The sequence below is a fragment of the Ruegeria hyattellae genome, from assembly GCF_041537925.1.
Lineage (GTDB): Bacteria > Pseudomonadota > Alphaproteobacteria > Rhodobacterales > Rhodobacteraceae > Ruegeria_C.
Genome location: NZ_JBGOSH010000002.1, coordinates 626,045 through 676,882, shown reverse-complemented (window position 1 = coordinate 676,882; position 50,838 = coordinate 626,045). Strand labels below are relative to the sequence as shown.

General features: G+C 56.3%; 41 protein-coding genes and 4 pseudogenes (1 of these 45 running past the window's edge). 16 read left to right on the top strand and 29 right to left on the bottom strand.

Annotated elements, in window-relative coordinates; all coding sequences use genetic code 11:
- The 4 genes from AB1E33_RS07015 to AB1E33_RS07000 all read right to left on the bottom strand — a co-directional run.
- On the bottom strand, positions 1 to 821 hold an 821-nt coding region (locus AB1E33_RS07015; RefSeq protein ID WP_372576537.1), incomplete at its 3' end, for an electron transfer flavoprotein subunit alpha/FixB family protein.
- The gene (locus tag AB1E33_RS07010; protein ID WP_372576536.1) at positions 821 to 1,579 is read right to left on the bottom strand and encodes an electron transfer flavoprotein subunit beta/FixA family protein; all 759 of its coding nucleotides are present in this window, start codon (positions 1,577 to 1,579) and stop codon (positions 821 to 823) included. The genes AB1E33_RS07015 and AB1E33_RS07010, both read right to left, overlap by 1 nt.
- A 16-nt stretch (positions 1,580 to 1,595) precedes the next feature.
- Positions 1,596 to 2,207, bottom strand: coding sequence for a glutathione S-transferase (locus AB1E33_RS07005; protein ID WP_372576535.1), 612 nt, complete (start codon positions 2,205 to 2,207; stop codon positions 1,596 to 1,598).
- Complete coding sequence (locus tag AB1E33_RS07000) at positions 2,204 to 3,607, bottom strand: aspartate ammonia-lyase (protein WP_372576534.1); 1,404 nt, start codon at positions 3,605 to 3,607, stop codon at positions 2,204 to 2,206. Before AB1E33_RS07000 ends, AB1E33_RS07005 begins: the two co-directional genes overlap by 4 nt.
- 278 nt (positions 3,608 to 3,885) lie before the next feature.
- Here AB1E33_RS07000 and AB1E33_RS06995 point away from each other — a divergent pair, with 278 nt between their 5' ends.
- The 4 genes from AB1E33_RS06995 to AB1E33_RS06980 are packed head-to-tail and all read left to right on the top strand — an operon-like array spanning position 3,886 to position 7,776.
- A complete protein-coding gene (locus AB1E33_RS06995; RefSeq protein WP_372576533.1) occupies positions 3,886 to 4,977 on the top strand; it encodes an ABC transporter ATP-binding protein in 1,092 nt (363 codons plus the stop codon).
- Entirely contained in the window at positions 4,977 to 5,906 is a 930-nt protein-coding gene (locus tag AB1E33_RS06990; protein ID WP_372576532.1) for an ABC transporter permease, read from the top strand. The genes AB1E33_RS06995 and AB1E33_RS06990 overlap by 1 nt, the downstream gene beginning before the upstream one ends.
- Before the next feature lie 3 nt (positions 5,907 to 5,909).
- Positions 5,910 to 6,719 (top strand): ABC transporter permease, encoded by an 810-nt coding sequence (locus AB1E33_RS06985; protein ID WP_372576531.1) that lies wholly within the window; start codon positions 5,910 to 5,912, stop codon positions 6,717 to 6,719.
- A gap of 19 nt (positions 6,720 to 6,738) precedes the next feature.
- A complete protein-coding gene (locus tag AB1E33_RS06980) occupies positions 6,739 to 7,776 on the top strand; it encodes an extracellular solute-binding protein (RefSeq protein WP_372576530.1) in 1,038 nt (345 codons plus the stop codon).
- A gap of 164 nt (positions 7,777 to 7,940) precedes the next feature.
- Here the strand turns inward: AB1E33_RS06980 and AB1E33_RS06975 are convergent.
- Positions 7,941 to 8,208 (bottom strand): annotated as a pseudogene (locus AB1E33_RS06975) (hypothetical protein); the annotation flags it as partial.
- 268 nt (positions 8,209 to 8,476) lie between these two features.
- The gene (gene thpR / locus AB1E33_RS06970) at positions 8,477 to 8,995 is read right to left on the bottom strand and encodes an RNA 2',3'-cyclic phosphodiesterase (RefSeq protein ID WP_372576529.1); all 519 of its coding nucleotides are present in this window, start codon (positions 8,993 to 8,995) and stop codon (positions 8,477 to 8,479) included.
- 356 nt (positions 8,996 to 9,351) lie between these two features.
- Between thpR and AB1E33_RS06965 the strand changes: the two genes are divergently transcribed.
- Entirely contained in the window at positions 9,352 to 9,645 is a 294-nt protein-coding gene (locus AB1E33_RS06965) for a hypothetical protein (protein WP_372576528.1), read from the top strand.
- Between the two features lie 145 nt (positions 9,646 to 9,790).
- On the opposite strand, the gene AB1E33_RS06960 is transcribed toward AB1E33_RS06965, so the two are convergent.
- A complete protein-coding gene (locus tag AB1E33_RS06960; protein ID WP_372576527.1) occupies positions 9,791 to 10,546 on the bottom strand; it encodes an OmpA family protein in 756 nt (251 codons plus the stop codon).
- Between the two features lie 117 nt (positions 10,547 to 10,663).
- Here AB1E33_RS06960 and AB1E33_RS06955 point away from each other — a divergent pair, with 117 nt between their 5' ends.
- Genes AB1E33_RS06955 through AB1E33_RS06945 form a run of 3 tightly spaced genes read left to right on the top strand, consistent with a single transcriptional unit; the run spans position 10,664 to position 15,609 of the window.
- Complete coding sequence (locus AB1E33_RS06955) at positions 10,664 to 12,040, top strand: TolC family protein (protein WP_372576526.1); 1,377 nt, start codon at positions 10,664 to 10,666, stop codon at positions 12,038 to 12,040.
- Positions 12,041 to 12,064: 24 nt separating this feature from the next.
- Positions 12,065 to 14,293, top strand: coding sequence for a type I secretion system permease/ATPase (locus AB1E33_RS06950; RefSeq protein ID WP_372576525.1), 2,229 nt, complete (start codon positions 12,065 to 12,067; stop codon positions 14,291 to 14,293).
- Entirely contained in the window at positions 14,290 to 15,609 is a 1,320-nt protein-coding gene (locus AB1E33_RS06945; protein WP_372576524.1) for an HlyD family type I secretion periplasmic adaptor subunit, read from the top strand. Before AB1E33_RS06950 ends, AB1E33_RS06945 begins: the two co-directional genes overlap by 4 nt.
- A gap of 6 nt (positions 15,610 to 15,615) precedes the next feature.
- On the opposite strand, the gene AB1E33_RS06940 is transcribed toward AB1E33_RS06945, so the two are convergent.
- Positions 15,616 to 23,841: a cadherin-like domain-containing protein gene (locus tag AB1E33_RS06940; protein WP_372576523.1), complete on the bottom strand. Its 8,226-nt coding sequence runs from the start codon at positions 23,839 to 23,841 to the stop codon at positions 15,616 to 15,618.
- Between the two features lie 183 nt (positions 23,842 to 24,024).
- Here AB1E33_RS06940 and AB1E33_RS06935 point away from each other — a divergent pair.
- From AB1E33_RS06935 to AB1E33_RS06925, 3 genes and pseudogenes are all read left to right on the top strand, one after another.
- Positions 24,025 to 24,282: pseudogene (locus tag AB1E33_RS06935) on the top strand (transposase); the annotation flags it as partial.
- 302 nt (positions 24,283 to 24,584) lie between these two features.
- Positions 24,585 to 25,631, top strand: coding sequence for a lipase family protein (locus AB1E33_RS06930; protein WP_372576522.1), 1,047 nt, complete (start codon positions 24,585 to 24,587; stop codon positions 25,629 to 25,631).
- A 36-nt stretch (positions 25,632 to 25,667) separates the two neighbouring features.
- Positions 25,668 to 27,719 carry a di-heme-cytochrome C peroxidase gene (locus AB1E33_RS06925; RefSeq protein WP_372576521.1) on the top strand — a complete coding sequence of 684 codons (2,052 nt, stop codon included), beginning with the start codon at positions 25,668 to 25,670 and terminating at the stop codon, positions 27,717 to 27,719.
- Positions 27,720 to 28,278: 559 nt separating this feature from the next.
- Here AB1E33_RS06925 and AB1E33_RS06920 read toward each other — a convergent pair.
- Positions 28,279 to 28,398 (bottom strand): hypothetical protein, encoded by a 120-nt coding sequence (locus tag AB1E33_RS06920; protein WP_372576520.1) that lies wholly within the window; start codon positions 28,396 to 28,398, stop codon positions 28,279 to 28,281.
- A 329-nt stretch (positions 28,399 to 28,727) separates the two neighbouring features.
- On the opposite strand from AB1E33_RS06920, the gene AB1E33_RS06915 reads away from it, so the two are divergent.
- From AB1E33_RS06915 to AB1E33_RS06895, 5 genes are read left to right on the top strand one after another with little or no spacing between them, the layout of a single operon-like run.
- The gene (locus AB1E33_RS06915; RefSeq protein ID WP_372576519.1) at positions 28,728 to 29,159 is read left to right on the top strand and encodes a hypothetical protein; all 432 of its coding nucleotides are present in this window, start codon (positions 28,728 to 28,730) and stop codon (positions 29,157 to 29,159) included.
- Positions 29,156 to 29,821, top strand: a complete 666-nt coding sequence (locus AB1E33_RS06910; RefSeq protein ID WP_372576518.1) for a MotA/TolQ/ExbB proton channel family protein — start codon at positions 29,156 to 29,158, stop codon at positions 29,819 to 29,821. The genes AB1E33_RS06915 and AB1E33_RS06910 overlap by 4 nt, the downstream gene beginning before the upstream one ends.
- On the top strand, positions 29,808 to 30,179 hold the full coding sequence (locus AB1E33_RS06905) for an ExbD/TolR family protein (protein ID WP_372576633.1): 372 nt from the start codon (positions 29,808 to 29,810) through the stop codon (positions 30,177 to 30,179). Before AB1E33_RS06910 ends, AB1E33_RS06905 begins: the two co-directional genes overlap by 14 nt.
- A 4-nt stretch (positions 30,180 to 30,183) precedes the next feature.
- Entirely contained in the window at positions 30,184 to 30,561 is a 378-nt protein-coding gene (locus tag AB1E33_RS06900) for an ExbD/TolR family protein (protein ID WP_372576516.1), read from the top strand.
- Positions 30,558 to 31,712, top strand: coding sequence for an energy transducer TonB family protein (locus tag AB1E33_RS06895; RefSeq protein WP_372576515.1), 1,155 nt, complete (start codon positions 30,558 to 30,560; stop codon positions 31,710 to 31,712). Before AB1E33_RS06900 ends, AB1E33_RS06895 begins: the two co-directional genes overlap by 4 nt.
- A 639-nt stretch (positions 31,713 to 32,351) precedes the next feature.
- Here AB1E33_RS06895 and AB1E33_RS29645 read toward each other — a convergent pair.
- The 20 genes and pseudogenes from AB1E33_RS29645 to AB1E33_RS06800 all read right to left on the bottom strand — a co-directional run.
- Positions 32,352 to 32,453 (bottom strand): annotated as a pseudogene (locus AB1E33_RS29645) (integrase core domain-containing protein); the annotation flags it as partial.
- Between the two features lie 25 nt (positions 32,454 to 32,478).
- Positions 32,479 to 33,273 (bottom strand): DeoR/GlpR family DNA-binding transcription regulator, encoded by a 795-nt coding sequence (locus AB1E33_RS06890; RefSeq protein WP_372576514.1) that lies wholly within the window; start codon positions 33,271 to 33,273, stop codon positions 32,479 to 32,481.
- A gap of 39 nt (positions 33,274 to 33,312) precedes the next feature.
- Complete coding sequence (locus AB1E33_RS06885) at positions 33,313 to 34,086, bottom strand: SDR family NAD(P)-dependent oxidoreductase (RefSeq protein WP_372576513.1); 774 nt, start codon at positions 34,084 to 34,086, stop codon at positions 33,313 to 33,315.
- Positions 34,087 to 34,098: 12 nt separating this feature from the next.
- Positions 34,099 to 35,343, bottom strand: a complete 1,245-nt coding sequence (locus tag AB1E33_RS06880) for an ADP-dependent glucokinase/phosphofructokinase (RefSeq protein ID WP_372576512.1) — start codon at positions 35,341 to 35,343, stop codon at positions 34,099 to 34,101.
- A 27-nt stretch (positions 35,344 to 35,370) separates the two neighbouring features.
- Entirely contained in the window at positions 35,371 to 36,108 is a 738-nt protein-coding gene (locus AB1E33_RS06875) for an SDR family oxidoreductase (protein ID WP_372576511.1), read from the bottom strand.
- Between the two features lie 24 nt (positions 36,109 to 36,132).
- The gene (locus AB1E33_RS06870; RefSeq protein WP_372576510.1) at positions 36,133 to 37,206 is read right to left on the bottom strand and encodes an ABC transporter ATP-binding protein; all 1,074 of its coding nucleotides are present in this window, start codon (positions 37,204 to 37,206) and stop codon (positions 36,133 to 36,135) included.
- Positions 37,207 to 37,210: 4 nt separating this feature from the next.
- Positions 37,211 to 38,032 (bottom strand): carbohydrate ABC transporter permease, encoded by an 822-nt coding sequence (locus AB1E33_RS06865; RefSeq protein ID WP_372576509.1) that lies wholly within the window; start codon positions 38,030 to 38,032, stop codon positions 37,211 to 37,213.
- 2 nt (positions 38,033 to 38,034) lie between these two features.
- Positions 38,035 to 38,889 carry a carbohydrate ABC transporter permease gene (locus AB1E33_RS06860; RefSeq protein ID WP_372576508.1) on the bottom strand — a complete coding sequence of 285 codons (855 nt, stop codon included), beginning with the start codon at positions 38,887 to 38,889 and terminating at the stop codon, positions 38,035 to 38,037.
- A 133-nt stretch (positions 38,890 to 39,022) separates the two neighbouring features.
- Positions 39,023 to 40,300 carry an ABC transporter substrate-binding protein gene (locus AB1E33_RS06855; protein ID WP_372576507.1) on the bottom strand — a complete coding sequence of 426 codons (1,278 nt, stop codon included), beginning with the start codon at positions 40,298 to 40,300 and terminating at the stop codon, positions 39,023 to 39,025.
- 36 nt (positions 40,301 to 40,336) lie between these two features.
- On the bottom strand, positions 40,337 to 41,359 hold the full coding sequence (locus AB1E33_RS06850; RefSeq protein WP_372576506.1) for a hypothetical protein: 1,023 nt from the start codon (positions 41,357 to 41,359) through the stop codon (positions 40,337 to 40,339).
- Positions 41,360 to 41,892: 533 nt separating this feature from the next.
- Positions 41,893 to 42,948 carry an ABC transporter ATP-binding protein gene (locus AB1E33_RS06845; protein WP_372576505.1) on the bottom strand — a complete coding sequence of 352 codons (1,056 nt, stop codon included), beginning with the start codon at positions 42,946 to 42,948 and terminating at the stop codon, positions 41,893 to 41,895.
- 3 nt (positions 42,949 to 42,951) lie between these two features.
- The gene (gene ugpE, locus AB1E33_RS06840) at positions 42,952 to 43,788 is read right to left on the bottom strand and encodes a sn-glycerol-3-phosphate ABC transporter permease UgpE (protein WP_372576632.1); all 837 of its coding nucleotides are present in this window, start codon (positions 43,786 to 43,788) and stop codon (positions 42,952 to 42,954) included.
- Between the two features lie 20 nt (positions 43,789 to 43,808).
- A complete protein-coding gene (ugpA, locus tag AB1E33_RS06835; RefSeq protein WP_372576504.1) occupies positions 43,809 to 44,690 on the bottom strand; it encodes a sn-glycerol-3-phosphate ABC transporter permease UgpA in 882 nt (293 codons plus the stop codon).
- 51 nt (positions 44,691 to 44,741) lie between these two features.
- Positions 44,742 to 46,052: a sn-glycerol-3-phosphate ABC transporter substrate-binding protein UgpB gene (gene ugpB, locus AB1E33_RS06830; RefSeq protein ID WP_372576503.1), complete on the bottom strand. Its 1,311-nt coding sequence runs from the start codon at positions 46,050 to 46,052 to the stop codon at positions 44,742 to 44,744.
- Between the two features lie 196 nt (positions 46,053 to 46,248).
- A pseudogene (locus tag AB1E33_RS06825) lies at positions 46,249 to 46,705 on the bottom strand (transposase family protein).
- 63 nt (positions 46,706 to 46,768) lie between these two features.
- Positions 46,769 to 47,725: a dipeptide ABC transporter ATP-binding protein gene (locus tag AB1E33_RS06820; protein ID WP_372576502.1), complete on the bottom strand. Its 957-nt coding sequence runs from the start codon at positions 47,723 to 47,725 to the stop codon at positions 46,769 to 46,771.
- Positions 47,722 to 48,699, bottom strand: coding sequence for an ABC transporter ATP-binding protein (locus tag AB1E33_RS06815; protein WP_372576501.1), 978 nt, complete (start codon positions 48,697 to 48,699; stop codon positions 47,722 to 47,724). The genes AB1E33_RS06820 and AB1E33_RS06815 overlap by 4 nt, the downstream gene beginning before the upstream one ends.
- 4 nt (positions 48,700 to 48,703) lie before the next feature.
- A complete protein-coding gene (locus AB1E33_RS06810) occupies positions 48,704 to 49,609 on the bottom strand; it encodes an ABC transporter permease subunit (RefSeq protein ID WP_372576500.1) in 906 nt (301 codons plus the stop codon).
- Positions 49,609 to 50,616 (bottom strand): ABC transporter permease subunit, encoded by a 1,008-nt coding sequence (locus AB1E33_RS06805; RefSeq protein ID WP_372576499.1) that lies wholly within the window; start codon positions 50,614 to 50,616, stop codon positions 49,609 to 49,611. The genes AB1E33_RS06810 and AB1E33_RS06805 overlap by 1 nt, the downstream gene beginning before the upstream one ends.
- Positions 50,610 to 50,838 carry the 3' end of a M24 family metallopeptidase gene (locus AB1E33_RS06800; protein ID WP_372576498.1) on the bottom strand. Its footprint extends 881 nt past the window's final position, so the window shows 229 of its 1,110 coding nt (coding positions 882-1,110); its start codon lies off the right edge, out of view; its stop codon occupies positions 50,610 to 50,612. Before AB1E33_RS06800 ends, AB1E33_RS06805 begins: the two co-directional genes overlap by 7 nt.

The window sequence follows — 50,838 nt, the reverse complement described above, 5'->3', positions numbered from 1 at the left end:
ATGATTTTGCTGTCCTTCATGCCGGCCAGATGCTGGATCGCGCCCGAGATGCCGACGGCGACATACAGATCAGGGGCGACAACCTTGCCGGTCTGACCCACTTGCCAGTCATTCGGGGCATAACCCGAGTCGACCGCCGCGCGCGAGGCGCCAACCGCGGCGCCCAGCTTGTCCGCGAGGCCCTCGATCAGTTTGAAGTCATCTTCCGAGCCAACGCCACGGCCACCCGAGACCACGACGCCCGCCGAAGTCAGTTCCGGACGATCGCTTTCGGCCACCTTGTCTTCGACCCATGAGCTGAGGCCGGGATCGGCGGCTGCCGACACGGTCTCGACCGGGGCCGCGCCGCCTTCGCCAGCGGCGTCGAAGGTCGAGGTTCGGATGGTGATGACTTTCTTGGGGTCCGAGGACTTCACGGTCTGGATCGCGTTGCCCGCATAGATCGGACGCTCGAAGGTCGAGGCGTCAACCACACCGGATGCGTCCGAGATGATCATCGAATCGAGCAGCGCCGCCACGCGCGGCATCACGTTCTTGGCGTCGGTTGTTGCAGGAGCCACGATATGCTCATATCCATCGGCCAGACCCACGATCAGCGCGGCGGTCGATTCCGCCAGGCGGTGACCCAGCGAGGCATCCTCGGCGACCAGCACCTTGCTGACACCGTCGATCTTGGCGGCAGCTTCGCCAGCAGCGGCGGCAGAAGCGCCAGCGGCCAGAACGGTCACGTCGCCCAGTTGCTTTGAAGCGGTCACGGCCTTGGCGGTGGCGTCCAGACCCAGCTCGCCATTGGTGACTTCGGCAAGAAGAAGTACAGCCATTACACAGCCCCCACTTCTTTGAGTTTCTCTACCAGCTCGTCAACCGAGCCCACGATGATGCCCGCCGCACGCGCTGCCGGTTCTTCGGTCTTGACGATTTCAAGACGCGGGGTGACGTCGACGCCGTAATCGGCGGCGGTTTTCTCATCCAGCGGCTTTTTCTTCGCCTTCATGATGTTGGGCAGCGACGCATAGCGCGGCTCGTTCAGCCGCAGGTCGACGGTGACGATGGTCGGCATCTTGACGCTGATGGTTTGCAGACCGCCATCCACTTCGCGGGTGATCTTGGCGCTGTCGCCTTCGATGTCCAGCTCGGACGCAAAAGTGCCTTGGCTCCAGCCCAGAAGGGCGGACAGCATCTGACCGGTTGCGTTCATGTCGTTGTCGATCGCCTGCTTGCCGGCCAGAACGATGCCGGGCTGCTCTTCCTCGACCACCTTGGCGAGGATCTTGGCAACCGCCAGCGGCTCGATGTCCTGATGGACGTCGTCAGCAGCGACCACCAGAATGGCGCGGTCGGCACCCATGGCCAGCGCGGTGCGCAGCGTTTCCTGGCTTTGCTTGACGCCGATCGAAACGGCCACGACCTCATCGGCCTTGCCTGCTTCCTTGAGACGGATCGCTTCCTCGACCGCGATTTCGTCGAAGGGGTTCATCGACATCTTCACGTTGGCGAGATCGACACCGCTACCGTCCGCTTTCACCCGGACCTTCACATTGTAGTCAATCACGCGTTTGACAGGCACAAGTACCTTCATTTGCGTTCTCCATTGGTTAATTCTGTTTGGTTTTCACAAGAGATGGGCGCCCTGATACGGTGTCATACCAGGCTGAAAGCTGCCGGCGCCCGGGACGCCAGTCCCCGATTGGCTGACGGAAATCAAGATAAGCCAGCCCGCAGGCCAGACCAATCGATGCGGCGTCAAAGCTGGGTGCAAGGGCGTCAGATACATGAACCTCGAACCAGTTCAAGGCGCGGTTGATCTTGTCCTGCTGGCCGTCGAGCCACGGCTGAGACACCTGATCCTCGGCTCGTACCCGCCGCTCATACACGCACTGCAGGGCTGCCTCAATCACACCTTCGGCTAGGCTTTCAACAGTGAGCCGATCGAATTCCGTGTCGTCGCTTGGATAAAGCGGCGCGTCCGCGCTGAGGCTGTCGATAAATCGCAGAATGGCGCGGCTGTCGTACACGACCCGGCCGTCCGCCCGGACCAGACAGGGTAGTTTGCCTAGGGGGTTATATGCAGCGAGATCGGCGTTTGTGTCGACCGGAGACGTCGTGACTTCAACCTCTTCCACGCGGTCGACGATGTCCTTTTCGTGCATTGCCACCCTGACTTTGCGGGCAAACGGTGAAGCAGGAGAGAAATATAGTCGGTTCATGGAGAAGGTTCCTGATTGAGCATGGCTGTCGGTGACAGAATGCTATCCAGTTCTCCTTCGGGTATCACGCCAGTTTCGAGGGCGATGGTGCGAATTGATTTGCCGGATGCCAGTGCCTGTTTGGCGATGCGAGCGGCAGCGTCATATCCCAGTTGAGGTGCAAGCGCAGTGGCAAGTACCAGGCTGTTGTCCAGCAGGGCTGCGCAGCGATCTGCGTCCGCCTGAATGCCCACGACGCATTTCTCGGTCAGGACGTTCGTGCCGTTGATCAGAATTTTTAGTGATTTCAATAAGTTATATGTTACAATGGGTTCCATTGCGTTCAGCTGTAACTGTCCGGCTTCCGAGGCCATCGTCACAACCAGATCATTGCCAATGACCTGATAGCAAATCTGGTTGAGCGCTTCCGGAATGACTGGGTTCACTTTGCCGGGCATGATCGACGATCCAGCCTGGACGGCAGGCAACATTATCTCGCCCAGACCGGTGCGAGGGCCTGACGATAACAGTCGCAAGTCGTTGCAGATTTTCGATAGTTTCACAGCCAATCGCTTGAGGATGCCCGAAAAGGTGACGAACCCGCCCAGATCCGAGGATGCCTCGATCAGGTCGCTGGCTTGTTTGAATTCGAAGCCCGAGATTTCGGCCAGATAGGCAATTGCAAGTGCGTCATAGCCGGTTTCGACATTGATCCTGGTGCCGATTGCCGTGCCGCCGAGGTTGATCTCTGTCAGCAAACGCCCGATTTCGCGGATCCGATCGATATCTTCGCCAACGGTCACCGCAAATGACCTGAATTCTGCACCCAAAGACATGGGAACTGCATCCTGCAATTGTGTGCGGCCCACCTTGGCAATAACAGCGAAGGCTTCAGCCCGGTCTTCAAATGCCGATTGCAATCCCTTCAGTGCTGCGCACAAGGGCTCGACGTGAAACAGTACCGCAAGCCGGACCGCTGTCGGATAGACGTCATTGGTGGATTGGCCGTGGTTTACATCGTCATTGGGGTGCAGATGTTTGTAGCTGCCGGGAACATGACCCAGCTTTTGCAGGGCAAGGTTCGCTATGACCTCGTTTGCGTTCATGTTGCTTGACGTTCCCGCGCCGCCTTGAATCATGTCCACACCGAAGTGTTCGTGATGCTTGCCGTCAATAATCTCCTGGCAGGCCGAGATTATCGCATCGGCCTTTTGAGGCTCGATGCCGCCGATTTCTGAATTGGCTTGCGCTGCGGCTTGTTTGACCATGGCCAGAGCAACAACGATGCTTGAAAAATGTGACAGGGGCACGCCAGTTATCGGAAAGTTCTGCAGCGCGCGCTCCGTCTGAATTCCGTGCAGAGCTTCAACCGGCAGATCCAATGCCCCGATGGTGTCGGATTCCGTTCTCTTTGATAGCATTGACTGTAATTTCCCTCTGTTCGCAACATTCGATTATCTCAGGTTGCAGGGTCCTAAAAAGACGTGCTTTCCGCAGCGTTGGTTAGCCTGCCGCAAAGCAACTGACCGAATTGAATGCGTATTCGATCAGGATTCCAGACGGTAATCCTGGGTCTTGCGTGAAAGATGGTCCTGAGGGTTAGGTATTCGCTAACAAACGCTAAGGAACACAATTCTTAACGTCGGTCCGCTGCTTTTCTATCGTTTCTGAAAGGCAAACGCGCGTAAGGGAGGTTCCTTTGTCCAAGAACCCACAAAATGCGATCGACGTTCGTAACGCGGTTAAACGCTATGGCGATTTCACTGCGTTGAAGACCATTTCGCTCACTATCGATGATAACGAATTCTTCACTTTGCTAGGACCTTCCGGGTGCGGCAAGACAACCCTATTGCGTATGATCGCAGGGTTTGAGTCGGTTACGGAAGGGGCGATCTATCTTTACGGAGAAGAGATCGAGAAGCTGCCACCGAACCAACGGCCAGTGAATACGGTATTCCAGAATTATGCCCTGTTCCCGCATATGACTGTCCTCGAGAACGTGGCCTTCGGGTTGGAGATGCGCGGGAAGTCAAAGAGCGATGCGCGGATCCGGGCGGGTGAGATGCTGGAATTGGTGCAGCTGTCTCAGTTTGCGGCACGTAAGCCGTCGCAACTGTCAGGCGGCCAGCAGCAACGCGTGGCACTGGCCCGTGCCCTTGCACCGCAGCCGAAAGTACTCTTGCTGGACGAACCGCTGTCGGCGCTGGACCTAAAGCTGCGTAAGGCGATGCAGATCGAGTTAAAGCACTTGCAGCGCGAAACCGGGATTACCTTTATCTTCGTCACGCACGATCAAGAAGAGGCACTAACCATGTCGGACCGCATTGCGGTCATGTCGGCGGGTGAGCTGCAACAGCTGGGTGCACCGACAGATATCTACGAACGCCCACACAACATGTTTGTGGCTGATTTCATCGGTGAAACGAACTTGCTGGAGGTGTCGGTCGACAACATCAACGACGGTCGGGCTATCTGCCATCTGGGTGGTGGTAACGAGCTGACCTGTAACGCGGTCGAAGGGGTAGGCGCCGGATCGAAAGTGCACATGTCGATACGCCCTGAGCGTCTCTACATGTCGGAAACGCCGGTCGAGACCGAAGGATTGCATGGGCGCGTCAAAGAAAACATCTTTGTTGGCACCGACATCTCCACGATTGTCCAGCTGGACGAAGGGCCAGATTTCGTGGTTCGCACCTCAAATTCAGATCGTGGTAACAAGCGCATTTTCGAGCCGGGCACTGAGATGTTCGTCAACATGGAGCTGGGGGCAGCACGCCTCCTGGTGGACTGATGGCGGCGGGTGCAGCAAGCGGCGGCAGCGCAACAACGGACACGTATAAGGAGGCCAGAAACTGGCTTTTGCTTCCGGCCTGGGCGGTCCTGACGATCTTCGTTCTGGCGCCCGTGCTGATGATGCTGGTCTATTCCTTCCTGACCAAGGAATTCCGTGGCGGTGTGATCTGGGAATTCAGCCTGACCGCCTATGACCAGTTCTTCTTTGATCGCGGTCTGTTTGGGGACGAGCCACCTAAGATCGAGTGGACCTATGTAATGATCTTCTGGCGGTCGATCTGGCAGGCTGGCGCAGCAACGCTGCTGAGCCTGGTGATCGGTTTTCCAACGGCCTATTTCATTGCTACCCGCCCGGAAAATGTACGCCCGCTTTGGGTGTTCATGATCACCATTCCATATTGGGTAAACCTGCTGATCCGTACCGTGTCGATGAAATTCCTGTTGCGGGATCAGGGTCCGTTGAATGATTTCCTGATCAATACCGGTTTGATCGACACTCCGATCGCAATCGTGAACACAAATTTCGCGGTGCAGCTGGGACTGTTTTATTCCTACCTGCCGTTCATGGTGCTGCCGATCTACGCGGCGGTCGAACGCTACAACTTCTCACTCAGCGAGGCCGCAGCCGACCTGTATGCCAGCAAAATGACAACGCTGCGCCGGATCGTGTTGCCTGCGGTGAAGCCGGGCGTGATGGCGGGATGTATCCTGGTCTTCGTGCCGTCAATGGGCTCGTTCCTGGCACCGGACCTGCTGGGTGGCGCCAAGAACTTCATGATCGGCTCGCTGATCGAGGAACAATTCAAGGGCAACGCGGGTAACTGGCCATTTGGTGCGGCCATTTCGATGATCCTGCTGACGATGGTGATGATCCTGTTGATGATCTCGGCCCGTCAACAAGCCAGAGCCAACAAGGCGGGGGGATGATCCATGGCTCATGTGAATGAGAACATAAAATCCTATAAGGGTTTCAAGGCGATAACCTTGCTGTGTCTTGTCATCCTCTATGCGCCGCTGGTTATCGTCACGATCTACAGCTTCAACGCCTCGCAATCGATCACCAATTGGGAAGGCCTGTCGCTGCGATGGTACGCAGATGTGTTCACCGGGCCCGAAAGCGCCAAGTTCAAGACAGCAGCTTTCAACAGCTTTTCGATCGCGATTGTTGCGGCAACCATCGCGACGTCGATCGCCACTCTGGCTGCAACTGCGATGGTAAGGGGTGGAAAGTTCAAGCTGCGCACGATTTCATTCGGTCTGATCAGCCTGCCCCTGATGGTGCCTGAGATCGTTCTGGCAACCGCGACGCTGATCTTCTTCAACTCGATCGGTTTCACCCGCGGCTATACGACGATCCTGGTGGCACATATAGCCTTCTGTATCCCCTTCGCCTATCTGCCGATCTCGGCCCGGATGCAGGGGATCGAGGACAGTTTCGAACAGGCAGCGCTGGACCTTTACGCCACGAAACGGCAGGCATTCACCAAGATCCTGCTTCCGCTGATGATGCCGGGGATCATCTCGGGTTTTCTGCTGGCATTCATCGTGTCGCTTGACGACTTCATCATCACCAATTTCGTCAAAGGTGCCGGTGTCGAAACTCTGCCCACGGCGATTTTCGGATCGGTTAAGCAAGGTATCAAGCCGAACATCATGGCGATTTCGACCATGTTGCTGAGCGTATCGATCATCATGGTGACGATCAGCTACTTCGTGAGCAAATCTGACAACACAAAATAGGCCAACAAGGAGCAAACCAATGAAATATCTTCTTAAATCCGGGGTCGCGGCGCTTGCCCTTTCAGTTTCCGCCAACGCGGCCGCTGCCGAGGGCGACTTGGTGATTTATCACTGGTTCGAGTACATCCCCCAAGAGCTGCTAGACAAGTTTTCCGACGAAACCGGCATCACCGTAACCATGGACACCTACGACTCAAACGAGGCGATGCTGGCCACGCTGAAAGCAGGTGGCGTCGGCACTTATGACGTGGCGGTTCCCGGCGACTACATGGTCAAGATCATGGCGGGCGAAGGTCTGCTGGATACCATTGCCGACGGCGAACTGACCAACAAGAGCAACATTGCCGCCGAATGGGCCGACCCCGGCTTTGACCCGGGCCGTGCGTCTTCGATCCCGTATCAGTGGGGCTCGACCTCGTTTGCAGTGAACCGCGATGTCTTTGACGGTGATATCCAGTCCACCGACATCTTGTTCAACCCACCGGCTGAACTGTCAGGCAAGATCAATATGCTGGACAGTCAGGGTGACGTGATGGCAATGGCCTCGTTGCACCTGGGCATTCCGCAATGTTCGAGTGACCGCGAACAGCTGAAGGCGTTGAACGCAATGCTGCTAGAAGCCAAGCAGCACTGGACATCTTTCAACTCGGACACTGCCAAAGAAGTTCTAGTGTCGGGCGACGCTGCAGTTGGTCAGATCTATGACGGTTTTTCCGCCAAGGCCCGTGAAGAAGGCGCCAATGTTGAATACGCCTTCCCGACCCAGGGTTACGTGGCATGGATGGACAACGTCGTTCTGCTGAAAGAAGCGCCAAACCGCGACAATGCGCTGAAGTTTATGGACTTCCTATTGGAACCAGAAAACATCGCCGCAGTCAGCAACTATGCGCAGTACAACGCCGGCGTTACCGGCGTCACCGAGTTCCTTGATGCGGAATTGGCGGCGCAACCTGAAAAGAACCCCCACGCAAACGCCGGGCAGGGCGTGTTCCTTGAAGTCTGCGACGAGGAAACTCAGGCAGTCTACGATCAGATTTGGACCAACCTAAAAAAATGAGACAGAACTAATCATTGGATTTGGTGGCCCTCAGGTTTGAAGGCCGCCAAAAAACACGCTCAGAACGGAAGCGAGACATCTCATGAGAAGATCGGTTGTTCGCGCTACCCGGCTTTGTTGCACAAATCCGCTGAAGGGCGTGTTCTCGCTTTCCCGTGACGGACTTACCCTACGGTCTCTGTGACAGGTATGCCAGGAGCGGTGTAGTGATTGAGCACGGCGATACGGGTTTGGATCTCCGCGACTTGCCGCTCGAAGTCCCTGGCCAAGAGAGATTGGCCGAGCAGTTTGATGCGTGCATCCACTGACCGGCAGGGTTATTCAATGCATGATCCCGAGAGGTTTGCTCTCGACGCGGCTCCGGCGGTGGGACCCGCTCCATCGCCGCCACAGGGCGCGACCTAGGTGTCTGGACGTCTTGACCGCCTCGTTGCTTCAGTGCGGTGTTATACTTCGACCAGTTCGTGGTTGTTTATTTAGCAGCGGTCCAACTGCTCATGCCGCCCAGCTGTGACGCTGGATTCAACAGTGAAACCCTCAGCCGATTTGTGCAACAAAGCCGGTGGACGCGCCCCTAAGACCGGGATCTTTTGCGCTAAGAGAAAACAGCGCGCGCCTCAATCAAACAATGGGTCAGATATGCTCGACGATTGGGTTGGAATTTTCTGACGCGTGCAGTCTTGGTTGCTTCGGCGGCTGATCAACTGAGAGTATAATGCGCCAATGCGTCGTGTCGTGCACCTTCGGGACGCAGGGTAGATTGAAAAAGGGTGAAGCCGGTGACCGGCATATCTGGCAATGCGTCCGCTATGCAGGCGCTCTGGACGTGCTGGACCGTCTCGCGTTGATCTTTTTTTAGACGAGCGATAGTTACATGTGGGCGGAAACGTCGGTGGGGCAGCACAATCCCGGCTCGCCGCGTGGCGGTTTGGATTTTCCGGTGCAGAGCAATGAGCGAAGCACAATCCGCCACCCTGACAGCCAGCACCCGCCCAATACGCTCGATCCCCGAAAAGGTGACACTGAAAGGTGGGGTTGAAAGCATCAGAAGCTCTTCATGCAAAGTCTCTAACGCCTCCTTGGGCTGATCATCTAGAAAAACCAGCGTCAGATGCATGTTTTCAGGCGGTACCGTTTGGCCGACTGGCAACCCCCGCTGCAGCGGCGCGAGCGCCGCCATTGTCTCGTCGCTGAGTGATGTGGCAACGAAGGAACGCATGGAGCCCACTTGTTTTGCTTGTTGGCTTGAGAGAGCATCACGCTAACAGTTCCACCGAGCTATGTCAGGTCTGAGCCCAAAGTGCCAATTGTCGCACTCCGCACGATTGGACGAGAAGTGCGCAAATCTGCCATTGAATGCGGAATGAACGAGCCCATAACTGCCGTTGACCAACCTGTTGATGCCGCAATGTGGGTTCCACAATCCAGACGTTACAGCACGGTGCAGCAATTGGGTATGGGCCGCTGCGGATGCCAGTAGACCGCCTTCGAGCATTGTACTTGGCCAACCTTTCATTGATCGCTATGCGATCAACAGCCGGTCCGTGATCGACCCCGATCAGTGTAACATCGCCGATGGACACCCTCTTCGTTGCCTGGTGGTCTTTCACCATACTGGCACAAAACGATGCTGTTGAGCGGGGGCATCCACTCCATCGCGGTTGTTCAGCGCGAAAAACCATCCTTGTGGCAGTCGGCTCAAAGTTTGCCGAACTGGGTTTCTGTAACTTTTTAGATGTGGTCAAGCTCATGAACCAATTAGGGATTCCAATGTTGAACTCGAAATATCCAGAAAACTTCCTCGACAGATACAAAGGTCTCTACTGTGAAATTGCGTTGAGGCTCTACACCCTCAGGGTCCGACAGTGATAATTTCCGACAATACCGCTCTTCTCTGTGGATCGTCGCAGACTCACCTTGGAAGATCGAGGCCAGCGGGTTTGCACACACCTGCAGAATTGCCGGGCACTCGCAAGAAACTACACCAAGATCGAGGGGCTTCTCAGGACTCACATTAGCGCAATGACACCTGTAGCCGCGCGAAGCTGCAAAAACATCTTTTAGCGTATTCCACTTTGCGGATGGATTTGAAATCGAGACCGACTGCTTTGCCGCAATCTTCTCTTGCCGCGCCGGCCATCTGGAATGCCGGACCGTTCTGGCCAGAGTTGCTAAACTGGGCATATTGCTCAGCCGCAACCTGCAAACGCTTTCCTAAATCAGCTTGCAACTCCTGACCAACAGACGCTTGGGAAAGCGGTACGTCCCTGTAACTTCTGCAAGCATCAAGAATTTCAGCCAGCCCGACGGTGGCACGCCGATTTCGGCGATCAGCGGTCGCAACTGCGACCAGAAGATCCGTCTTGCCGCGGCTCGAAATGTCACCGATTTCGTCGACCGTCACACCCGCTGCAACAAGCGCTCGGGCAACCGTGTTGGCACGCTTTAGTCCCAAATCCTGATTGTATCCGCTAGAACCCACGGCATCCGTATAGCCCACAACCACTGTTGGCTTGTAGCTGTTGACTGCCTTCAGCCGTACCGCGATCGCAGCTACTTGTTGTTGGCCTTGAGCGTCCAATTGATCAGAATCGAAATTGAAATTGACGGTTCCAAAAGTCTCGGCTGCGACCGGAGAAGACAACAACAACACCACCAGAGGTAGAATAAACCTGAAAGGTCCGTCGAGTCGCATACTGAAAGCCTCGATACAATTGCAATCAGCTGAATCATGACAATATCCGAAAATATTGGCAAGTGTAGGTTGCACTACTTGGACCTCAAAGCGTAACCTAGGGTATAGTGTATTGCAGAATATTCAATCACCGCCAGTTGACCTGCAGAGGACGAAATGCGCAAGATTTTACTTTGCTTTGCAATGTGTTGCTTGGCTTTAACGACCCTGTCCAAGCCGTCCCATGCACTGCCTCTGGAAGACGCAATATTGTTTGTGTTGGAAACCAACCCTGAAATCACGGCCGCTGAATCCAACAAACAGGCCATTGAGTTTGAACTCCAACAGGCCCGCAGTTTCTGGGCCCCTCGTGTCGAGCTGGATGCCTTTTCTGGCGGCAGTACCAATGACGGCAACACAACCCCAGATTTGTCCGCTGCCGAGGGATGGATCGGCGGGTATGAACTGGGCGTGCGTGTGTCGCAGCTCTTGTATGACGGTAAGGAAACCCGATCGGAAATCGAACGTCAGGCCTACAGGATCGATGCCGCCGCGCTGCGAGTTTTGGAGCGGTCCGAAGTGTTGTCGCTCGAGGCCATCCGACTATACGCGGACGTTCTTCGTGTTCAATCGTTGGTGAAACTCGCGTATGACAACCGCGATTACCATGCCGAAGTGCTCGGGCGAATTCAGCGCGCCTATGACAGCGGGGTGATGGGTATCGGAGATCTGCAACAGGCAGAGGAGCGTCTGATATTGGCCGAGGATACGATCATATCCTTCGAATTTGACCTCGAAGACGTCAAAAACCTGTTCATCGCCGTAGTAGGAGTTGAGGCCGAAAGCCTGTCAATCGTGCCAGACATTCGCCGGGCGCTACCCACAAATCTGGATGTCGCCCTGGAAATCGCCCGCGGAACGAACCCGACGATCCGGTTCCTGCAAGCGGATGTAGGATCGTCCGAGGCACTATCCCGACGTACCAATGCAAATGCCTTTCCAAAGCTGTTTCTCGAGGCGGACGGGCGCGTAGGTGAAGACGTTGGCGGCTACGATGGGGACGTGGCTGACGCCCGCATCGGGCTGGTGATGCGCTACCAGTTCCAAGGAAGCTCGAAACGTGCTGCCCGTCAGGAAGATGTGCGCCGGGTCAGTGAAAGCAGGGCGCGCCTTCTGGCTCAGACCCGCCGCGTGGAAACAGAAGTCAGACAAAGTTATGCGGTTTATCGATCCGCGCAGCGACGGACAAAGAAGATCTCCGCGCAGGTCAATATTGCGCAAAAGCTGCGGGAAACTTACGAACAGGAATTTACCGTCGGACAACGCTCATTGCTGGATGTGTTGAACACGCAGAATGCGCTGTTTCAGGCCGAGGCAAATCTGGTCAACGCGAAATCGGCCGAAAACTATGTGAGGTATCGAATTCTCGCGTCGATTGGAGTGTTGCTCAAATCGCTGGGAATAGAGCCGCCCGAAGATTCCAAGGTCTACGCGCGCGATGAAATGAACGTTCCGCCCCGCAGCAGGACCGGCGGTGAAGAGCGATTGGATGCAAGAGCCTTCAAGGATTGGCGAAAGTCCTTGGACTGATCCGGCGTACTTTGAAACGGGGAGATGAAGATCGCCACTGACAGCACGTCCAAATCGCCTGCACGCGTGTGCATCTCTCCCCGGGTGGTCGAGGGGGCGCACGCAGTGGATGCAGCCAGGCCAGATTGGTTGTTTCAACGGGCACCAGGCGATGCGCTTGCCAGCGCCCTGTCCGCCTGTATGCGACTGCTTGGTCGGGATGTCGGGTTGGACGTATTGACCGCAGGCCATTCGTTGGATGCTGACGGGTGCCTGACGCCGGCCCAAGGCGTGAATGCGGTCGAGGCGCTGGGATATCGGGCGCATCTGACACGTCGCCGTTTGCCAGACATTCCCGCATCTGTCCTGCCCGCGGTCTTGTTTCTGTCCGGACGGGATGCCTGTGTTCTGGTCAGTGTCGCCGGCGATGAAGCGACCGTCATCTGGCCTGCGAGGACTGACGATCCGATGACTATTCCCGTGACGAAACTGTCTGACAAATACGCGGGCCACGCTCTTTTGTTGAAGGCGGATTCTGTCCCCGAAGCAGCTAGCTTTAGCACCGAAGCCCCTCGCCACTGGTATTGGAGCGTGGCGACCCGGTTCTGGTCCGACTACATGCAGGTGATCTTGGCCTCGGCGATGATCAATCTGTTAGCCCTGGCGCTGCCGTTGTTCACCATGAACGTCTATGACAGGGTTTTTCCGAATGCGGCGCTCGTAACACTCTGGTCGCTGGTTGCGGGTGTCGGGTTGGCACTGCTGGCAGACGCAATCCTGAAATGGGTGCGGGCACGCGTCGTGGACAAGGTAGCGCGCCGGGTCGATCTGGCGGTGTCCTCCGAGATTTTCCGACATATCGCCGATCTGCGTCTCGATACGCAGGCTCAACCTTCCGGGGGGATGATCAACAACCTCAAGGATTATGAACAGGTTCGCGACTTCTTCTCTTCGCAAACGCTCGCCTCGCTGACCGATCTGGTTTTTGCAGTGCTTTTCATCGGCGTGATCGCCTATATTGGCGGCCCGCTGGCCTGGCCCCCTGCACTTGCGCTGACGTTTTTGCTTGTCATGGGCTTACTGATCCTGATCCCCTTGCGGAAGGCATCGAACGCCGACCGCAAAGTGACCGGCGTCAAGAACGCCGTCGCGGTCGAGGCGGTGACTGATCTGGAAACGCTCAAGGCCATTTCCGGCCAAAGCCGGATGCAGGCGCGGTGGGAACGGATGGTCTCGGAATCGGCAACAACGCAGGAACGCAGCCGCCGGTTGGCGACGCTGGCCACAACGATCACGGGATTTGCGCAACAGTTATCGTCCATCGGCATCGTGGTGATCGGTGTCTATCTGGCGCTCGAAGGCAACCTGACCATGGGCGCGGTGATCGCCGCGATGATCCTGTCTGGGCGGGCCATGGCACCCACAGCTGCGCTATCCGGTCTGTTTGTCCGCGCCAGCTTTGCGATCTCGACCCTGCGCAGTCTGAATGCGGTGATGTCGCAGCCCTCTGACAAGGGTGGTTTGGGTCCATTCCTGAGCGCCCCGACCAATGAGGGCGCTTTCGAATTGCGCGGGGTCTCGCTGCACTATCCCGACGCCAAAGTACCTGCCCTGAAGGAGGCAACCTTTACAACCGATGCCATGGCGCGGATCGGGATCGTCGGGCCTGTTGGCGCAGGAAAAACCAGTCTGGTGCGTGTCCTGTCCGGCCTTTACGCCCCGACGGACGGCATGGTTCTGCTGGATGGGCTGAACATGGCGCAACTGGCTCCGGCCCGGCTACGCAAGGACATCCAGTTTGTTCCTCAAGAGGCGGTACTGTTTTCAGGCACGCTAGCCGAAAATATCGCCTTCGGCGTTCCGCACGCCACCAACGAGGACGTGTTGCGCGTGGCACGGTTGACCGGGGTCGACCGTATCGCCGCCGCGCATCCGCAAGGGTTTGGCATGCCGATCACCGAGCGGGGGCGTAATCTATCTGGCGGCCAGAGGCAGCTGGTTGCACTGGCCCGAGCTTTGCTGCCGCGCCCTCGGTTGCTGATCCTGGACGAGCCGACCTCATCCATGGACACACAAACCGAACGGGTCTTCGTGCAAAACCTGTCGCGGGTCCTGGCCCATTGGCCAATGACGCTGATCGTTTCGACACATCGCAGCAGCCTTCTGGAACTGGTCGACCGGTTGATCGTACTGGATAAGGGCCAGATCACTGCGGACGGTCCCAAGGATGACATCCTGCGTCAATTGGCCCGGAAAGGCTCAAGCAACTCATGAGTGACCGGGATTGGCAATTGGTCGATTTTGCACAAGGCCGCGAGGCGGCAAGGATGCACCAGTCTTCCGGCTGGGTTCTTGCGGTATTGGCGGGGCTTTTGTTGATCATCGGCGGTGCCGTCCTTTGGGCCTCACTTGCACGGATCGAAGAACTAGCCCGTGCCACAGGCCGCGTTGTCCCCTCAGGCCAGGCACGGGTTGTCGAAAGTCTGGAAGGCGGGATCGTGCGACAGATTCTGGTGCGCGAAGGGGATACGGTCGACGCCGGACAGATACTTGTCCGGCTAAATGACACGAGTTCGGCCGCCCGCCTGGGCGAGCTGCGCGCACAGCAGCAAGCACTGCGTGCCCGCGCCCTGCGGTTGGAGGCAGAACTGGCTGGAGCCTTGGAGCCCGATTTCACGCAGGCCGGGATAGACCCCGATAGTTCACTGGCCGTTCACGAAAGCGCCCTGTTCGACAGCCGCACAGCATCATATTTGGGGCAGACCGCCGTCCTGGACGCCCAGGTACAGCAGCGCGTGCAAGAGATTGCGGAACTGGGCGCAGCGCTTGATCGCCTGGCCGAAAATCTTGCCCTGCTTGACGAGGAGATCGCGATAAAGACCGAAAGCGGCATTGTCCCGCGCGCCCAGATTCTGCCGGTCGAACGCGAACGCAGCGCGCGGCGGCAGGAACGCGATGCGCTGAGCGGCCAGCGCGCTCAGGCCCGCGCCGCCCTGACCGAAGCGAATGCGCGTATCACCGAAGCGGGATTGCAACGTCGGGCCGAGATCAATATCGAACGCTCCGATACGCTCAACCAACTCAGCGTCATCGAAGAAAGCATCAAGAGCGCCATGGATGTCGTCGACCGTGCCGCCCTGCGCGCGCCGGTTAACGGCATCGTGTCGTCGCTGAACGTTCACACGATCGGGGCCGTCATTGCACCCGGTGAGGAGGTTCTACGGATCGTCCCTGCCGATGACACCCTGATGGTCGAGGCGCGCGCGAAACCGGAGGACGTGGCCTTTCTGCGACCCGGCCTCCCGGCAAGCGTCAAGCTGACTTCGTTCGACTTCACCATCTATGGCGCTCTCGAGGGTCAGCTGGCCCGCGTCGGCGTGGATGCCGAACAGGACGACGCCACCGGCGAAGTGTATTTTCCGATCATCGTCGAAACCCGAAGCAACGCGCTGGAAAAAGCCGGGCAAAGGCTCGAGATCCGCCCCGGTATGGTGGCCTCGGTCGATATTTTGACGGGCGAGCGGACGGTTCTGGACTATCTGCTGAAACCTTTTCGCAAGGCCCGGTTTGAAGCCATGCGCGAGCGATGATCGGGTTCAGATCACCGCCGTTTGCTGCGCGCCGTCGGCATCGTTGAAGATGACCTCTACCTCGGACGAAAAACCGCCAGCTGTGTCATTCACCGTCGCGACCAAGGTGCCGCGCACGTCCAATTCGCCGGATGTGTTGTCATAGGTGACCTCGGATCCGAGATTGGCCGGATCGACGCCGACCAACGCTGTCAAGTCGATCTGATCGCCACCCGCCGGGCCTTCGTAATCGGTGATAACGTCGGACAGGGTGAGGTCCGTCATGACAAAAATATCCGACCCAGCCCCGCCTTCCAGGATGTCGGCACCGTCACCACCGGTCATGACATCCTCACCGGCACTGCCGATGGCCCGGTCATCGCCTGCTCCCAAAGCGACGCTAAAGCCATCAGAGGATGCCGAAAGGTCGATGAAATCTTCCCCGTCCAACAGGCTGAATCCTTCGATCTCGGCGTAGGGCGAGGTGACCGACAGCACTACAGCGTCATTCTCCGCAGTGCCTCTGGCAATGTCATTGCCACCCACCGATCCGGTCACATCGCCCAGAAGATCGCGTGGTGTACCATCCGGATCCGTGATCGTCGCGCCGGTCGTCTCCATCTGCAACGTGTCAATATCCAGATTGGCCTGCGCCTGTGCGCTGGCGGGCGCCGTGCCACTGTCCACGACGTCATAGGTCAGAACCGGGGTGCCGACATAGCCGTCCGGCACTGTGATCTGAACACCGCCCGCCTGCATATCGATCGCCACATTGCTGGGTTCGTCCGAGCTGATGTTGGTGACGCTAAGGGGCCCGTCCATATCGCTGGCATTGGCGAGTAAGCTGTCATATTTGATGAAAAACACCGGATCGGAAGAGGCCACGCTGACCGGGCCCGACACCTCGGGCTGGTCATTCACACCGATATCGAAGGGCACGGCAGGGGCAGTTCCGTGGTTTGTTGACGCCGTTACCGTCCCTTCGACCGCGCCCGCAAATGAGCCCGGCAGAAAAATCGCCACCGAGGCAACAAGCAGGGTGAAATCCGCTGGCGACATGGAGCCGCGCGACAAGGTCAGCGTCTGTCGGTCAGTCGATAGTACTCCATCTGAGACAGTCCCACCCAAAGGCAGTCCGCCATCAAACTGGACTACGACCTCGTCCAGAGTTTCAACGGGCATCGGCAGCGTGTCGGTGACCTCTGCGTCAATGCCAAGATCGATCTGTATTTGCGCCCCGGTCTGTGCCACCGGATCCGGGTCAGGGTCGACCGTCACATCCAGATCCAAGGTCGGGGTGATTGTCAGCTCAATCTCGACAGGCGCCGAGCTTTCGCTGTCCGAGAAACCACCAACCAGGGCCGTGTCGGTCGTGACGGCGACAACCTCAAGTGTCACATCCCCGGCAAGATCCTGCTGCGGCTCGAAGGTGACGACGCCTTGCGGCAAAAAGATCTCTCCTCCGCCGGTGGATGCGCCTTTGATCCCGGTCAGCGTGACAACGCCGCCAACCACAGGCTGCTCAACCCCGTCCAGCAAGATCCGCCCGCCAGGCGGCTCGGTGATTTCAAAGTTGATTATCTCATGCGGGTCTGGTGTGGTACCCGAAATATTGAGGGTATAAATTGTGCCGTCATCCTCGACCCCGGTATCGGGCGAGACGGTTGCGGACACAGTCGGAATATCGGCATCCGGACGCACACGCAGATTGAAATCAACCGAGCCGCTGTTGCTGTCAGTGTTTGCCAATTCCAGCGTATTGACCGTCAGGGTCAACGGGATTTCGTCCGGGATCGACGGGTCGTCGCTATCGGGCGTGCGGGCATTTTCATCGCGCAGCCTGAGTTGCACCTGCTCGAATGCGCCGATGGCAATCGTATAGCTCCCGTCGCCGTTGTTGATGACACCGCTCGAAGGGCCGGTCACCTCAAGGTAGTCCGGCACTCCGGACAGCACCAGAGTCACCTCTTCGGACCCATCCTGATCGGGTGAATCCGCATCGATAACACTGCCCAACGTAAAAGCTACATCCTCGATGATCGTGATCACCGGTGTCGGACCGCTGAGATCAACATAGGGCTGACCGGTTTCGGGATCGTTAGGCGTTTCATCGAAATCAAAGACTGGCGCATCCGCTACAGGGATGATCGTCAAGGTCTGTGTGATGGTGGTTGAGGCAGTATCAAACGGATCAACATCCTGCGACGTCGCGGTCACGCGATAGTCCAGAGGGCCGCTATAGTGCGCATTCGCGGTGATCTGCAGCGTCGGCAGCTGATCCTCGGTAACCGAATAGGCGACAAAGCCTCCGCCGACAGGGACGCCCGGGATCGGGTTGCCGTCACCGTCCAGCAATATGCCGCCATTGCTGTTGTCCACCTCGATGACAATATCGCCCGTCAACCGCTCGCCCGGATCGATGCCACGAATCTCAATCCCGGGCGCATATGCCGTGTCCTCAAGGACAGAATTGCCGCCCAGGACAACAATTTCGGGTCCATCCACAACCGGGTTGATCGTGATCGAAAACGACCCGGCTCCGTCCTGCGTGGTATTGCAGGTGCTGTTGATCAGGATCATCGAGTAATCGAGCTGATCCAGCCCGTCATACGGGTCAGATGGCCCGAATGTCGCGTCGGGGTCAAATGTGTTGGCAGGGCTGGATTCATGCGGCGGAGGTGTGAACAGGAGAGACCCCGCCGTCAGGGTCGGATCATTAGGATCGACACCCAGAACACTCAGGTCGATGGCGTATTTTCCGGTCACCGGATCGAACAGGACTGCGCCGGGCGGATCACTGCTGAGGGTCGACCCGCCCGGCAGGTCGATTGCCAGACCAAAGCTGCCGGTTACGTCGTTGGGCAGATTCACCAGATCGTCGATGCTGTCATAGTAATCTCTTACTTCATCGGTAATGACGATCTGAACTTGAAACGCGATCTCGGTATCTTCATCTCCACTGCCGATCAATTGCAGCACCGGCAACGGCAAGTCCTGATCGGGACCACACGGATCCGGTCCAACGCCGGGGTTCGGCACTACCACGATGCTGATGTCTTCCGAAACGGCCGCACCACCCGGCAGAGTGTCGATCTGGTCGATCACTTCTTCGGGCGTCAACCCCAAGAAACTCGGCAATTGTGCGTCACCTTCGGTGACGATGGTCGTGAATGTCAGATCGTAATAGGTGACCTCGGTGACAGCCGTCGGGACAAATTCCAAATTCGCCAATTGGCTTTCCGTGACCAGATAACTTTCGCCTGAAGGGTCCAGCGGTGTGGCATTTGCAAAACTCGTACCGGGATCGACACCGGTAATCAGATAGTAGATTGTTTCGGACCCATCGAAATCAGCGGAGGGGCCACCTACGGGCACCAGAATCTCCGTCATGGTGCCGGTCAAAGGTGTCACATCGGAGGTAAAGGTCAGGTCGGGTTGGTCGCTTATCACCCCGTCGTCGATCACACTGTCCTGCAATCTCATGTTCAGCAGGAATGGCCCGCTGGAATAGCCTGCATAGCCATAGACGCGGTCCGAGTTCGCCACACCGTTCACAACGTCGTCTGGGCGGAAAATCACGTCAATAGTTGCGACAGGGTCCGGATATCCGGTTTCGTCCTGTGTGGTGATGATCGGTGTGTCGGCCACGCCCTTGACGGTCAGCGTCGCGGTGCCGCTGCCAATCTGAACCTGCGTCGGGTCCAGTGTTTCATAGTAGACCAGAGAAACATCAAAAACGAAGTCTTCGTTGCTGTCTTGCCCGGGCACCACCCAGAGGTTCGACGCCTGACCTGCCGACAGCTCCAGACTGCCGCTAGGGCCGGTAAAGATCGGAAAAAGCTCGTTTGAGGCCGGATCGCTTGGTGGCCCGTCAAAGAAACGCGGAATCCGACCGCCCGAATCTGGCACGATATTGCTGACGACAACGACATTGAGAATGGCTTCGGGGGAGTCAGGCGAGTTGGTCGGGTTGTCAATCAGGTTACCGTCAATCGGGAAGAATACGGCCGTGTCTTCTTGCGTCTCGTAGCTCTCGCTCGGGTCGCCACCGTCGACCACCGGATCAATATACAATTGCCGGACAATCTGCGTGACCCGCGTGCCACCCCCGTCAGCCTCGGTTGTCACCACTTCGATCGTCGACGCAACCGGCCCCGCGAAGTGCTGGGCGATACCGCGCACCTCGGCGTTTTCCCATCCGCCGCTTTCCAGGCTCCAGGTGTTGAAACCGGGTGGTGTATTCACCGCGGTCAGAAGGGCAGGGACCTTGGGGCCACCCGGATTGTCCGTGTCTGGGACGAAGATCGTAACACCGAGCGGTACGTTGCGTAAAATAACCGCAGTCACTTCTTCGCTTCCGTCCTGATCCTCGATGACCGGCTCAAAGGGAATCTGCCAAACCCCGCCAGCAGCATCGATTTCAGCCTCGTTACCCTCAGGGAAATTGAGGATGACCGCGATGTTGTTGACCGGATCGACATCTACATCGAATGTGGCATGAGACACCTGATTGTCCGTCGTGACGGTATTGTCGTCCTGTGTGGTTAGCGTGATCCTGAGATCTTCGCCAAAGAAATCCCCGGCCGAAGTAAACGGATCGCCTGTCTCACGGTCGATGTCATAGTCTTCGTAAAGCGTGGGATGCAGCTGGATCGACCCTTCGAAGCGGGTCACGTCCGCTTCAAATGTGATCGTCAGTTCACCAGTCGAACCGTCGTAAATTGCGTTGTCGATCTTGTCCTGTTCGGCCTGGTCCAGCGGCGCGGTTCCATCGGCAGAGAAGAAGGCCGCCGGATCGACAACGTTCCCGGTCAGAATGTCCGCGATCCAGTCTGAGGGGACATTTTCGACAACCAGCGTATCCAATTCCTCGGATCCGTCAGTATCCGGGGTCGCGGCGTCCAGGCAGACAAACAGGCTGACCTGATCAGGGCCCGAACCGTCATCCGTGCTTTCCAGCAACGTTAGGATCTCGGACCCGCTGACCGACCCGTCTTCGACACTGGCGGAAACAGATGTCGGGCTGCCTGAATCGACCTCGGCAGGGGTCAGCACGAAAACCGATGCGGTCAGATCGGCCTCGGCAATGGGATCGACCGCCTGCGTGATCTGGAACGTTCCGGTATCGAAATTGTCCGATGTATCGACCTCGACATCACCGGTTGTGGTTTCATTCCATGCCAGAGTCCCGTCCAGGGTCAAAACTCCGCTGAAATGCTGTGGCACAACGGTCTGGAGCGCCTCGATGGCGGCCGTGAACTGCGCCTGTGTTGCGCCCGCCGCCGGGGACAGGCTGTAGGACACACTGTCTGCGGTCGCTCCGGTTTGCGCGATTGTCACGAACCCCGCCAGGCCCCCATCGTTTATCCTCAGTCCAAGCTGATCCGGGTCTGAGGGGTCAAAAACATCGCTGGCCGTGGCGACGGTGATCGTAAGGCCCAGTGAGGAAATTGTCTCGGACCCGTCATCGTCGGCCAGGGAGGTGCCCGAAATATCGACATCGATTCGGCGCCCGCCATCACGGTTTTCATTCACTGCAATGTCGTTGACCGTGACATTCAGGTCATCCACGACACCATCAACGTCTATATCCACTCCGTCCATCGCCGTTTGCGTATCTGTCGGCAGCGGAGGGGCTTGATCCACCGAAGTCACGGTTGCGGTCAGGTCCCCGCCAATGATCGTTTCAACATCGCGATCGTCATTTGCCAGTGGCACGACCCGCAACGCCCCGTCAAAATCCGTGACACCCGGCACCAGAGTGATTGTTAGCGTTGGGCCAGACAAGGTTGCCGAGGCGATCAGAGTGGCGCCCTGCTCGAACAGGGCAAGGTCCACGGTGCCGCCGGTGTCAGGTACCCAGCCCGCGGGCAGGTTTTCGACAACAATTTGCGTCAACATCTCCGAACCGTCCTGATCCAGGGTTGCGGCATCGATCAACAACAGGAACGAGCTGTCTTCGTCCACTATGTAATTGTCAGGACCGCGTTCATCGACAGTGGGCGGGCTGTCGTCCACAGTTAGCGTAATTGTCGGTTCAGCCACCGGTGTGACGTTCAGATCAAAGCGCTGGGTCGCGACGGTGGGGTCACCCTCATCGGTGTCGACCGTGACGGTAATGCTGATAACACCGGAATAATGCGTAGGCAGGCTGTCTATCGACAGCGCCTGCAAACTGGCCAGATCGCCAGCCCACTGTGTGTTACTTGTGTTCAGCACGGTGCCGTCGCTTAGAACGGTGTCTCCGGCAGGCAGGTCGGCAAAATCCAGCGTAATCGATGTGATAGACTCGGACCCATCGAGATCGGTGATACCCACATCCAGATTCAGCGGGATCGGCGCACCCAGATCCTCGATCACCGTGATGTCCTGCGAGGTGATCTCGACGTCCTGTTCGGAATTTACCGTGATCGTGAATGCGCTCGTCTCCACCCCGTCATCCGGTCCGGCGTCTGTCTCGCCCGCCAGCAGCGCCTCATCCGTCGAGAAGGTCGCGCTGCCGGTCAACGGTGTGGTGGTCGAGAAATCGTCAGGCAACCGAATGATCAGCATTTCATATTCAGCGAGTGTCAAACCGGGCAGCGAGAAAACGGCACCCATCGGCACCGCCTGGAACGTGGCGCCATCATCGGTGGAAAAGAGTGTGATTGGCGGCAGCCCGTTGACCACGACATCGACAGTGGCGATGCGCTCGGACCCATCGACGTCCGTTGGTCGCCCGGTAACCGCATCAGCCGGACGCACATCCAGCGGGGCTGAACCTGTGCCGTCCTCATCGGTGTCGCCCGGTTCGTCGTTTTCATCAATTGTGATTGATCCGGAGCCCGAAAGCTCCAGATCGCCCTCAGGGTCGATGTCTAGAACCCGAGTTGCGGTGACTGTTCCGTCGTTCGACGTGTCGATGGCAGCCGAGATATCCTCGTCCGTCTGAATGTTCAGGCTCAAGGTGATTGGCAACTGCGTTCCTGACGACAGATCCGTACGGCTTGCGGTGGAAAAATCCGTCGGAAGCGTCAGCGACAACCCGTCATAGGCGTTCTGGATGTCGTCGACCTGTTTCGCCGTCATCTTGATGGTCAGCGTCACGGCACCGTCGGCCGCCGATGTGATTGTTGCATCCGCACCAGCAGGCACCACCAGCCCTAGGCCTGCAATTGTGGACCCAGCAGGCAGGCCCGAGACGACCAGCGTCAACGTTTCATAATTCTCAGACCCGTCGATATCCGTGACCCGTGGCGCGAGCAATTCCGATGGTCTGACCATGGTAGGGGCATCGGTCTCTTCCGGCAGCGTACCGGGCGGTGTTTTGTCAATGATGGCATCGCCTTCGGCAAGGATCACGATTGGGAAATCCCGCTGTGCTGTGCCCTGAAAGGTCGTCTCGATCGCGATTGTCGCCCGCAAAGGCCCAATTGCTGCGTCAGAGCGACTTTGCGTGGAAAAATCAGAAGGATAGGTCAGGATCAGCGCGTTGAAATCGGCTTCGCTGGCGGCGAAGTTCAGCGTGACGGCATCGCCTGAGGTCACTAACTGACCAAGATTGGTTGTCGTACCGATGGGCAAGCCGGTCACCCGCAAAGTGACCTGACTGACAGATTCGCCGATATCGGCTTTTTCCAGGTTGAACGCGATGAAAGACGCCGGGCGCATGTCCAGCGGCGCGTCCGTCTCAAGTGCTATGGGTAAGCCGGTGAACGAGATCTTTTCTGCACCCGGCTCTGTGCCACCGTCATCGTCGAACGGATCATCTGCAAAATACTCTGCAGTCCGACGCAGCTCTGTCGGATAGTTCGTCGGTGGCAACAGAGGGTTGTATTCCAACCCGATCAGCGGATCACCGACGCGAACCGGTTCTTGCTCGCCGGTGCCTGGTCTTGCATCCCCCAGATCCAGTATCTGGCTTAGCGACAGCGGCGGAATATCACCCAGATCATCCCACTCTCCCAAGGCCCGGATTGCGTCCTGAATGGCCGAAGCCGCGACCGGAAAACCATCGACCAGCAGAACAAATGCGTTGTCGGCACCCGAGAGCAGCGCGATAATCTCACCGTCAGCAGAGATCAGGAACAGATCGCCGCCGACAATGGCGTATCGGTTCGCTACAAACCCTTCGGGCAATTTCACCGCAGTCAAATCTTCGGTATCAATAACCAACCGAAACTGATCCGGTGCGTCATTCAATGCCACGACAAGCCGTTCGGCAGTGACCGCGTCTGAAAAACGGCTAACCTGGATAACAGTATCTTCTGCCAATTGCCTGTCCTCGAACTCAAGTGCGTCACGCGAACGGATCTCATAACTCTAATCTAATGATTGCCTATAGTTGAGCATTCCAGCAATAGCTTATATGTTAAGTTGCAGGCCTCCCCTCGGGTCAATCTGTCCCGCCAAGCTCTTCGGCTTTGGCGGAAGATGTCGTACGGTCGCCAGTCTGCTATAAAAAAAGGGGGGCGCGGCAGGCTGATCGGGCGAGCCAAGGGCGGTATGAGTACGAAGTTGCACGCCGTTACGGACAGTCTCGCACGCCCGATCCGCTTCTTCATATCCGCTGGGCAAGTCAGCGATAACACGGGGGCCAGGGCCCTGGTGAACAACCTTCCATCGGCTGACTGGCTGCTGGGAGATCGTGGCTACAACGCGGACTGGTTCCACGAAGCCCTGACAGACAAGAGAACAAAGCCTTGCATCCCAGGCTAAAAATCACGCGATAAACCTGTCCGGTACGACAAGCGACGCTAGACTGCGTTGCAGGGATCGGTCGCTCAAAGTACTCCAAGCGATTTTTTTTGTGCCGTGAGCGAAGGTCGATGCCCGATAAATTCAATGTTGCCCGTCGGGACAAGCACAAAGCCCAATAGTATCGAAGGACGAAGTTGAGAAAAATCGCTCATTTTTTGCTGACATCTGGCACGGACGTCACCTCAGATAGCGAGTATCGGATTGGTCAGTTTTGGCCAACCAACAGTTGTAGACAGATTCGAGTTGGGGGGCTAAGGTTGAGGCATTCTGATGAATTCTCACTTCGTTTTGTTTTAGGAATTGTGCCGATGCCCGAGCTGTTTGATATAAATGTTGCTAGGGTCCAAATGACTTTGTGTGCAATAAGCTACGTGAAGGGGACGGGGTCCGACAAGACCCGCCCAAATCCATGCGACATAGAGGCGGAGTTGGCTAAGACTGGTTATGCCACTGGTGGTCAGTGGTCGTTGGTTTGGGGACCTGCCTACAGCGCGTTCGATGACAACATGATGTATCTCGTTCAGCAGGATAACACTTCAAATATTGCTATTGTTATTCGCGGGACAGAAGCCGTGGACATAAAGAGTTGGTGTGAGGATGTGCCAAAGGGCATGTCGGATGTCAGCGGTTACACCCATAAGCAGGCAACTCTTGTTTCTGACGAGTTTGCCGATGCGATTTCACATTTGGCACAGGCAGTTCCCGTAGGGTCCGACGACGACCGCACTCTTGGTGCCATCTTGGATAAACTAGCATCCAAGATGGTCCTGTCAGTCATAGTGACTGGGCACAGTCAGGGGGGCGGGTTGGCTCCGATCATGGGCGCGTGGATCGCCGACAGATTGGCCGCGCAAAAGGCTCATGTGAAGGTTTATGCATTTGCACCACCGACGCCCGGAAATACGGAATTCGCTTCATGGGTGGCAAACGCTCTGGAAGCTTTTCACGTGGCAAACCCTCATGATTTGGTGCCCTTTGGCTATGCTCGGATCGGTTCGGTAATAACAGACAAAGTACCTGTCGAAGTTCCAGAGTTTGTCAGCATTGATGGAGTTCCTTTCCCGCTTCGTCTCGGTATAGATACTGCTGATCTGGCCGTGAAGGCCATTGCTGACCTGAACGATACGTCGTGGGCCCCTGCCGGGACTTCGCACCTATTGCCGGCCGTGGCCGCGCCAACAGATCTGGACTACCTGCAACAGGTCGATGCACAGCACAATTACAACAGCTATCTGTATTTACTTGGAGCGCCACAAACCGATGTTGGGACCAAATCCCCATTGGAAGTCAGGGGCGTTGCGTGAAAACGACTGCAGTAAATCCAGACTTGGAGTAAAGAAATGTCAAGATTTGGACGCTCGCGGTTCTCATGGTTCTTAGGGGTTTTGCTGGTATTGTTCGTCACTGTGGGCATTGCTGTCGTTGTGCCAAAAATACGGGCGTTTCTTGCGCTACTAACACCGCCTGAAACGCGTACTGTGATACTATCCGAAAACCGGGTCTCACTTCAGCAGAATTGGGACGAAACAGGCGCAACCAAATTTCATCACACATCACAGGGGACAGAGACCCTGACCATTCCGCTATCTTGGTTTTTGGCGTTAGAGCAACCTCTGGACAGCCCGTTTGCATTGCTGAACCCTTTTTTAGAAACCGAACTTCTGACTGATTCGCAATATTTGGCGCGGTACGGTTTTCTGCCAAGCGAAAAAAGTGAGAACAACCCACACAACCTGCCGATCGGATTTGCAACGTCACTCTATCAAAAAATTGACGGATTGGTGCGCCAGGATACAGCCATCGGGCTGACCTGCGCTGCATGTCATACTGGAAGCATTACCTATGATAATGTTGATTATCTGGTGAATGGTGGGCCTGCTAACGTTGATCTTGCACTTTTTAAAACGGCAATGGGGGTCACGCTTGGTCAGACTGTTCTAGCTTCAAAATTGCCCGTGCCAAATCGGCGGTTTGATCGGTTTGCAAAACGGGTTTTGGGGCAAAACTACACGTTGGCGGCCAAAGATAGATTGGCGTCCGAGCTGCAATCTGTTGTGGAGGTCAACGCCGCCAGGATTGATTCATTCAGGGTCATCGAAGGCTACGCCCGTTTGGACGCATTGAATCGGATTGGCAATCAGGTTTTCTCAATTGCGTTTGACCAACCCGAAAACTACGTCCCGATTTCGGCGCCAGTCAACTTTCCCCACATTTGGACCACTTCCTGGTTTGATTGGGTGGAATACGACGGGTCCATTATGCAGCCGTTGATCAGGAATGCAGGGGAGGCATTGGGTGTTCAGGCCGAAGTAAATTTCACCGCCCCGTTGAACAAGGGTCGGTTTACATCGTCGGTGCCGATGGAAAACCTGGCCTGGATGGAGGATTTTCTAGGCGGTTCAGCGCCATACCCCAAAAAGGCATTTGGCGGCCTTTTGGCACCGAAATGGCCGGATGCCTTTCCGCCGATCGACCAGAATCTGGCAGCCGAAGGTGCGAAGATCTACCAGGCCCGCTGCAAAGCCTGCCATCTTCCGGCAGTCGATACTCCGGAGTTCTGGACCGGCTCACATTTCAAACCGATCGAATACACCGATGCAAAAACCGGAAACACAGTTGCTACCGCCGAGTCCTATCTTTCCGTTAATATTATTCCGGTTGATTATATGGGAACGGACCCCGCGCAGTCGAGGGTTCTGACCGACCGCATCGTCAATACCAGCGGTGATACTGACATCGTGCAAGATGCAATGGGTTTGAATACGGTTGTCTGTATTCCCAAACCCGGTCGTACCGACGCATATAGCGGTCAGGTAGGTGCCCCAAAAGACGAAGATGAACAGGATACCACCAGTCGAACAGATAACGTGAATTCAAGCCCATTTGAGAACGTAAAAATTGGTGATGGCCCTGGTCTAAACTTTGGTCTCGCTCTCGGAGCTGTCGTACAGGAAGTCAATGATGCGTGGTTTGCAAGTAACTTCATGGGGGACCAGAAACTGGCGATCGAAGGGGATCGACCCAATTGCCTCCAGACCGGCAAAGGCTACAAGGCACGGCCATTGAACGGTATTTGGGCAACAGCCCCTTTCTTACACAATGGATCCGTGGCGACGCTGGATGACATGTTCAAACCGCATAGCGAACGCCTGAAAGTTGTTGAACTGGGTCGGACAGATTTTGACCCGGTGAAGGTGGGCCTGGTGCAGCCGACAGTGGTGCCAGAAACCGGGCAAGCTTACCGGGATGGTTTGTTTTATTTGGACACGACTTTGCCGGGAAACCTGAACACCGGCCATGAATTCTCAAACGAAGCTGGAAGAGGTGTGATTGGCCCTGCCTTCTCGGACCTGGAGCGGCAGCAGCTGATTGAATATCTGAAAACACTTTGAACTTGGATCTTCCGATTCGCCCTGGCCTTGTTGTACAAATCGGTTGCGGGGTTCACTGTTAGAATCCAGCGTGATAGCTGGATGGCATGAGCAGTTGGGCCCTTACGAAGTACACGACCGGAAACTGGCCTTCAAACACAGCACCGAAGCAACGCGGATCACTCTCGAACGGGCTTTCGGGCCAACTGATGCGCAGCCCGTTTTCCCGGCAGAATTTGGCCTGCATTCGTCTGACAGCACCCGTTTATGCCGCCCGAGCCCGTTTCGACTAATCGAGACGGCTCACACTTTCCATATTGTCAAAATCAGCCTGAGACTGATTTTGAGCTCTGACTGAACCACTACCGGTTGATGCTGGTAGGATCGGCGAAGTGCTGCTCTCGGTACTGTAGTACGATATCCTCGGTAGTGACGACATTGGCCGCCGAGAAACTTCACCGAAGCCAAAACTTGCAGCTTCAATTGTGGCTGAGCAACGCGGGAATCTGACGTTGTACTTTGTGTAACAAACGGCCCTTCATCTTGCGCCAGATTCGGAGATGGCGATCTTCGGCGTCAACTACCCGAACATTTGCACGTGGTCAGATGAGAGCTCCCCTCGAAAAATGTTGACTTCGGTTTCTCGGCAGCCCTGCCGGAGGGTGCTGCGCACCCGCAGGCACACCGCGCCGGTCAGCATTTTGTGTCGATACTTGGTCGACCAGACGATATGGTAACGGTGCTAGAAACCGCAATGCTTGCCAGTGTCATATTGCATGACGTTACCCTCGGGAAAATGAGCCGGAGCCAGTCGGTAGGCTCATTTTCCAGAGGGTAAGGCCACATCACGATTCTTTGCGCTCAAGACGATCCGACTGGAAGTCGGAGCGTTTGCTCCATAGCGTGGGTACCAAATCACAATAGTTTCAAGGTCCCTTTGATGTGAATACTGTGTCAGGTAAGAGAAGGGGACAGCCAGCAAATCAGCGCGGGCGTTCGAATACAGCGCAAGCAATAGGGTGCCGGTCTATGTCGTTTCTTCGCCTCGCTCTCGTTTTATTGGCAAGCGCGCTTCCTCTAGGAGTACTAGCGCAGTCTGCCGACGGTCCTGTTTCGAAGCTTTCAGTAGAATTGAATGCTGTTCAGGACGTTGGTGAGGCGTGCCGATTATCGTTCTTAGTAGAAAACCTCACGGCAACGACCATCGATGAAGCGATATTTGAGACAGTGATTTTCGACACGGCAGGTGGTGTTGTAACCCTTTCGCTCTTTGATTTTCGTGACCTTCCGGTAGGCCGTCCACGTGTACGCCAATTTGACCTCCCCGGGATGGCTTGCGACGCTTTGGGCCGCGCACTGATCAATGGCTCAAGTTCGTGTATTGTGAATGGAGCCGAGAGCGGTGTCTGCCAGGAGGCTTTGTTGCTGAGTAGCCGAGTAGATGTGGAGTTGCTTGGATGAACGTGCTGAGTTCGCTTCGTGAATTTCTTGCCCTTGGTGGGCCTGTTGTCGCAATCTTGATCGTCATGTCTGTGCTGACCGTGGCGGTTACACTCTACAAGCTGTGGCAGTTTGGAGCCTGCGGGGTAGGGCGGCACCGGGTATTGTCACAGGCCCTTCAGGATTGGGATGTCGGAGATCGGAGCACGGCTCGTGAGCGCCTCTCAAAGAGCAGCAGCTATCTGGCTCCTATCGTAGCAGCGGCGATGGACGCGCCGGACACGCCAAATTTGGACAATCGTTTGGATGCTGAGGCCGGACTGGCGCTCGCCGGGCTTGAGCGTGGTTTCCGTCTTTTGGATACGATCGCGCAGCTCGCACCACTCCTAGGTTTGTTCGGAACAGTTTTGGGGATGATTGACGCCTTCCAAAGCCTTCAGACCGCTGGCGCCTCGGTCGACCCGTCACTGCTCGCGGGCGGTATCTGGGTTGCATTGGTGACGACTGCCGTGGGCCTCGCCGTGGCAATGCCAACCTCGATGGTTTTGTCCTGGTTCGAAAGCCGTACCGCGCGTGAACGGGTTTTCGCTGACAAGGCGCTGCGGACGGTCTTGGTGCCGGGCCAGCCCATTCAGGAAACGCTAGGTGCCAATCAGCCGTTGGCTGCGCATGGGCATGCGTAATACAGTCCCATTTGTCCGACGTCCGATGTCGATGACTCCGCTCATAGACGTCATTTTTCTCCTTTTGCTTTTCTTCATGCTGTCCTCGACCTTTTCTAGGTTTGCAGAGATCGAATTGAGCAGTGCAGCCGCGGGTGCATTAGCATCGGACAAGCCATCTGAGCGGATATTTGTTCAGATAGGAGCCGAAAGGCTAATTATGAACGGAGCCCCGGCAACGTTGGACGAACTGTCTGCGCAGGTCGAAACGGGGCAGGTTCTGGTTAGCCTGGATGAGGATACGTCGGCACAGCGGCTTGTCGATCTCCTGGTTCGGTTGCGCGGGCGCGAAGGCTTGACCGTGACGGTGCTGGAGTGAGTTCATGATCCGCGCCATTCGCCCAAGCCGCAAACGCGATTCGACAATTCCCTTGATCAACGTCATCTTCCTGATGCTGATCTTTTTCTTGATTGCCGGGACCATCGCACCGCCAATCGACCCCGATTTGGAGCTCGTGGATACCTCCGCACTAGAAGGGCGCGAACCACCCGACACGCTTGTATTAAATAGAGAAGGCGCATTGAGCTTTCGCGGCGTTCCGACCGATCCAGAGACTTTCATGGCGAGTCATGACACCGGACCGGTAAGGATCGTGCCGGACCGCGACGCTTCCGGCCCCCGATTGATGGAAGTCACCGGAGCACTCCGCAAGCTGGGTGCGCCCTCGGTATTCCTTGTGACCGAACAGGCTCTCGAATGATCCGGAGGTCTGCAATCGTCGCCGTAGTGGCCGTCCTTTTGTCGATCGTAATGCATCTTTGTTTTCTCAGTCTTACCGCGGCTAATCTGGATGATCCGCCGGCAGGGGACAGCCCGATCGATGTGGTCGAGTTGAGAAATGCTTTTGAAGAATTTGCGGATGCCTCACCTGAGCCGGTTCAACCGGTGTCTGCAGAGGTTCCCGAGCCTCCGGTTGAAGACACAGTAGAAGCCGACCGGGCAGAAGTTCCCATAAGCGAGGCGCTTGTGGCGTCTGCCGATCCGCAGAGAGTTACTTCACCCGACATTGGGTCGCCTGCGGTACCGCAAGCAGACGCGCCCGAAGCAGAAGTGACGGAGCCTGTGGATCCTTCGAATGCTGACGCTGGTTCGAGCGTGGATACCGCGATTGCACCGGTCAAACCTGAGACACAAATTGAAACGCCGCAAGGGACCCCAGCAGCGAGGAATGATGTTACTGAAGCATCCGACGCAGAAGCTTCAGCAGCCCCCGAGCCGCAGCTGCTGGCCGCCGTACCAGCACCTGACTCCGCTGCGGTCCCGGTTGTTCCGTCAGAGAGTGAGGCGCTCAGAGCAGAAACCTTTGAGACAAATGTCGAACCATTGGAGGATGGCTCGGAAACCGCGACAACAGAAAGTGAAACTCAAGATTCCGAGCAAGCTGTGGCCGTTTCAAAACGCCCGCGTCTTCCAGATCGTAGACCTTCTGCCGAACCAAGGGGCACGCTAAGCGGGTTCAGTAATTTTGACAACCTGCGCAATCCCGAACAAATTGTTGACTCACCACTTACCCTTTTTCAAAGGGATTCCATTGATCCCTTCGCCAAAAGCAGGGACCAAAGCCGGTCCGGCGGACGCGGCCCAGGAAATTCCAACGTCACGAACTATGCAGGCCAGGTTCTGGTTCATTTGAACCGCGTCCCGGTCGTTTATGTGCCGGTCCGTGGGTTTGCCCAGGTGTTTTTTGAAATCAACGCCGACGGTTCCTTGGCATGGGTGGATATCGTGGATAGCTCGGGCTCGCTCGAAATTGAACGCGCCGCCAAGGAACAGGTTCAAAGAGCTGTTCCATTTCCTCTGCCGCCGGGAGGCTCAAGTCGTAAGTTTTCGTTTTATTATCAAAATAGTTGAACCGGGGTCTTATTGCAGGGATCGTCCCATTGCCGAAATCGATGCGGTCCGTAATCTTCAAGGGCTCTGATGGAATGGCCATCCCCTGATCTCTCATCTGATAGGTTTTGGAGATGGCAGCCATCAGGAGGTTAGCAAAATGCCGGATTTGGACATTGTCGGCATGGATCTTGCGAAGAATGTGTTTCAACTTCATGGTTGCAGCACCTTGGGTGAGGTGGTGGTTGTTGCAATCAGCTCTGACGCAACAAACTTCTGTCGTTCGTTGCTGTCCATAGCGCGCCAAAGCAATGCTTCCCACCGCGGATCATAATCACCACTTCATCCAGATGCCATTTGTCCGAGCATTGTGGCTGTGTCGCCCTGACATGCTTCGAACCTGCCTCCCGAATTTACTGACCCACGTCCGGACCGTCTCGTAGCTGACTATGATGCCTCGTTCGGCAAGCAACTCCTTCACGTCAGGCAGGCTGAGCGTATTCCGATGCAAAACCCAGACGGCGAAAGAAAAAGCGGAACGTGGGCCGCGGTAGCCCTTCAAGTGGGACTGGGAAACACAGCTGATCATCGGGCGGCGCTAAGCAGTTGTCGGTGCAAGGTCAGTAATTCGACGATGCCATGCGGTCTGACGTTGTTTTAGTCGTATCGCAATATGGCTAGCTTGCGGCGCGCATCTTCCAGATTATCGAGCCGTTCCTCGTTCAAAAGCTCATCGCGCAGGCTGCTATTGAGCGACTCGATATTTGGCTACACTTTCAAAGCCTTCTCAATTTACTCTCACGGTCGAGACCTTGGTATTCGCTGCTGAAATCCTCTCGACGGTTTCTGGGTCAATACCGGAATCCGTGATCAGTTCGTGTACCTGACTAATTTTGCAAAAGTTACAGAATCCAAGTTCGGAAAATTTGGAACTGTCTGCCACAAGGATAGTTTTTCGCGCCGAAGCGACCATCGCTCTCTTTATGGACGCGACTTCAAGCGATGCATCGGTTGCTGCAGTCGCCGAAACGGCCCATGCACCGGCGATAAGCACATCAACATGCAGTTCCCGAAAGAACGACATCACCAGTTCCCCTGCCAAAAACTGTGATCCCTGACGTACGGTGCCGCCTGGAACGATGACATTCCAGTTCTGAACGCCGGTCGCGAATTGTGCAATATCAAGGCTGTTGGTGATCACCGTCAATGAGAGGTTTCGGCCTGAGGCGGCCCGGGCGGTCTCAAACACGGTGGACGAGCTTTCGAATATCACGCTGTCGCCATCACGAAGGCGTTGGGCGGCGGCCATTCCGATTTTCTCTTTTTCCTGTCGGCGCAACTGGGCGTTCAGATGAGGTTCACGTTCAAATGTGGTTCCCATTTGCTGAACCAGCAATGCCCCCCCATGCGTTCGTTCAAGATATCCTTGGTCAACAAGGTGATCCAGATCGCGCCGGATCGTCGAGTCCGAAGCATCAATGGCCACAGACAATTCAAGAATGGAAGCCGCCCCATTTGCGCGTAGATGATCCAGTATCAATGCTCGTCGTTTCGCGGGAACAATCTCGGTCCGTTTCGCCATTTAGGTATCTCCCTGTTCGTGCACCGCGGTCATTGCGAATTACCAGAGTGTATATCCGCAATCCACCGGTAGAACGGCCCCGGTCACGGCACTAGCTGCATCCGATGCAAGAAACAGGATCGTGGAAGCTATTTCGTCGACTTCGGCGACACGCCCCATGGGTGTATTTTCCATCCAGACCGGAAACAGCGTATCATCCGTAAACCCATCACGTGACATAACTGTATTGACATAAGTTGGTGCAACCGAGTTCACGCGTATGTTGTATTCAGCCCATTCCGCCGCCAGAGACCGGGTCATGTGATGCACAGCTGCCTTTGCCGCGTTGTATTGCGTCTGCCGCTGGGGCTTGTTCGAGATCAGCCCGGACATTGACCCCAGCGTGACGATACTGCCGCCGTTCTTCTCTAACATGCTGCGCCCGAATTCTCGGCATGTCCAGAAACTGCCGTTCAGGTTGACATCCAGAACTTTCAGCCAAACCTCGTCCGCCATGTCCTGACTTGCTGTGTCCGGCCACGCGATCCCGGCATTTGCCACAAGAATATCGACACCACCCATTTGCCCGGTCAGGTCTGTCGCAATTTGTGACACATCCGCAGAGCGGGTCACATCCAGAACTGAAGTAATCACAGAATAGCCTAGCCTCTCGATCTGTGTCTTGGCGTCCTGCAGCAATTCTGCATCAATATCCGTAATCGCCACCTGTGCCCCCGCTTCTGCCAGCGCTTTGGCCGAGGCCAACCCGATGCCGCGCCCACCGCCAGTCACAACTGCTTTGCGGCCATCGAGACGAAATTTCTCAAGATACAAAGTACTGTCCTTTCAGTTTCTGGTTGATTTTACGGCTTGCCTTTGCCCCAGCACCATTAGACACCCCGCGGAAAAGGTATCGCCCAATCCGATGGTCGCACGGGGCCGCTGCAGATACGGTGTCGCAACGCTGACATAGGTCCAGCCTCCTGGCAGTGTCCGACTGGCGAAAGGAGGATCGTGAAATCGTGCGCCCACAGGCAGGCTGACAACTGACGTAGGCTGGCCGCGTTCAGCACGCGCCGCCGCAAGCAAGCTTGCAAAAATCAGTGCGTCTCTCTCGGCATTTGCAGCATTGCGCGAGACGCTGGCCGCCCATTCGTCGGCATGAACACACAGTCGGGTCACACCCAGCCGGGTTGCACAGGCCAACATCGTCTCGGGGGTTGCTGCACTGTCTCCCGAAACGTCAGGGAATTCCGCAGCGCTCATCCCGATCGACGTCGCAATCACATTCGCCCGGTCCAGTACGCTGGCAAGAGCATCCTTATCACAATACCCACCGAGCTCGAGATGCAGCAACTGGATTCCATTTGCGCGCCACGTGGCTGTCAAAGGTTCCAGATACGCAAGCTCATTCGAAATCCGATCAACGGGGACGCTTCCCAGGCCACCGACCAGAGCCACCGTTTTCTGCCTCAGATTGGCAGAAAAATGCTCGAATTCCCTGTCTCGCTCTAGTCCGGGGTCGTCAAATCGGACGATGATACGGGATGATCTTGGAATGGGCTTCGCCGCAATCGTTTCTCCGGCAGAGAACTCGAAAATAAATATCTCGGGTTCGGGTGGCGCAGTCGGTGACAGGAATCGCCCTTCCACCATTTCCTGTTCCAATGCCAGATGAACCCCTGCGGGCAAAATGGTTAACAGCCCCTCATAGCGTTTTCCAAGGGCTACCAAGGCGGGCGCACCAATCGCCGACAGTGCCCAAGCGGCTTGTGGCCCGGTCCCCCCGATTGCCCGTTGGACAGGAAGGCGGTCGCGCAACCAGCGCGGTCCGTCGGCCCAGTGGCTGCGGATTTCGCCACCCTTTCCCATTGACGCGCGCGCAAGTAGCGTTTCGAAAAACGCTTTGGCCGCCTCCGAACCGCTGTCCGGTGCAATTTCACTCAAATCTTTCAGGCGACAGATCGCATCCACGCAGGCATTCGAAAGGCCTAAGACGACAGGCGCGTTGGCGGCGTAGATGGGCGCATCGGATGCGGCGCTCTGATACAGGCCGTTCCAGAAATCGGTATCCGTCTGCGCCTCCGACACGACGATTACCGCTCTGTTCCGGGGGCGTCATACAATTGTGTACCCTCCGTCGATGGGCAAGGTGATACCGGTAATCATCGAAGCCCAATCTGACAGCAGGAACACGATTGGTCTGGCAATCTCGTCTGTGGTTGCCCACCGTGCCAATGGCATTTGGCTGAGGAAAGGTTTCGCCACATGTGGCTGAGTCCAGTGATCGCGGGAAATATCCGTTAAAACGACCGTCGGATTGACGCTGTTCACACGGATTCCATGCTGCCCGAGTTCCAGTGCTGAAACCCGGGTGATACTGTCCAGCGCCGCCTTTGAGGCGGCATAGGAGATATGCCCCCAAAGGGCGACCAGTGCGGCCTGGCTGGAAATGTTTACGATCGAACCGCCTTTCCCCGCGGACACCATGGATTGCGTGGCATATTTGGTGACCAGCAGAGCCCCGCGCGTGTTCACCTCGATAGCTCGGTCAAACACATCCATATCGGTGCTCATCGGGGTGGCAATCTCGCCGCCAAACCCGGCCGAGTTCACGACCCCCCAGATTTCGATCCCGGTCAGCGCATGGGCAACACTATCTTCCTGTTCCAGATCGAAAGAGATCGTTTGGCACCCCGTCTCATCCGCGAGGTTGGACAAGGCGCCTTCATTGCGGCCGTGGGCCAGTACTTTGGCGCCATACTTGGATAGCTGGCGGACGACTTCTCCTCCGATGCCTCCGGTCGCGCCGGTTACCAGTATCGTCCGGTCGGTCAAATTCAGGTCATTGTCCAATGCTGTGTCCTCCTGTGTTCCAAGTCATGCCAACCGATCCCCGTTCAGATCGAACAGATAGCTGCGGCTGTCCGTCATTCCGACGCGCACCAAGTCACCACTTTTCAGGCGGTTTTGTCCGTCCATACGGATCGTCAGGGTTTCCCGACCGTTGCTCAGGTAAACGAACGTGTCACTGCCCAATAGCTCGACCAATTCAGCATGTATCGCCAAACTGAAGACATCTTTATTGACTTGGACATGTTCCGGCCTGATCCCGAAACAGACCGGCTGCCCCGGTTGCGCGGCGGTTTTCAACCTGATCTTGACCTGTACACCAAAGTCCAGATCGACCAGAGCCTGATCATTGTCGATTTCCGATATTCTACCCGAGAGGAAATTCATAGCTGGCGATCCGATGAAACCGGCGACAAAGCTGTTTGCCGGGTCGTCATACAGTTCCAGCGGCGTTCCAACTTGCGCCACTTCGCCCTTGTCCAGAACAACGATCCTGTCGGCCAATGTCATGGCTTCGGTCTGGTCATGGGTTACATAGATGATGGTCGACTGTACCTGATGCCCCAATCGCCCGATCTCGGCGCGCATCGAAACGCGAAGGGCTGCGTCCAGATTGGACAGAGGTTCGTCAAATAAAAACAGGTCCGGTTCTCGCGTCATGGCCCGGCCGATGGCCACACGTTGCCGCTGCCCCCCGGACAGTTCACGCGGTTTTCGTGACAGGTACTCGCTCAGTTGCAGTTTTTGCGAAGCGGCGTCAATTCTCCGCGCGATCTGGTCCCGCGCCATCCGCGCCATTTTCAGACCAAACCCGATATTGCGATAGGCATTCATATGCGGGTAAAGCGCATAACTCTGGAATACCATGCCGATCCCACGCTCTTTCGGGCCCAGATCGGTTGCGTCTTTTCCATCTATCAGGATGGTTCCGCTGGTTGGTTGATCCAATCCCGCGATCATTCGCAACAAGGTTGACTTGCCGCAGCCCGACGGTCCCACGAGGACAACAAATTCCCCGTCTTTAATATCCAGAGACAAACCCGGAACCACCGTCACCGTACCAAATTTCCGTACGATATTTTCTAACCGGAGCGAGGACATCGGTTCATCCTTTCAATGCGCCAGCAAGCAGCCCGCCGACAAAGGCACGCTGAATGACAGTGTAGAGCAGAACCAAGGGCAGCGCGATGAGGACAAGGATCGCGAACAATGCCCCGGGGTTGGCCATATAGAGGCCGGAATACTGCATCGGAACAATGGTCAGTGTCTTCATTTCCGGCTTGGTCAGAATAATGAGCGCCAGAAAAAACTCGTTCCAAGTGACAATGAACTGCCAGATGGCGACAAAGGCAATCGACGGTCGGATGATCGGCAAAGCGACGTGCCAGAATGTCTGCCAATCCGAACAGCCGTCAATCCGCGCCGCATCAAACAGCTCGGTCGGGGCATCGTCCAGAAACGCCTTGAGTATGACGATCGCAAACGGCACGCCGAGCGCTGCGTAAGGAAAGATCAACCCGAGATAGCTGTTCACCCAGCCAAAGTGGCGTATCAGAATCGCCAGCGGTAGAACCAGAGAAGCGATCGGTACCATCAGCGTCGTCAGAAGAGTGACATAAAGCACCGACGAACCGCGGAGTTTCAGGACCGATGCGCCATATGCAAACAACGCTGCAACAGAGACGACAATCAGGACTGTGGACACCGTCACGATCATGCTGTTGAGGAATATGCGCGTCAGCGGGTTGTCATGCAAAACGAGTTGAAAATTGTCGAACGTAACCGGCAGGGTAATCAGCGCCGGGTCAAAGGCCTGTCCAGGCGACCGCAACGACACCGAGAACATGTAGATCATCGGCACCATCCAGAAGGCCAGAACAACCAGCAGGACGAAATGTATGATCAGGCTGCGCAGTTTTGTCGGCAAGGTCACGTCTCCTTCGCCAGTGTCAGTTTGGTGCCCAGCCCGATGATCTGAACCAGTGAAAAGACCAGTGCGATAACCAGCACAATCACCGAAAGGGCAGATCCTCGCGCAACGTCGTTCACGACGAAGCTCTCTTTGAAGATGAAGGTACCAAAAACCTCACTCGCACGATTTGGCCCGCCGCCAGTCATCAGGTGAACGATCGGGAAGGTCTGCAGGGTCCCGAGTATACCCAGCAACAACAGTGATTTAGTGGCCGGTGACAACATTGGTACAACAATGAAGACCGCTAGCCTCCAGCCCTGCGCGCCATCGACCTTTGCCGCATCCAGAACCTCACCAGGAAGATTTGCAAGCCCGGCAATATACATGAGCATCGAAAACCCGGTCCATTGCCAGATATTCACGACAATGAGAGCATAGATCGCCCGCTCGGGGTCACCCAGCGGCGACGTCGACATCTGGATGCCGATCAGTCTGAGATACTCCTGCGCGATGCCGTAATAGGGCGCATAAATATGAACCCAGACGATGCTGACGACAGACACCGACGTGACCACGGGCAAAAAGAACATGGTGCGAAAGAAACCCTTGCACCGCCGGGTGTGTTGTTCGATGAAATAGGCGATCAGCCCTCCGATCAGCATCTGGACAGGGATCGTGATCAGCGCCCAGATGGCCATATTTGCCGAAGCGGTCCAAAATATTCGGTCGGACAGGACCGACTGGTAAGCCTCAAGGCTTACTTTTGTATCCAAGGGGTTGGAGAGGCTTTCGCCGATCACCCAGACAATCGGGTAGGCGACGAACAACATAAAAAGAATGACGGCGGGAAGCGCGAACGAGTAACGGGGCATGTTGGTTACTATACCGAAATGGCGTCGTTGTGCAGAAGGGACGCTTTGACCATTTGTCATTCCGGCTGCCCCATATTGGCCTTGCACTCGTGCGGGCCGACATTACAGCGCCGGCCCGTGGTTCTTGACGAAACTAGTTCAGCTCATCAGCCACTTTCTGGACCGCTTCCAACGCGGCCATCGGCTCGAGTGAGCCAGCAGCAACCCCGGACAGAGCGTCTTCGAGCGCCTGGGAAATCTTCGGCTGGGCGAAACGCTGGTTTTCGGCCACCGGCAGTTCCGACATGAATCGGTCATACAGACCAAGCACATGGTCCGAGACATCCCCTTGTGGAGCGTGCCCGTCAAACGCGGGCAGGTCGTTGAGGTCATTTAACGCCTGCTGAAGTGCGACCCCATTTGTCAGCTCGGCCAGGAAGGTCCAGGCGGCGGGATTGTCCTCGCCGTTTTTGGTCAGACCATATCCGATATCAATGCCACCGACTGGCGGGCTGGGCTGTGATGATCCAGGAACCGGCGGCAGGTGGAAGTAGTCGAACCCGCTCATGTTGTCGACATCCTGAGACAACGGGGGCGGAAACTTGCTTTCCTGCATCCACCAGGATCCAAGGGCCATCATTCCGACACGCCCCTGCGCAAATAACTGAGCGCCTGTCGGATACGCATGCGCGCCCAAGGCGCCTTCCTGGAAAATCCCATCGTCAAACAGACCCTTCCAGGCCGTCATTGCCGAGACCATCTCATCCGAGGTCCACGACGCTCCACCGGCTTGTGCCCGTTCAACGATGCCCGGTGAAAACTGATTGGCGAGCATCAGGAACACGTTTTTGTTCTGCCAGCCATCAGCCGCACCCTGAAACATGGGGATATGCCCGGCGTCGGTCAGTGCGGCTGCGGCGGCTTTCAACTCGTCATAGGTTTGCGGTGCGGATAGTCCGACCTCGTCAAAAAGCCTGCGGTTGTACCAAACGGCAAGAACCTGGGACTCCTGAGGCATGATGTAATAATTGTCATCACCCTCCGGGTTACCCATCAGCATCTGGTTGCGATTGATCGGAAAGATCTTGTCTTGCCAGTCCGCACCCCATTCTGCCTCGGCCTTTGCATTGATCGACGCAAGGTCCTCGCGGTACTGCTGAGTCAGAGACCCCGGCTGCAGGCCGATGACATCCGGTAGGCTGCCCGACGCAGCAGCGGCCTTCAGCGCGGTAATGTATTCCGGCGAATAGTTGTAGTACACGTATTCGACGTTGATATCGGGGTATTTTTCCTCAAAAGCGGCAACGGATTTCTCCATTGTGCTTTGCACGAACCAAGACCAGACTGTGACGTCCTGTGACTGGGCGAGTGATCCGCCTGCCGATAGGGCAAACACCGTGGCACTGCACATAAGTGTGGCAATTGATTTCATTAGTACGCTCCTCTTGTACCCGTTGGTTGTTCCTCTTCATTTGGCGCCCTTTAGGAGCACTCCTTCCGTTATGTTGTAGTCGTCCTCAATAGTCCTTGTCGGTTTGATGCCCAGCTCATTCAGTTTTGAATGGTAGGCTTTCACGGCCTCTTTGGCGGAGATGTTTCCGTCGGCGATAGCACGCATCAAAGTGATGAATTCTCGCTGGGACTCCGCTTGATTGATCTTGCGACCAAACAGAGCGACCCTGGCACCGTAGCGCTCGGATTGTTCCAACAGCTCGAATGAATCGCGCGTGGTACCTGCCGCTCCACCCAGAACTCCTACCACAATTTCACTGTCAAATTCTGCCAACTCTTCCATGGCTGCTGGACCGTTGAACGGGATTTTGAGAAACTCCGGTCGATCTGCCTTCAATACCCCAGCCAGCGATCTCAACACGCAGTCATTCAGGAACTCGCCGATCTGCTTCTTATCCAGTCCACAATCGATATTTGGATTGAATACTTCGTAGAAATAGTGAAACCCATTCTTGGCCGCGTCTTCTCTGAAGTCGGCGAAAGCCTGAAGCGAGGCGAGGTCCGCCTCAAGATCATTGAGAAACGTGATCGAATACAGTCCGAGATCGGTTCCGGTAATCTTCGCACCGGGATTCGGATCAGTTCCACCATGCATCACCCGGGGCAGGCTTGCGGAGCGAAATGGGCGCGAGCCATAAGAGGTGTATCGCCCGTGCCGGACTCCGCCCCAACAATCCGTTGCATCGTTGGCGCGAATTGCCGGTTTGACACCGGTGTTCTTGAATACGCCCCTGCCTGCCAGTATCTCAAGGTTCGATGCCGACAACAGCATGATGTCGACCACGTCCTGCTCGATTATATTCTCGATTTGGCTCAAAAAATCCTGACGGGATCGACGCCGGTACCCGCTGCCATCCTGCATGAAACCGGTTCCGGTAACACCAGATCCCATATCAGAATCTTTCGCGTCGGCGAGTATGAAATCACCTGACCGATACGACCCGCTTTTAATCTTATTAAGCTTTGTCTCAAGTCTCATTCCTGATCTCCATCCCACCAAGAATGCACGGCTTGTCGAGAGAATATCTTTCAAAACACTCCATAATCGATCAATAACGGCCAAATGGAAAATTTGTCAAGGGTTTCCAAAAAATCCCAAAGCCGTCAAGCCGGAGTAGACCAACGACAATCAAGCCTGAAAAATTCAGTTTCTGATGCTGAGTGACCGGGTTGCATGGATCAGGCTTGAGGCGAATTTGCCCCATGCGGGGTCGAGTCCGGGTGGGGGCGAAATCGTAGCCTAAGCGATCTGGGTCACGATTTTGGTCATCTGTATTCGGCCGTGAACAAGATATGGGCCCACACGAGCGGTGAAATGTGCGCCAGAAGCACTTCAGGTCTTGCTAGCCCGGCGTTCTTTCTCTGCCGGACTGCCTTACCGAGGCGGCGACTTCGTTTTCAGGAGTAGTATCATGGATCATACGATCGAGACGCTGGAGGACATCCTCACGCAAGTTGTCCCCGACACCGGGATCTTTCATTTCGAGCAGGTCAGATAGGACTACAAGCCAGTTAGTGCGTGCGACGCAAGCCTGTGTCACCGTCGAAGAGGTGTGATTTGCCCGGCTGAATCGAAAACTGCATCATGGTGTTCTTACTACTCAAGACATGAACACCCGGCAGGCTGGCTGTGAAGCCCTCATTTGTGTCGACAAGTTCGCAATGCAGGAGCGTGTTTGCGCCAAGCGGTTCGGCCAATTTGGCGCGCACGCGGATGGCTCCGGTGTCCTCGGCGATCAGATGCTCTGGGCGGATGCCAAATTTGACAGGGCCGTCTGGTCCAGTGGCCTCGACGATGCGTTGATGGCCCGAGGTGACCCAACCGTCCTCGATTTCTGCATCCAGGATGTTCATCGCCGGGCTGCCGATGAATTGCGCGGCAAATAGCGTGCGCGGGGTCTCGTAGACTTCGAGCGGGGTGCCGATCTGCTCGGCCACACCGCCGTTCATCACGATCATCCGGTCCGCCATGGTCATCGCCTCAACCTGATCATGGGTCACGTAAAGCGCCGTAATACCCAGTTTTGACTGAAGCTCTTTAATTTCAAGACGCATCTGAACGCGCAATTTGGCGTCAAGGTTCGACAGCGGTTCATCAAAGAGAAACACCGCCGGTTCACGTACGATGGCGCGCCCCATTGCAACGCGCTGACGCTGCCCGCCCGAGAGCTCTCTGGGTTTGCGATCCAACAGTGGTTCAAGTTGCAGCAATCTGGCGGCATCAAGCACCTTGGCGTCAATTTCAGCCTTCGGTAGCCTGGCGATCTTGAGACCGTATCCCATGTTTTGACGCACCGACATATGCGGGTAGAGAGCGTAATTCTGAAACACCATCGCGATATCGCGGTCCATCGGTTCCTTGTTGTTGGCGCGCTCGCCTCCGATCAAAACGTCTCCGGAAGTCACCGTTTCCAATCCTGCGACCATGCGCAATAGGGTCGATTTACCGCAGCCCGACGGCCCGACGATAACGATGAATTCGCCATCAGCGATGTCGGTAGAAACGTCGTGGATCACCTCGGTGTTGCCAAAGCTTTTTTTGATATCTTGCAGGGAAACCGTGGCCATCTGTTATTTCTCACTATCGACAAGGCCGCGAATAAACAGCCGTTGCATGCCCACCACAACGATCACCGGCGGGATCATTGCAAGGATTGAGGTCGCCATGATCGTTGGCCAATGGGCAAAGTCATCGCCGCTTGGGAACATCTGTTTGATACCCATCACGATCGTGTTCATTTCCGGGTCCGTCGTGATCAATAGCGGCCAGAGGTATTGGTTCCAGCCGTAGATAAAGAGGATCACAAAAAGAGCGGCGATGTTTGTGCGGCTCATCGGAACAACGATATCCCAAAAGAACCGCATCGGGCGGGCGCCGTCTACGCGGGCCGCTTCTGCCAGTTCATCCGGGATGGTCAAAAAGAACTGCCGGAACAAAAACGTCGCCGTGGCGGAGGCGATCAAAGGAAATATCAGGCCGGAATATGAGTTCAGCATGCCGAAGCCGGCCACCACCTCGTAAGTGGGTACGATACGCACTTCGACTGGTAGCATCAGCGTCAGGAAGATCAGCCAGAAAAAGACGCTCCGACCGGGAAACTTGAAATAGACAATGGCAAATGCCGACAGAAGGGAAATGATGATTTTGCCGACTGCGATCCCGATCGCCATGACGAGGCTGTTAAACAGCATTGTTCCGACCGGCACATTGATGCCCGAGAACAGCGCATTCTTATAGTTGATCCAGAACTGATCACCCGGCCACACCGGCATGGGTGGTCGGATGATGTCCGACTGGGTCACGGTTGAAGCCACGAAGGCCAGCCAGATCGGAAAGAAGATCACCAGCACGCCAAAGATCATAAACACATGGGTGAGCCACAGCCCCTTGCCACGCTTTTCGACCATGCCGTGTATTTCGCGTGCCATCAGTAATGCACCCGTTTTTCAATGAACTTGAATTGCAGGATGGTCAGCAGCCCCACCACGATCAGCAAGATGACCGACTGCGCGGAAGATGATCCGAGATCCTGGCTTACGAACCCGTCCGAGTAGACTTTGTAGACAAGGATCGTTGTTGCCTGTTGCGGCCCGCCCCCAGTGATCGTGTGGATCACGCCGAAGGTTTCGAAGAAGGAATAAACGATGTTGACCACAAGCAGGAAGAAGGTCGTGGGCGACAAGAGCGGCAGTACAATAGTCCAGAACCGCCGCCAGAAATGCGCGCCATCAATGGCTGCGGCCTCGATGACTGATTTTGGGACTGCTTGTAGGGCCGCGAAGAAAAACAGGAAGTTATAACTGATCCGCCCCCAGGCGGATGCAACGACAACAAGGCCCATTGCCTCTGTCCCGTTCAGCACGTGGTTCCAGTCGTATCCCAATTGCCCCAGATACCAGGACACCACGCCGACTCGGGTATTGAACATGAACAGCCAGAGCACACCTGCAACGGCAGGAGCCACGGCATAGGGCCAAATCAGTAAGGTGCGATAAACGCCGGACCCTTTGATCAAGCGGTCCGCGATGACGGCAAGAAACAGTGCGGGGATCATCGAGCATAGCGTGACCAGGATCGAAAAGATCGCAGTGGTCACAAACGATGCGCGATAGAATTTATCTGATAGCAGAAATTCGAAATTTCCAAGGCCCACATACTGCATCGACAGGCCAAAGGGGTCCGGTATGAAAAGCGATTGCCAGATTGCCTGTCCGGCCGGATAGAAAAAGAACACCGCTGAAATTACGACCTGAGGCGCAATCAGCAAAAGCGGCAACAGCCAGCCACGAAACTTAACCCGTTTTTCCATCAAACCCCTCGGCAAAAAAAGTGGACCGTTTGGCCCACCCTTTTCATTGCCTTAGTTGTTAGCGGCTTCAAACCGGCGCAAGAGCGCGTCGCCGCGTTCTTTTGCGCTGTCCATCGCTTCCTGAGCGGTTTTGTCACCTGCCCAGACCGCCTCCAATTCCTCGTCGATGATCCCGCGGATTTGGTCGAAGGACCCCAAGCGAAGTCCTTTGGAGTTCGCTGTTGGCTCTTTCGCGGTCATCTGGATGACAGCCACATCTGTGCCGGGGTTTTCCTCGTAGAAACCGGCGGCGCGGGTTGCGTCACCCGCTTCTGTTGTGATCGGCAGATAGCCTGTGTCCTGGTGCCATTGCGCCTGCACGTCACTGGACGACAGGAAGCTCAGGAATTCGCCAACACCCGCGTATTCGGCGTCTTCATGGCCTTCCATAACCCAAAGCGATGCGCCGCCGATGATGGTATTCTGTGGGCTGTTTCCGACGCCCTCCCAATAGGGCAGTGGCCGTACGTCGAAATTAAATTCAGCTTCAGCCTTGATCCCGGCATATCCGGCCGAGCTTTCGGTGAACAACGCACATTCGCCGGACCGGAAGTTTGCACCACCTTCATTGCGGCGCCCTGTATAGATAAACTTTCCGTCCTTCGCCCATTCGCCCATCGCCGTCAGATGTGCAACCTGCGCTTCGCCGTTCAGCATCAGCTCTGTATCAAGACCGGCAAACCCGTTGTCTTGGCTGGCGAATGGCACGTCATGATAGGCCGAGTAGTTTTCAAGGTGAATCCAGCTTTGCCATGCGGTAACTAAGGGGCATTGAGACCCGCCAGCCTTGAGGGCCTCGAGCGTTTCTCCCACTTTCTGCCAAGTCGACAGATCGGTGTCCGGATCAACACCTGCGGCTTCAAACGCGTCCCGGTTTACCCACAAGACAGGTGTGGATGAGTTGAATGGCAACGACAGCATTTCGCCGTCGGTTGTCGTATAGTATCCTTTGACGGAGCCAATGTAGGCGTTTGGATCAAACGTGGCACCGCTTTCAGCCATCACTTCAAAAACAGGCTTGGTCGCCCCTTTAGCGGACATCATCGTTGCCGTTCCGACTTCGAACACCATCAGGATATGCGGTTGCTCCCCTGCGCGGAACGCGGCGATCCCGGAGTTCAGCGTTTCAGAGTAGTTGCCCTTGTGGCTTTGAACGACGACATAGTCGCTTTGGCTGGCATTGAACTCTTCAACCTGTGCCGCGACCAGCTCACCCAGTCGGCCAGTGAACGCGTGCCAGAATTGCACCTCGGTTTGCGCCATGGCCGCAACTGGCGACAGCATTGTGGTTACGGCGAGAACGCCGAGAAATGATTTTTGCATTGTTCCTCCCATGCACCGCAGTAGTGCGTTGTCTTTTAAGCGCAGTGATTTGGGTCCCGCGCAAATTGTTAGACATCAAAACGATACACGCCTTCGGGAATTTATCAAGAAAGGACTACCCGATGTTATGGGGCATCATTTCCCAAGATATTGCCAAGTTGTTTGAGGCTGCGTGCAAAGTGTTGTCTCGAAGTTCTCAGGTTGCCATTTCAGCAGTGTACTCATCCCAGAGGGTGAGCGCATCGGAACGTGCGTGTCGGTATGAGATTGCGGTGGGTCGGTATCGGCGGGAACGGAAGATTAGGGTGATCTGGACATGGGCAGACTGAAATCTCTGGGCTTGCCGGTGTGATTTGAACCGCCCAATCATCGTTTCTCGCTTCCGGGTCGGCCCGTGCGACACTTCAATAGCGTTGTTCAGGCCTGTGTGGGCGCGATGGTCAGCGTCCGGAGCCAGTTACCAAATGCTGCCCAAAGCGATTGACTCACAGCCGGATCGCTTCCCGACTTACGATCACGCTGCGCGCTGTCAACAGGTCTTCAACATCTGCCGTGCTCAGTGCGAAGCGGTGGTACGCCCAGACTGCCCAAGCAATGATTTCACGAGGAAAGCGGAACCCCTTCAGAAGCGGCATATTGGTCGGAATGTTCACGGCCCGCAGATAACCCGGTCAACTCAGGCGAACAACTTGGCTATACCGCTGCGAGTCGTCCTGTTAGCTTTCGGGAAAGAAGCACGCTGCACTGTGCTCTTCATTGTTTGCCACAGGTAACTCTTCGCGGCAACGCGCTTGTGCTTTCCAACATCGTGGCGCAAAGGCGCAGCCGTTGGGTATTGACAGGGGCGACGGGAGCTCTCCGGACAGTTTAATTCTGACCTTGTCCGCCTCGGGGTTGGCACGCGGTGTGGCGGACATGAGCGCCTTGGTATAAGGGTGTTTTGGCGCGTCGAACACGGATGATTTTGGACCGCTTTCAACCGCACGACCCAGATACATGACGATGACGTCGTCAGCCACATGGCGTACCACCGACAGGTCATGGCTGATGAAGAGATAAGCCAGTTTCAGACGCTCCTGCAATTCCGACAGCAGGTTCAGGATTGCGCTCTGGATCGACAGATCAAGCGCCGAAACCGGTTCGTCCAACACGAGCACCTTTGGGTCGAGCATCAGCGCCCGCGCCACGGCAATCCGCTGGCGCTGACCGCCCGAGAACATATGCGGATAGCGGTCATAATGCTCGGGCCGCAACCCGACAAGTTCAATCATATTGCGGGCTTTGGCCTCGCGATCCGCTTTCGACATGTCGGTCCGGTTGATGGCGAGCGGCTCTTGCAGGATGGTCCCGATGCGCTGCCGTGGATTAAGCGAGCCGTAGGGGTCCTGAAACACGATTTGCACCAATTGGCGCAGATCAGCCCAATCCGATGCCAGCACCGGCTTGCCGTCAAGCGTCAGCGAACCTGCCGTTGGTTCCTCGATCATCGCCACCATGCGCGCCAGGGTGGATTTACCACAGCCGCTTTCGCCCACCACCGCAAGCGTCTTGCCAGCAGATAGTGAAAAATCAAGCCCCGCAACTGCCTTGAGTGTGCGAGAGGGTTTGAAGAGGCCGCCGCTTACAGAATAATGCCGTTGCAGGGCGCTGGCTTCGATCACTGGGGCGGTCAAGAGGCGATCCTTTCATCGGTATTGAGCGGATAGTGGCAGCGCGCATCGCCAATATCTTTGCCGCAGGGGGTTGGTGGCGTCGATTTGCATTTTGCATCAGCAAATTTGCAGCGCGGAGAGAAGAGGCACCCAGAGGGGCGGTCGAATTGCCCCGGAACGACGCCCGGAATTGTCGGCAACAGCCGCTCGGTCGCGCGCTCCGGCAATGCATCCAGTAGAGCGGCCGTATAGGGGTGGTGCGGCGTTGCAAAAAGCGGTCCGACGGGCTGTTCCTCGATCTTTTGACCCGCATATTGAACACTCACCCGTTCAGCAGTCTCAGCCACTACGCCCATGTCATGGGTAATCAGCACCAGACCCATGCCGGTTTCATCGCGCAGGCTGGACAGCAGATCGAGGATCTGCGCCTGGATGGTCACGTCAAGCGCCGTGGTCGGTTCATCCGCGATCAACAACTTGGGTTTGCAGGCGATCGCCATGGCGATCATCACCCGCTGGTTCATGCCACCTGACATCTGGTGCGGAAAGGCCGAAAGGCGTTTGGCTGGATCGGGGATGCCCACCTGTTCAAAAAGTTCAACGGCGCGTTTGTTGCGCTCGGCGCGGCCAAGGCCCAGATGTATCCGCAGGGCTTCCTTGATCTGCCAGCCGACGGTGAAACACGGGTTCAGTGACGACATCGGTTCCTGAAAGATCATCGCCAGATCGTTGCCGACAATATCGCGGCGCGCACGCGCGTCCATCACCAACAGGTCATGACCATCAAAGCTCATCTCATCGGCGGTCACCGTTGCGGTCCATGGCAACAGCCCCATCAGCGCCAGCATGGAGACTGATTTACCCGAGCCACTTTCGCCGACAATGGCAAGAATTTCGCCAGTATCGACGTCCTGGTCGACAGCGTCCACCGCGCGAAATGCGCCTGACGAAGTGGCGAATTCGACGCTAAGGTTGCGGATGCGTAACAGGGACATGAGCCTAGCTCCGTTTCAGCTTGGGATCGAGCGCGTCACGCAACCCGTCGCCCATCAGGTTGATTGCCAGCACCGTGACAAGGATCGCCAGACCGGGAAAGGTGACAACCCACCATGCGCGCAGGATGAACTCGCGCGCCTCGGCCAGCATTGTGCCCCATTCCGGCGTGGGCGGCTGCGCCCCCATGCCCAGAAAGCCAAGGGCAGCGGCGTCAAGGATGGCGGTCGAAAACGACAATGCCGCCTGCACGATGATCGGCGCTAAACAGTTGGGCAGTACAGTGACGAACATGAGCCGCACCAGCCCGGCCCCCGCCACGCGGGCGGATGTGACGTAATCCTTCTGTTTTTCCGCCAACACACTGGCACGGGTCAGGCGCACATAGTGCGGCTGCAAAACGATCGCGATGGCAATCATTGCATTGGTAAGCGACGGGCCAAGAATGGCCACCAACACCAGCGCCAATAGAAGCGACGGAAAGGCAAGGATGATATCCATGATCCGCATGATAATGCTGTCGAGCCATTTCGGGGCAAACCCCGCAATCAAACCGATCAGAATACCACCCGACGCGGCAATGCTGACGACAACAACCCCGACAAAAAACGAATACCGCGCGCCTACGATCAGTCGCGACAGCATATCTCGGCCCAGCGGATCGGTGCCGAGAGGATAGGTCCAGCTTCCGCCCTCTTGCCAGAATGGCGGTTGCAGGGTCGCATCTCGGAACTGGGCCGTCGGATCATGCGGCGCGATCCACGGCCCGAACAGGGCCAGAATGGCAAAGACCACAAAGACCCAAAGGCCGATCACGGCCCCACGGTTCTCGCGGAAATAGAACCAGAATTCGCGTAGACGCCCTGGGCGTTCGGTGGCCTGAGCGGCCTCGACTGACATGGTTTCAGACATCAGCGCTTCCTGATTTTGGGGTTGATGACACCGTAGAGCATGTCGACGGTCAGGTTCACGATCATCACCATCACGGCAATCAGCAGCAAGCCGCCCTGCACAACCGGATAGTCACGCCGAAAAATGCTGTCGACCATCCATTTGCCGATGCCCGGCCAGCTAAAGATAGTCTCGGTCAAGATCGCACCCGCCAGCAATGTGCCAACAGACAAACCGATCACCGTGATGACCGGTATCAGCGCGTTACGCAGCGCGTGAATGCCGTTGATCCGGCCCGGTGACAGCCCCTTGGCGCGGGCGGTGCGGATATAGTCCTCGCCCAGAACCTCAAGCATGGCCGAACGTGTCTGACGCGCGATCACTGCCAGCGGGATGGTCCCCAACACAATGGTGGGCAGCACAAGATGGCGCACTGCCGAGGCAAACGCACCCTTCTGACCCGACGCAAGACTGTCGATCAGCATAAATCCGGTGGGGTTGGGGAAGTAATAGATCAGGTCTATCCGGCCAGAAACCGGCGTCCACTGCAGATTGCCCGAGAACACGATGATTAACAGCAGTGCCCACCAGAAGATAGGCATAGAATATCCCACTAGCGCAGTAGACATCAGGGTTCTGTCATAGAGCTTGCCGCGATTCACCGCCGCAATAACACCGGCGGGCAACCCCAAGGCGACCGCAAAGATCATCGCACAAATCGACAGTTCCAGCGTGGCGGGGAACAGGGCAAAGAACTCGTCCCAGACAGGTTTTTTTGTCACAAACGAGTTCCCGAGATCACCATGCAGAACTCCGGTCAGATACTCCCAGAACTGCACCACAATGGGGCGGTCGAAACCAAACTGCTGTTCCAGCTCGGCATATCGCTCTTCGGTCAATCCGCGTTCACCGGCCATGACGATGATCGGGTCGCCGGGCAAGACTCGAATGAACGCGAATGAAATCAACGTCACGCCGATGAAGGTCGGCACGAAGGTCAACAAACGGCTCAGAACGTAATTCAGCATTTCAACACCGTCAGATCCTTTGGGAATTGGGTAAGCGACGTGCATCCGTCGTTGGTGATTAGGACATCATCCTCGATCCGCACCCCGAAATTGTCGATTTCATAGAGGCCGGGCTCATTGGTATAAACAGTGCCTGCGGGCAACGGCATATGGTTTCCCCGCATGATGTAGGGGGCCTCGTGAACATCGCGGCCCAGCCCGTGACCGGTCTTAGTGCGGATG

Excerpts from the sequence above, each read along its gene's own strand:
- AB1E33_RS06870 (WP_372576510.1), bottom strand. The coding sequence starts at position 37,206 with ATGTCCTCGCTCCGGTTAGAAAATATCGTACGGAAATTTGGTACGGTG.
- AB1E33_RS06915 (WP_372576519.1), top strand. The coding sequence starts at position 28,728 with ATGTCGTTTCTTCGCCTCGCTCTCGTTTTATTGGCAAGCGCGCTTCCT.
- AB1E33_RS07010 (WP_372576536.1), bottom strand. The coding sequence starts at position 1,579 with ATGAAGGTACTTGTGCCTGTCAAACGCGTGATTGACTACAATGTGAAG.
- AB1E33_RS06945 (WP_372576524.1), top strand. The coding sequence starts at position 14,290 with ATGAGTGACCGGGATTGGCAATTGGTCGATTTTGCACAAGGCCGCGAG.
- AB1E33_RS06950 (WP_372576525.1), top strand. The coding sequence starts at position 12,065 with ATGAAGATCGCCACTGACAGCACGTCCAAATCGCCTGCACGCGTGTGC.
- ugpE (WP_372576632.1), bottom strand. The coding sequence starts at position 43,788 with ATGGTCGAAAAGCGTGGCAAGGGGCTGTGGCTCACCCATGTGTTTATG.
- AB1E33_RS06845 (WP_372576505.1), bottom strand. The coding sequence starts at position 42,948 with ATGGCCACGGTTTCCCTGCAAGATATCAAAAAAAGCTTTGGCAACACC.
- AB1E33_RS06910 (WP_372576518.1), top strand. The coding sequence starts at position 29,156 with ATGAACGTGCTGAGTTCGCTTCGTGAATTTCTTGCCCTTGGTGGGCCT.
- ugpA (WP_372576504.1), bottom strand. The coding sequence starts at position 44,690 with ATGGAAAAACGGGTTAAGTTTCGTGGCTGGCTGTTGCCGCTTTTGCTG.
- AB1E33_RS06905 (WP_372576633.1), top strand. The coding sequence starts at position 29,808 with ATGGGCATGCGTAATACAGTCCCATTTGTCCGACGTCCGATGTCGATG.
- AB1E33_RS06860 (WP_372576508.1), bottom strand. The coding sequence starts at position 38,889 with ATGCCCCGTTACTCGTTCGCGCTTCCCGCCGTCATTCTTTTTATGTTG.
- AB1E33_RS06895 (WP_372576515.1), top strand. The coding sequence starts at position 30,558 with ATGATCCGGAGGTCTGCAATCGTCGCCGTAGTGGCCGTCCTTTTGTCG.
- AB1E33_RS06980 (WP_372576530.1), top strand. The coding sequence starts at position 6,739 with ATGAAATATCTTCTTAAATCCGGGGTCGCGGCGCTTGCCCTTTCAGTT.
- AB1E33_RS06900 (WP_372576516.1), top strand. The coding sequence starts at position 30,184 with ATGATCCGCGCCATTCGCCCAAGCCGCAAACGCGATTCGACAATTCCC.
- AB1E33_RS06890 (WP_372576514.1), bottom strand. The coding sequence starts at position 33,273 with ATGGCGAAACGGACCGAGATTGTTCCCGCGAAACGACGAGCATTGATA.
- AB1E33_RS07005 (WP_372576535.1), bottom strand. The coding sequence starts at position 2,207 with ATGAACCGACTATATTTCTCTCCTGCTTCACCGTTTGCCCGCAAAGTC.
- AB1E33_RS06805 (WP_372576499.1), bottom strand. The coding sequence starts at position 50,616 with ATGCTGAATTACGTTCTGAGCCGTTTGTTGACCTTCGTGCCGACCTTC.
- AB1E33_RS06920 (WP_372576520.1), bottom strand. The coding sequence starts at position 28,398 with ATGCTGACCGGCGCGGTGTGCCTGCGGGTGCGCAGCACCCTCCGGCAG.
- AB1E33_RS06850 (WP_372576506.1), bottom strand. The coding sequence starts at position 41,359 with ATGAGACTTGAGACAAAGCTTAATAAGATTAAAAGCGGGTCGTATCGG.
- thpR (WP_372576529.1), bottom strand. The coding sequence starts at position 8,995 with ATGCGTTCCTTCGTTGCCACATCACTCAGCGACGAGACAATGGCGGCG.
- AB1E33_RS06990 (WP_372576532.1), top strand. The coding sequence starts at position 4,977 with ATGGCGGCGGGTGCAGCAAGCGGCGGCAGCGCAACAACGGACACGTAT.
- AB1E33_RS06815 (WP_372576501.1), bottom strand. The coding sequence starts at position 48,699 with ATGTCCCTGTTACGCATCCGCAACCTTAGCGTCGAATTCGCCACTTCG.
- AB1E33_RS06965 (WP_372576528.1), top strand. The coding sequence starts at position 9,352 with ATGGACACCCTCTTCGTTGCCTGGTGGTCTTTCACCATACTGGCACAA.
- AB1E33_RS06985 (WP_372576531.1), top strand. The coding sequence starts at position 5,910 with ATGGCTCATGTGAATGAGAACATAAAATCCTATAAGGGTTTCAAGGCG.
- ugpB (WP_372576503.1), bottom strand. The coding sequence starts at position 46,052 with ATGCAAAAATCATTTCTCGGCGTTCTCGCCGTAACCACAATGCTGTCG.
- AB1E33_RS07000 (WP_372576534.1), bottom strand. The coding sequence starts at position 3,607 with ATGCTATCAAAGAGAACGGAATCCGACACCATCGGGGCATTGGATCTG.
- AB1E33_RS06925 (WP_372576521.1), top strand. The coding sequence starts at position 25,668 with ATGTCAAGATTTGGACGCTCGCGGTTCTCATGGTTCTTAGGGGTTTTG.
- AB1E33_RS06810 (WP_372576500.1), bottom strand. The coding sequence starts at position 49,609 with ATGTCTGAAACCATGTCAGTCGAGGCCGCTCAGGCCACCGAACGCCCA.
- AB1E33_RS06855 (WP_372576507.1), bottom strand. The coding sequence starts at position 40,300 with ATGAAATCAATTGCCACACTTATGTGCAGTGCCACGGTGTTTGCCCTA.